The organism is Zavarzinia sp., assembly GCF_041650655.1.
Classification (GTDB): Bacteria; Pseudomonadota; Alphaproteobacteria; order Zavarziniales; family Zavarziniaceae; genus Zavarzinia.
Genome location: NZ_JBAZKR010000031.1, coordinates 1 through 44,817, shown reverse-complemented (window position 1 = coordinate 44,817; position 44,817 = coordinate 1). Strand labels below are relative to the sequence as shown.

General features: G+C 67.1%; 57 protein-coding genes, 1 tRNA gene and 1 pseudogene. 9 read left to right on the top strand and 50 right to left on the bottom strand.

Features of this window, described 5'->3' with window-relative positions:
• Both WC493_RS09360 and WC493_RS09355 read left to right on the top strand, forming a co-directional pair.
• On the top strand, positions 1 to 2,089 hold a 2,089-nt coding region (locus tag WC493_RS09360), incomplete at its 5' end, for an ATP-binding protein (RefSeq protein WP_373064864.1).
• The gene (locus tag WC493_RS09355) at positions 2,076 to 2,984 is read left to right on the top strand and encodes a DNA-binding response regulator (RefSeq protein WP_373064862.1); all 909 of its coding nucleotides are present in this window, start codon (positions 2,076 to 2,078) and stop codon (positions 2,982 to 2,984) included. The genes WC493_RS09360 and WC493_RS09355, both read left to right, overlap by 14 nt.
• Positions 2,985 to 3,018: 34 nt before the next feature.
• Here the strand turns inward: WC493_RS09355 and WC493_RS09350 are convergent, their stop codons facing one another.
• Both WC493_RS09350 and WC493_RS09345 read right to left on the bottom strand, forming a co-directional pair.
• Entirely contained in the window at positions 3,019 to 5,085 is a 2,067-nt protein-coding gene (locus WC493_RS09350) for a 3-hydroxyacyl-CoA dehydrogenase NAD-binding domain-containing protein (protein WP_373064860.1), read from the bottom strand.
• Positions 5,086 to 5,171: 86 nt separating this feature from the next.
• The gene (locus WC493_RS09345; RefSeq protein WP_373064858.1) at positions 5,172 to 6,326 is read right to left on the bottom strand and encodes a hypothetical protein; all 1,155 of its coding nucleotides are present in this window, start codon (positions 6,324 to 6,326) and stop codon (positions 5,172 to 5,174) included.
• Positions 6,327 to 6,425: 99 nt separating this feature from the next.
• On the opposite strand from WC493_RS09345, the gene WC493_RS09340 reads away from it, so the two are divergent.
• From WC493_RS09340 to WC493_RS09330, 3 genes are read left to right on the top strand one after another with little or no spacing between them, the layout of a single operon-like run.
• Positions 6,426 to 7,061: a TetR/AcrR family transcriptional regulator gene (locus WC493_RS09340; RefSeq protein ID WP_373064856.1), complete on the top strand. Its 636-nt coding sequence runs from the start codon at positions 6,426 to 6,428 to the stop codon at positions 7,059 to 7,061.
• A 26-nt stretch (positions 7,062 to 7,087) separates the two neighbouring features.
• Entirely contained in the window at positions 7,088 to 7,771 is a 684-nt protein-coding gene (locus WC493_RS09335; protein WP_373064854.1) for a VOC family protein, read from the top strand.
• A complete protein-coding gene (locus tag WC493_RS09330) occupies positions 7,768 to 8,601 on the top strand; it encodes an oxaloacetate decarboxylase (protein ID WP_373064852.1) in 834 nt (277 codons plus the stop codon). The genes WC493_RS09335 and WC493_RS09330 overlap by 4 nt, the downstream gene beginning before the upstream one ends.
• A 40-nt stretch (positions 8,602 to 8,641) precedes the next feature.
• Here the strand turns inward: WC493_RS09330 and WC493_RS09325 are convergent.
• From WC493_RS09325 to WC493_RS09305, 5 genes are all read right to left on the bottom strand, one after another.
• Positions 8,642 to 8,727: transfer RNA gene (locus WC493_RS09325), tRNA-Leu, on the bottom strand.
• Between the two features lie 80 nt (positions 8,728 to 8,807).
• Positions 8,808 to 9,539: a phosphoadenylyl-sulfate reductase gene (locus tag WC493_RS09320; protein ID WP_373064850.1), complete on the bottom strand. Its 732-nt coding sequence runs from the start codon at positions 9,537 to 9,539 to the stop codon at positions 8,808 to 8,810.
• Entirely contained in the window at positions 9,536 to 10,096 is a 561-nt protein-coding gene (locus WC493_RS09315) for a bifunctional precorrin-2 dehydrogenase/sirohydrochlorin ferrochelatase (protein ID WP_373064848.1), read from the bottom strand. Before WC493_RS09315 ends, WC493_RS09320 begins: the two co-directional genes overlap by 4 nt.
• A 171-nt stretch (positions 10,097 to 10,267) precedes the next feature.
• Complete coding sequence (locus tag WC493_RS09310) at positions 10,268 to 10,600, bottom strand: hypothetical protein (RefSeq protein WP_373064846.1); 333 nt, start codon at positions 10,598 to 10,600, stop codon at positions 10,268 to 10,270.
• Between the two features lie 38 nt (positions 10,601 to 10,638).
• Positions 10,639 to 10,875: a FliM/FliN family flagellar motor switch protein gene (locus tag WC493_RS09305; RefSeq protein WP_373064844.1), complete on the bottom strand. Its 237-nt coding sequence runs from the start codon at positions 10,873 to 10,875 to the stop codon at positions 10,639 to 10,641.
• Positions 10,876 to 10,947: 72 nt separating this feature from the next.
• Here WC493_RS09305 and lipB point away from each other — a divergent pair, with 72 nt between their 5' ends.
• Positions 10,948 to 11,637 carry a lipoyl(octanoyl) transferase LipB gene (gene lipB, locus WC493_RS09300; RefSeq protein ID WP_373064842.1) on the top strand — a complete coding sequence of 230 codons (690 nt, stop codon included), beginning with the start codon at positions 10,948 to 10,950 and terminating at the stop codon, positions 11,635 to 11,637.
• A gap of 4 nt (positions 11,638 to 11,641) precedes the next feature.
• Here the strand turns inward: lipB and WC493_RS09295 are convergent, their stop codons facing one another.
• From WC493_RS09295 to WC493_RS09285, 3 genes are all read right to left on the bottom strand, one after another.
• Positions 11,642 to 12,745, bottom strand: a complete 1,104-nt coding sequence (locus tag WC493_RS09295) for a BMP family ABC transporter substrate-binding protein (protein WP_373064840.1) — start codon at positions 12,743 to 12,745, stop codon at positions 11,642 to 11,644.
• A gap of 92 nt (positions 12,746 to 12,837) precedes the next feature.
• Positions 12,838 to 13,497: a flavin reductase family protein gene (locus WC493_RS09290; RefSeq protein ID WP_373064838.1), complete on the bottom strand. Its 660-nt coding sequence runs from the start codon at positions 13,495 to 13,497 to the stop codon at positions 12,838 to 12,840.
• Positions 13,494 to 14,243 (bottom strand): GntR family transcriptional regulator, encoded by a 750-nt coding sequence (locus WC493_RS09285; RefSeq protein ID WP_373064836.1) that lies wholly within the window; start codon positions 14,241 to 14,243, stop codon positions 13,494 to 13,496. The genes WC493_RS09290 and WC493_RS09285 overlap by 4 nt, the downstream gene beginning before the upstream one ends.
• Positions 14,244 to 14,438: 195 nt before the next feature.
• Between WC493_RS09285 and WC493_RS09280 the strand changes: the two genes are divergently transcribed.
• Both WC493_RS09280 and WC493_RS09275 read left to right on the top strand, forming a co-directional pair.
• On the top strand, positions 14,439 to 14,609 hold the full coding sequence (locus WC493_RS09280; protein WP_373064834.1) for a hypothetical protein: 171 nt from the start codon (positions 14,439 to 14,441) through the stop codon (positions 14,607 to 14,609).
• A complete protein-coding gene (locus WC493_RS09275; RefSeq protein WP_373064832.1) occupies positions 14,606 to 15,541 on the top strand; it encodes a DUF1989 domain-containing protein in 936 nt (311 codons plus the stop codon). The genes WC493_RS09280 and WC493_RS09275 overlap by 4 nt, the downstream gene beginning before the upstream one ends.
• 4 nt (positions 15,542 to 15,545) lie before the next feature.
• Here WC493_RS09275 and WC493_RS09270 read toward each other — a convergent pair whose 3' ends face one another.
• The 7 genes from WC493_RS09270 to crcB all read right to left on the bottom strand — a co-directional run bounded on the left by WC493_RS09270 (position 15,546) and on the right by crcB (position 22,534).
• The gene (locus WC493_RS09270; RefSeq protein ID WP_373064830.1) at positions 15,546 to 16,217 is read right to left on the bottom strand and encodes a hypothetical protein; all 672 of its coding nucleotides are present in this window, start codon (positions 16,215 to 16,217) and stop codon (positions 15,546 to 15,548) included.
• Between the two features lie 126 nt (positions 16,218 to 16,343).
• Positions 16,344 to 16,619: an acylphosphatase gene (locus WC493_RS09265; RefSeq protein WP_373064828.1), complete on the bottom strand. Its 276-nt coding sequence runs from the start codon at positions 16,617 to 16,619 to the stop codon at positions 16,344 to 16,346.
• 67 nt (positions 16,620 to 16,686) lie between these two features.
• Entirely contained in the window at positions 16,687 to 18,687 is a 2,001-nt protein-coding gene (locus WC493_RS09260) for an acetyl-CoA carboxylase biotin carboxylase subunit (protein WP_373064826.1), read from the bottom strand.
• Between the two features lie 17 nt (positions 18,688 to 18,704).
• Positions 18,705 to 20,237 (bottom strand): acyl-CoA carboxylase subunit beta, encoded by a 1,533-nt coding sequence (locus WC493_RS09255; RefSeq protein WP_373064824.1) that lies wholly within the window; start codon positions 20,235 to 20,237, stop codon positions 18,705 to 18,707.
• Positions 20,238 to 20,386: 149 nt separating this feature from the next.
• Positions 20,387 to 21,085, bottom strand: a complete 699-nt coding sequence (locus tag WC493_RS09250) for an ATP12 family chaperone protein (RefSeq protein WP_373064822.1) — start codon at positions 21,083 to 21,085, stop codon at positions 20,387 to 20,389.
• Positions 21,082 to 22,089 carry an RluA family pseudouridine synthase gene (locus tag WC493_RS09245; RefSeq protein WP_373064820.1) on the bottom strand — a complete coding sequence of 336 codons (1,008 nt, stop codon included), beginning with the start codon at positions 22,087 to 22,089 and terminating at the stop codon, positions 21,082 to 21,084. The genes WC493_RS09250 and WC493_RS09245 overlap by 4 nt, the downstream gene beginning before the upstream one ends.
• Before the next feature lie 64 nt (positions 22,090 to 22,153).
• On the bottom strand, positions 22,154 to 22,534 hold the full coding sequence (gene crcB / locus WC493_RS09240) for a fluoride efflux transporter CrcB (RefSeq protein WP_373064818.1): 381 nt from the start codon (positions 22,532 to 22,534) through the stop codon (positions 22,154 to 22,156).
• 147 nt (positions 22,535 to 22,681) lie between these two features.
• Between crcB and WC493_RS09235 the strand changes: the two genes are divergently transcribed.
• Positions 22,682 to 24,877, top strand: a complete 2,196-nt coding sequence (locus tag WC493_RS09235; protein WP_373064816.1) for a methyl-accepting chemotaxis protein — start codon at positions 22,682 to 22,684, stop codon at positions 24,875 to 24,877.
• A 21-nt stretch (positions 24,878 to 24,898) separates the two neighbouring features.
• Here the strand turns inward: WC493_RS09235 and WC493_RS09230 are convergent, their stop codons facing one another.
• From WC493_RS09230 to WC493_RS09070, 33 genes and pseudogenes are all read right to left on the bottom strand, one after another.
• Positions 24,899 to 25,198, bottom strand: a complete 300-nt coding sequence (locus WC493_RS09230) for an AzlD domain-containing protein (RefSeq protein WP_373064814.1) — start codon at positions 25,196 to 25,198, stop codon at positions 24,899 to 24,901.
• Entirely contained in the window at positions 25,195 to 25,893 is a 699-nt protein-coding gene (locus WC493_RS09225) for an AzlC family ABC transporter permease (protein ID WP_373064812.1), read from the bottom strand. The genes WC493_RS09230 and WC493_RS09225 overlap by 4 nt, the downstream gene beginning before the upstream one ends.
• A gap of 75 nt (positions 25,894 to 25,968) precedes the next feature.
• A complete protein-coding gene (locus WC493_RS09220; protein ID WP_373064810.1) occupies positions 25,969 to 26,832 on the bottom strand; it encodes an AraC family transcriptional regulator in 864 nt (287 codons plus the stop codon).
• Positions 26,829 to 28,145, bottom strand: a complete 1,317-nt coding sequence (locus WC493_RS09215) for a replication-associated recombination protein A (protein WP_373064869.1) — start codon at positions 28,143 to 28,145, stop codon at positions 26,829 to 26,831. The genes WC493_RS09220 and WC493_RS09215 overlap by 4 nt, the downstream gene beginning before the upstream one ends.
• A 37-nt stretch (positions 28,146 to 28,182) precedes the next feature.
• Positions 28,183 to 29,592 carry a DegQ family serine endoprotease gene (locus WC493_RS09210; RefSeq protein ID WP_373064808.1) on the bottom strand — a complete coding sequence of 470 codons (1,410 nt, stop codon included), beginning with the start codon at positions 29,590 to 29,592 and terminating at the stop codon, positions 28,183 to 28,185.
• A 116-nt stretch (positions 29,593 to 29,708) separates the two neighbouring features.
• A complete protein-coding gene (rplQ, locus tag WC493_RS09205; RefSeq protein ID WP_373064806.1) occupies positions 29,709 to 30,125 on the bottom strand; it encodes a 50S ribosomal protein L17 in 417 nt (138 codons plus the stop codon).
• A gap of 47 nt (positions 30,126 to 30,172) precedes the next feature.
• Positions 30,173 to 31,189 (bottom strand): DNA-directed RNA polymerase subunit alpha, encoded by a 1,017-nt coding sequence (locus WC493_RS09200; RefSeq protein WP_373064866.1) that lies wholly within the window; start codon positions 31,187 to 31,189, stop codon positions 30,173 to 30,175.
• Positions 31,190 to 31,341: 152 nt separating this feature from the next.
• A complete protein-coding gene (gene rpsK / locus WC493_RS09195) occupies positions 31,342 to 31,731 on the bottom strand; it encodes a 30S ribosomal protein S11 (RefSeq protein WP_236108097.1) in 390 nt (129 codons plus the stop codon).
• Positions 31,732 to 31,813: 82 nt separating this feature from the next.
• Positions 31,814 to 32,182, bottom strand: a complete 369-nt coding sequence (gene rpsM, locus WC493_RS09190; protein WP_373064803.1) for a 30S ribosomal protein S13 — start codon at positions 32,180 to 32,182, stop codon at positions 31,814 to 31,816.
• Between the two features lie 186 nt (positions 32,183 to 32,368).
• Entirely contained in the window at positions 32,369 to 33,022 is a 654-nt protein-coding gene (locus WC493_RS09185; RefSeq protein ID WP_373064801.1) for an adenylate kinase, read from the bottom strand.
• A complete protein-coding gene (secY, locus tag WC493_RS09180; RefSeq protein ID WP_373064799.1) occupies positions 33,019 to 34,362 on the bottom strand; it encodes a preprotein translocase subunit SecY in 1,344 nt (447 codons plus the stop codon). Before secY ends, WC493_RS09185 begins: the two co-directional genes overlap by 4 nt.
• 254 nt (positions 34,363 to 34,616) lie before the next feature.
• Positions 34,617 to 35,063: pseudogene (gene rplO / locus WC493_RS09175) on the bottom strand (50S ribosomal protein L15); the annotation flags it as partial.
• A gap of 37 nt (positions 35,064 to 35,100) precedes the next feature.
• Complete coding sequence (gene rpmD / locus WC493_RS09170; protein ID WP_373064797.1) at positions 35,101 to 35,283, bottom strand: 50S ribosomal protein L30; 183 nt, start codon at positions 35,281 to 35,283, stop codon at positions 35,101 to 35,103.
• A 6-nt stretch (positions 35,284 to 35,289) separates the two neighbouring features.
• A complete protein-coding gene (gene rpsE, locus WC493_RS09165) occupies positions 35,290 to 35,853 on the bottom strand; it encodes a 30S ribosomal protein S5 (RefSeq protein WP_373064795.1) in 564 nt (187 codons plus the stop codon).
• Between the two features lie 23 nt (positions 35,854 to 35,876).
• Positions 35,877 to 36,236 (bottom strand): 50S ribosomal protein L18, encoded by a 360-nt coding sequence (gene rplR / locus WC493_RS09160; RefSeq protein WP_373064793.1) that lies wholly within the window; start codon positions 36,234 to 36,236, stop codon positions 35,877 to 35,879.
• Between the two features lie 5 nt (positions 36,237 to 36,241).
• Positions 36,242 to 36,775, bottom strand: coding sequence for a 50S ribosomal protein L6 (gene rplF / locus WC493_RS09155; protein ID WP_373064791.1), 534 nt, complete (start codon positions 36,773 to 36,775; stop codon positions 36,242 to 36,244).
• 16 nt (positions 36,776 to 36,791) lie between these two features.
• A complete protein-coding gene (gene rpsH, locus WC493_RS09150; protein WP_373064789.1) occupies positions 36,792 to 37,190 on the bottom strand; it encodes a 30S ribosomal protein S8 in 399 nt (132 codons plus the stop codon).
• 11 nt (positions 37,191 to 37,201) lie between these two features.
• Positions 37,202 to 37,507 carry a 30S ribosomal protein S14 gene (gene rpsN / locus WC493_RS09145; protein ID WP_373064787.1) on the bottom strand — a complete coding sequence of 102 codons (306 nt, stop codon included), beginning with the start codon at positions 37,505 to 37,507 and terminating at the stop codon, positions 37,202 to 37,204.
• Between the two features lie 10 nt (positions 37,508 to 37,517).
• Complete coding sequence (gene rplE / locus WC493_RS09140; protein WP_373064784.1) at positions 37,518 to 38,075, bottom strand: 50S ribosomal protein L5; 558 nt, start codon at positions 38,073 to 38,075, stop codon at positions 37,518 to 37,520.
• Complete coding sequence (gene rplX, locus WC493_RS09135) at positions 38,068 to 38,409, bottom strand: 50S ribosomal protein L24 (protein WP_373064782.1); 342 nt, start codon at positions 38,407 to 38,409, stop codon at positions 38,068 to 38,070. Before rplX ends, rplE begins: the two co-directional genes overlap by 8 nt.
• Positions 38,409 to 38,777 carry a 50S ribosomal protein L14 gene (rplN, locus tag WC493_RS09130; protein WP_109907574.1) on the bottom strand — a complete coding sequence of 123 codons (369 nt, stop codon included), beginning with the start codon at positions 38,775 to 38,777 and terminating at the stop codon, positions 38,409 to 38,411. Before rplN ends, rplX begins: the two co-directional genes overlap by 1 nt.
• A gap of 29 nt (positions 38,778 to 38,806) precedes the next feature.
• Complete coding sequence (gene rpsQ, locus WC493_RS09125; protein WP_373064779.1) at positions 38,807 to 39,070, bottom strand: 30S ribosomal protein S17; 264 nt, start codon at positions 39,068 to 39,070, stop codon at positions 38,807 to 38,809.
• 31 nt (positions 39,071 to 39,101) lie between these two features.
• Positions 39,102 to 39,308 (bottom strand): 50S ribosomal protein L29, encoded by a 207-nt coding sequence (rpmC, locus tag WC493_RS09120; RefSeq protein ID WP_373064777.1) that lies wholly within the window; start codon positions 39,306 to 39,308, stop codon positions 39,102 to 39,104.
• Positions 39,309 to 39,310: 2 nt separating this feature from the next.
• Positions 39,311 to 39,730, bottom strand: coding sequence for a 50S ribosomal protein L16 (gene rplP, locus WC493_RS09115; RefSeq protein ID WP_373064775.1), 420 nt, complete (start codon positions 39,728 to 39,730; stop codon positions 39,311 to 39,313).
• A 6-nt stretch (positions 39,731 to 39,736) separates the two neighbouring features.
• On the bottom strand, positions 39,737 to 40,516 hold the full coding sequence (gene rpsC / locus WC493_RS09110) for a 30S ribosomal protein S3 (RefSeq protein ID WP_373064773.1): 780 nt from the start codon (positions 40,514 to 40,516) through the stop codon (positions 39,737 to 39,739).
• Positions 40,517 to 40,520: 4 nt separating this feature from the next.
• A complete protein-coding gene (gene rplV / locus WC493_RS09105; RefSeq protein WP_373064771.1) occupies positions 40,521 to 40,907 on the bottom strand; it encodes a 50S ribosomal protein L22 in 387 nt (128 codons plus the stop codon).
• Between the two features lie 4 nt (positions 40,908 to 40,911).
• Positions 40,912 to 41,190, bottom strand: a complete 279-nt coding sequence (gene rpsS / locus WC493_RS09100; protein WP_373064769.1) for a 30S ribosomal protein S19 — start codon at positions 41,188 to 41,190, stop codon at positions 40,912 to 40,914.
• An 11-nt stretch (positions 41,191 to 41,201) separates the two neighbouring features.
• Positions 41,202 to 42,032, bottom strand: coding sequence for a 50S ribosomal protein L2 (gene rplB / locus WC493_RS09095; RefSeq protein WP_373064767.1), 831 nt, complete (start codon positions 42,030 to 42,032; stop codon positions 41,202 to 41,204).
• A gap of 3 nt (positions 42,033 to 42,035) precedes the next feature.
• Complete coding sequence (locus tag WC493_RS09090; RefSeq protein ID WP_373064765.1) at positions 42,036 to 42,329, bottom strand: 50S ribosomal protein L23; 294 nt, start codon at positions 42,327 to 42,329, stop codon at positions 42,036 to 42,038.
• On the bottom strand, positions 42,326 to 42,943 hold the full coding sequence (rplD, locus tag WC493_RS09085; RefSeq protein WP_373064763.1) for a 50S ribosomal protein L4: 618 nt from the start codon (positions 42,941 to 42,943) through the stop codon (positions 42,326 to 42,328). The genes WC493_RS09090 and rplD overlap by 4 nt, the downstream gene beginning before the upstream one ends.
• Positions 42,944 to 42,945: 2 nt before the next feature.
• On the bottom strand, positions 42,946 to 43,644 hold the full coding sequence (rplC, locus tag WC493_RS09080) for a 50S ribosomal protein L3 (protein ID WP_373064761.1): 699 nt from the start codon (positions 43,642 to 43,644) through the stop codon (positions 42,946 to 42,948).
• A 10-nt stretch (positions 43,645 to 43,654) separates the two neighbouring features.
• Entirely contained in the window at positions 43,655 to 43,963 is a 309-nt protein-coding gene (rpsJ, locus tag WC493_RS09075) for a 30S ribosomal protein S10 (protein WP_109907585.1), read from the bottom strand.
• A gap of 27 nt (positions 43,964 to 43,990) precedes the next feature.
• Positions 43,991 to 44,817: elongation factor Tu (locus tag WC493_RS09070; RefSeq protein ID WP_373064758.1), on the bottom strand; the 827-nt coding region annotated here is incomplete at its 5' end.

Genomic DNA, 44,817 nt, shown 5'->3' with positions numbered 1-44,817 from the left:
GCTGCTGGCGACATTGGTCGCCTCCATCGCCCTGTTCGGTGCCTTCGGCGCGGCGCTGCAATCGCTCGCCCCCTTCCTGGCCCTGGCCATCGCCTTCGTCACCGCGCCCGTGATCGCCTATGCCACCAAGGGCCGCTACTACATCGCACGCACGCCGCGCACCAATTGGCGGGCCAAGCCGGCGGTCTCCTGCGTCATCTGCGAACATGCCTTCGAGCCGGAGGACATGGCCTATTGCCCGGCCTACGAGGGCACCATCTGCTCGCTCTGCTGTTCGCTGGACGCCCGCTGTCACGACGGCTGCAAGGACAAGGCGCGCCTGCCCGACCAGATCCTGGCCCTGCTCGGCACCATCATGCCCGCGCGCCTGGTCGAGCGGCTGAATTCCAGGCTCGGCCATTTCGTCGCCGTGCAATCGCTGGCGGCGGGCGTGATCGGCCTCACCCTCTGGCTCGTCTATTACCAGAGCCGGCTGGAGAACGGCGCCCACGATCCGGCGCTTGCCAGCCTTCTGTGGTCGGTCTTCTTCATCCTCTTCATCATCACCGGCGTCGCCGCCTGGCTCTTCGTCCTGGCCCAGGAGAGCCGGCGCGTGGCGGAAGAGGAATCGGCCCGCCAGACCACCCTGCTCATGCAGGAAATCGAGGCCCACCAGGTGACCGACGCCAAGCTGCAGAAGGCCAAGGAAGCAGCCGAGGCAGCCAACCTGGCCAAGACGCGCTATGTCGTCGGCATTTCCCACGAGCTGCGCACGCCGCTCAACGCGATCTTCGGCTATGCCCAGCTCCTCGATCGCGACCCCGCCATGCCGGCGCACCGGCGCGATGCCGTCAAGGTGATCCGGCGCAGCGCCGAGCATCTGACCGGGCTGATCGAAGGCCTGCTGGACATCTCGAAGATCGAGGCGGGCCGCCTGCACCTGCACCGGGACGAGGTGAACCTCGACGAGTTCCTCGAACAGATCGTCGGCATGTTCCGCCTCCAGGCCCAGGCCAAGGGCATCGACTTCGTCTTCGAGAAGGCGGCGAGCCTGCCCCAGGTCGCCTTCACCGACGAGAAGCGGCTGCGCCAGATCCTGATCAACCTGCTGTCCAACGCGATCAAATTCACCCGCCAGGGCCAGGTCTCACTCCGCATCCGCTACCGCAACCCGGTCGCCGAAATCGAGGTGGAGGACACCGGCATCGGCATCCATGCCGACGACATCGGCCGCATCTTCGAACCCTTCGAGCGCGGCCGGCAGCCCAATGTCTTCGCGGCGCTGGGCACCGGCCTCGGCCTCACCATCACCAAGCTGCTGACCGAGATCATGGGCGGCGAGATTTCGGTCACCTCCAGCTTCGGCAAGGGCAGCCGCTTCAAGGTCCGCCTGCTGCTCTCGGCTTCCGGCAAACCAGCGGAAACCTCGGACCACGACCCCACCATCCACGGCTATCAGGGCGCGCCGCGCACCGTCCTGGTCGCCGACGACGAGACGGACCACCGCGACCTGATCCAGGATTCGCTGGGGCCGGTCGGCTTCACCGTGTTCGGCGCGCCGGACGGGGCGAGCTGCCTCGAACTCGCTGCGATCGCCAAGCCGGACCTCGTGCTGCTCGACCTCTCCATGCCGGACATGAGCGGCTGGGACGTGGCGAAGCACCTGCGCGAGGGGCCGGGACCGCATCCCAAGGTGATCATCGTCTCGGCCAATGCCAACGAATACAGGCCTGGCGGCGGGCCGGAGGATTGCCACGACGACTTCCTGATGAAACCCGTGCATCTGCGCCGCCTGTTCGAGACCATCGGCCGCGTGCTGAACCTGACCTGGACCCATGAGGAACCGGTGCCCGAGGCCACGGGCCTCAGCGGGCTCGATTTCGACCGCGCCGGCCTGCCGTCCACGCGCCACCTGCGCGAACTCCTGAAGCTCGGCGAGATCGGCTATGTCCGCGGCATCCAGTCGAAGCTCGACGAGATCGACCAGTCGCATCCCCAGGCCCTGGCCTTCACGACCGCCCTGCGGTCCATGGTGAGAGGATTTGCCCTCGATGAATACATGGACATCCTGCGCCGCCTATCGACCGGTGGAACCCATGACGGCCCGTGACATCGTCCTCGTCGTCGACGATTCCCCCGGCACCCTCGGCATGTTGACCGATGCGATCGAGGAGGCGGGACTGACCGTGCTGGTCGCCGTCGCCGGTACGGCCGCCCTTTCGCTGGTCGGCAAGATCACGCCGGACGTCATCCTGCTCGATGCCATCATGCCCGGCATGGACGGCTTCGAGACCTGCCGGCGCCTGAAGCAGATCCCGGCCATCGCCCATGTCCCGGTGATCTTCATGACCGGACTCTCCGAGACCGAGCATATCGTCAACGGCTTCGCCGCCGGCGGCGTCGACTATGTAACCAAGCCGATTTCGCCCGACGAGCTGGTGGCGCGGATCCGCGTCCATCTCGCCAACGCCCGCCTGACCCAGAGCGCCCGGGCCGCCCTGGACGCCACCGGCCGCTATCTCCTCGGTGTCGATCCCCAGGGTCGCGTGCTGTGGTCGACCCCGCAGGCGAGCCGCCTGCTCGACGCCATGGGGGCCGCCGCGCAACTGCCGGCCGATGCCACCCATTGGGTCGGTCAGCTCGGCACGGCGGAGGGGGGCCCGCCCCGCTTCGCGCCCGAAGCGGCACCGGGCCAGCGCCGCGTGCAATTCGGCTTCGTCGGCCGCACCGGGCCGTCCGAACTGCTGCTGCAGCTGGCCGAACTGGACCAGCCGGCCCAGGAAGCCGTGCTGCGCGACCGCCTGGGTCTCACCGGGCGGGAGGCGGAAGTGTTGATGTGGCTCGCCCGCGGCAAGTCCAACCGCGACATCGCCGAAATCCTGGGCCTGTCGCCGCGCACGGTGAACAAGCACCTGGAGACGATCTACGACAAGCTCGGCGTCGAGAACCGCACCGCCGCCGCCATGCTGGCCCTGCGTACCCTCGACGGCGACCGCCAGGGCTGACGCCGCCCTGCCGGCGGCGCGGGCGGCTGAAGCACTAGAACCTGTCGCGACCGTCGGCGACCAGCTTGGCGAGCAGGGGTGCCGGCTGCCACGGCTTGGTGCCGAAGCGGTCGTAATAGCCCTCGATCCCGGCCAGGACCTTGGCCAAGCCCTCCTGCTCGCCCCAGAACATGGGGCCGCCGCGATAGGCCGGGAAGCCATAGCCGTTCAGCCAGATCGTGTCGATGTCGGAGGCGCGGGCGGCGATGCCTTCGGCCAGGATGCGGGCGCCTTCGTTCACCATCATGAACATGCAGCGTTCCAAGATCTCGCGGTCGTCGATCGCGCGGGGTTCGATGCCCTGCGCGGCCCGATAGGCGGCGATCAGGGCCTCCGTCTCGGCATCGGGCAGCGGCGTCCGGCTGCCGGCCTCGTAGCGGTAGATGCCGGCCTTGGTCTTCTGGCCGTAGCGGCCCTTTTCGGCCAGCGCATCGAGCCAGTTGGGCACGTCGACATCCGGGTCCTGCGCCTTGCGGCGTTCCTCGCGGATGCGCCAGCCGACGTCGAGCCCGGCGAGGTCGGAGGTCGCAAAAGGTCCCATGGCAAAGCCGAAATCGGTCAGCACCTTGTCGACCTGCTGTGGCGTCGCCCCTTCGTTCACGCAGGCGATCGCCTCGCGGTTCCGCTGGTGCAGGATGCGGTTACCGACGAAGCCGTAGCAGACGCCGACCATGACGCCGACTTTGCCGATCCGGCGCGAGACCTCCATCACCGTCGCCTGCACGTCGGGCGCCGTCGCCTTACCCCGCACATTCTCGAGCAGCTTCATCACATTGGCCGGGCTGAAGAAATGCATCCCCACCACGTCCTGCGGCCGGGACGTGACCGCGGCGATCGCATCGATCGACAGGGTCGAGGTATTGGTGGCGAGCACGGCACCCGGCTTGCAGATGCGGTCGAGAGCCTGGAACACCTCGGTTTTCACCGCCATCGATTCGAACACCGCTTCGATCACCAGGTCGACGGCGGCGAGATCGCCGTAAGACAGGCTCGGCCGGATCAGGCCCATGCGCGCCTCGACTTCCTCGGCCGTCATGCGGCCCTTGGCGGCGGTGGCTTCGTAATTGGCGCGGATCAGGGCGATGCCGCGGTCCAGCGCCTCCTGCTTCATTTCGACCAGCGTGACCGGAATATCGGCATTGGCGAAACACATGGCGATGCCGCCGCCCATGGTGCCGGCGCCGATGACGCCGGCCGAGGCGACGGGGCGCGGCTTCACCTCGGGCGAGAGGCCGGCCACCTTGGCCGCCTCGCGCTGGGCGAAGAAGGCGTGGATCAGGCCGGCGCGCTGGGGCGAGGCCAGGCAGGACAGGAACAGCTCGCGTTCCTTGGCCAGCGCCTCGTCGAAGGGCAATCGCGTCGCCGCCTCGATCGCCTCGACGCAGCGCAGGGGCGAGAACAGGCCGCGCGCCTTCTTGGCGACCGCCTTGGCCGCCTCGGCGATCAGCACGGGATCGGCAGCGAGGGGCAGGTCGCGGGTGCGGCGCACGCCCGCCCCTTCGCCGGCCAGGCGGATGGCGGCGGCGACCACGTCGCCCTCGGCGATGCGGTCGACGATGCCGGCGGCTTCGGCCTTTTCGGCCGTCAGCGGATCGCCCGCGGTGATGATCTCGATCGCCCGGGCGACGCCGGTCAGGCGCGGCAGGCGCACGGTGCCCCCCGCCCCCGGCATGATGCCGAGCTTCACTTCGGGCAGGCCCAGACTGGCGAAAGGCCCGGCCACCCGGTGATGGCAGCCGAGCGCCAGTTCGAGCCCGCCGCCCAGCGCGGTACCGTTGATCGCCGCGATCACCGGCTTCGGCGACTGCTCGAAGGCATTGATCACCTCGGGCAGGGAGGGTGCCTGAGGCGGCTTGCCGAATTCGCGGATGTCCGCGCCGGCGGAGAAGGCCTTGCCCGAACCGGTCAACACGATGGCGTCGACCCCGGCGTCGGCCACGGCTTCGGCGAGGGTAGCGAGCAGGCCCGCGCGCACGGCCTGGCCGAGGGCGTTGACGGGCGGGCTGGCGATGGTGATCACCGCGACCCTGCCCTGCCGGGCATATTGCACAAGCTCGCTCATGGCCTCTCCTCTTGTTCGCTATGTCCATCCTGTGGCCGGACGGATTCGCGCGGGATTGTGCCTCGTTCCGAAATCGATGGCACCCCCTACAAGCGGCGCGCCTCCAGCCACGCGGTGACCAGATCGACCACCTCGGCCAGCTTGTCGGGACGGGCGATGTAATAGTGGTCGGCCTCGCGGATCCGGTGGATTTCCTTGTCCGTGCTGGCGAGTGCCCGGAACAGGCGGTCGGCGTGGGAGGGCGTGCAGGCGAGATCGGCCGTGTTCTCGATCACCAGCGCCGGACAGTTGACGCGGGCGGCGTTGCCGGTGCCGTCCGCTCGCGTCGCCTCCAGGCTCCATTGCGAAAGCCAGGAGCGCAGGGTGGTGAAACGGGCGAGCCCTGTGGGCCCGTCGTTCACCAGGCGGGGATCGCCCATGTAGCAGGTGCCCGCCGGCCGGTCCGACGGGTCCTGCGCCGGGTCGAGCCAGCGGACGTCGCACATCGTGCCCTGGACGACGAAGGCACGTTCGGCATTGGGCTGGCCAGACGCCGTCAGCTCGGCCAACGTCGCCCTGACGCGCGCCGTGATGCGCCGGTTGCGCGCCACCTGGGCGGCCCTGAAGCGGACGACGAACTCATCCTCATAGGGCGGCTTGGCCGGGCAGGCGGGATCATGGATGTTCAGGCCGGGATCGCGCACGAAGGGGCGGTCCTCGTCCAGGATCGAAGGGTCCATCCATTCCGTCAGGGTGACGGCGCGGGAGACATGGGCGGCGAGCAGCATGACGGCATCGGCCGGCGGCAGACCGGCGCCCAGGAGGTCGAGCGGGTCGCCCGCCGGGGTTTCGGTGATGGTCGGCGCCACCGCCTGGTCCTGGTAGAAGAGGGACAGGGAACCGCCGCCCGACCAGCCGCCGAGCGTCACCGTCTCATAGCCGAAGCGCGTCTTCAGGTCCTTGATGCAGGCGCCGAGGTCGAGGACGCATTTCTCCATGATCAGGGCGCTGTCGTTGCCGCGGTAGCGGGTGTTGCAATAGACGACATGCCGTCCCGCCCGCGCCAGGGCCGAGACCAGCGGCAGGAAGGCGCCGCCGCCCACCGGATGGCTGAACAGGATCACCTTTTTCGAGCTGTCGCCCGCCGGCCGGATGCGCATGCATTCGACGAAGACGAGGCCGCCCGGTCCGCCATAGACCTCCTTGATCGCCGATGGATCGACATGGACGAAGCCATAGGGCTCCCGCTCGATGCTCGCCAAGGTCCCCTCCCCCTTTTCGGTTTTTCGATTCAATAACCTGGAAAATTGACTTCGGAAACAGATTTACTGATTATCGAATCAGTTTTCGGGAGGGGCATCATGGCGGCGGCGGAAAAGCGGCTGAAGGGGGAGAACACGGCGGGGCGCATCCTGACCGCCGCGCTGGACCTGTTCTCGCGCTATGGCTTCGACCAGGTGACGATGACCGATGTCGGCCGCGCCGCCCGGGTCGCCCAATCGGCCGTGCATTATCATTTCGAGACCAAGGACCAGCTCTGGCGCGCCGCCCTCCTCTCGCTGAAGGACGGCTTCGTGGCCGAGGAGCGTATGATGCTGGCGGCCGGCAAGGATGCCGATCCGCTGGCCCAGCTCAAGCTCTCCATGCGCCTGTTCCTGCATATGTCGATGGAGGCACCGGCGCTCGGCCGCATCGTGATGATGGAAGGGATGATCGGCGGCCCGCGCCTCACCTGGATGGTGAAGGAACTGATGGCGCCCCGCTATGCCGCCCTGGTCGAGATCGCCCGGCGTGCCATCGCGGCGGGGCAATTGAAGCCCCATCCGCCGGAACAGCTCGTCATCATGCTCCACGCCGCGGCGGCCAGCTTTTTCACGCTGGCGCCCCTGATGCGCGAAGCCTTCGGCATCGACGTGGACGACCCGGCGCGGCGCACGGCGCAGGAAGCGCTGATCATGGACTCGGTCTTCGCCGGCATCACGACGAACAAGGGCTGAAGCCCGGCACCGCCAAGGGGGGAACCATGGCACGATTGAACGGCATCCATCACATCGCCGTGATGGCGGGCAACATCAAGCAGCACATCGAATTCTTCGCCGACGTGCTGGGCTGCCGGCTGGAAGCGATCTTTCCCATGCATGGCGTGCCCGGGGCGTTCCACGCCTTCCTGCATCTCAATGACCAGTGCCATTTCTCCCTGGTCGAGATCCCCGGCACGCGGGAGATCCCGATCGAACTGGGCCGCAGCCATGCCGGCAACGGCGCCCGGGCGAGCGCGCCGGGCACCATGCAGCACCTGGCCTTCCGCGTCGCCGACGAGACCGCCCTGCTCGCCTTCCGCGACCGTATCCGCCGCCGCGGCATCCCCGTGTTCGGGCCGATCGATCACGGCCTGTGCCGCTCGATCTATTTCGCCGGGCCTGATCAGCTCTCGCTCGAAATCGCGACCTCGGCGGCACCGATCGACCCGCGCGCCTGGATCGATCCCGTCACCCTGGCGGCGGCCGGCATCACGCCGGAGGAAGCGGCGCGTTACGCCGCCCCCGCGGACGAGGCCGGGTCCGGCGGCAGCGTGCCCCAGCCCGCCTATGATCCGGCCAAGCCCCACCAAGCCTTCCCCAAGGCGATGTACCAACAGATGCTGGCGATGAGCGACGAGGCGATCGCCGCCGCCGGTTCCCACCCCGAACCGCCGGTCGCCCCGTGAGCGCCGGGGAAACACTGCGCCGCCTGCTGGCCGGGCCGGAGATCCTGGTGGCGCCCGGCGTGTTCGACGGGCTCTCGGCCCGGATGGCGGCACGGGCCGGGGCCAAGGCGCTCTATATGACCGGCTTCGGTATCGCCGGCAGCCTGCTCGGCATGCCCGACATCGGCCTGGTCACGGCGACCGAGATGGCGGACCGGGTGCGCGCGCTGGCCGACGTGGCGGGCGACCTGCCGCTGATCGCCGATGGTGACAACGGCCACGGCGGCCCGCTGAACGCCGCGCGCCTGACCCGGCTCTACGAGGCCGGCGGGGCCGGCTGCATCCAGCTCGAAGACCAGGTGCTGCCCAAGCGTTGCGGCCATATGGCGGGCAAGGCGGTGGTGCCGGTCGCGGAAGCGGTGGCGCGGCTGCGCGCCGCCGTCTCGGCCCGGCGCGACCCCGCCTTCTGCATCATGGCGCGCACCGATGCCATCGCCACCGACGGGCTCGACGAGGCGCTGCGCCGGGCCGATGCCTATCTGGCCGCGGGCGCCGATCTTCTCTTCGTCGAAGCGCCGGAAACACCCGACCAGATGGCGGCGATCGCAGCGCGATTCCCGGGCGTGCCCCTGGTCGCCAACATGGTCGAGGACGGCAAAACGCCCTGGCTTCGCCCGCGCGATCTCGAGGGAATCGGCTTCAAGCTGGTGATCCAGCCGGTCTCGGCCCTGCTGGTCGCGGCGGCGGCGCTGGAAGATTGCTACGGCGTGCTGCTGGCCGAAGGGAAACTGCCGGACGCGTTCCGCCGATTCTCCTTCGGGGCCTATAACGCGGCCGTCGGCCTGACGTGAAAAGGCCCCGGAAACCGTTGGTTTCCAGGGCCTTTCAGATTGGTGCGGTCGAGAAGACTCGAACTTCCACGGGAGTTACCCCACAAGCACCTCAAGCTTGCGCGTCTACCATTCCGCCACGACCGCCCAGGGCAGGCGCGGGTGGTAGCAAATTCGGCGGGGGGTGGCAAGCCCTGTTTCGCCGCCGCCCTAGTCAGGCGCCGAAGTCAGATGCCGGAACCGTCGGCCTCCAGGTGGATGCCGCATTCCTTCTTCTCGCTGCCGGCCCAACGGCCGTCGCGGTATTCGCCGCCCGGGGCCACGCGGTCGGTGCAGGGCATGCAGCCGATCGACAGGTAACCATCCTCGACCAGCGGGTGGGCCGGCAGGTCGTAGGCCACGCGATAGGCATCCAGCGCCTCCGCGTCCCAGGAGATCAGGGGATTGATCTTCACCAGGCCCTTGGCCGATTCGATATTGGGCAGATCGGCGCGTTCCGCGGTCTGGAAGCGCTTCCGCCCGGTGATCCAGGCGTCGAAGCCGGCGAGCGCGCGATCGAGCGGCTCGACCTTGCGGAGCCTGCAGCAGGCATCCGGGTTCTCGCGCCACAGGACCCCGTCCGGATCACGCTCGGCGACCGCGGCCGGGTCCGGCTCGATGGTACGGACGTCGGTCAGGCCGAGCAGCTTGGTCAGGCGGTCACGGTAACGCAGCGTCTCGCCGAACAGCTTGTCGGTATCGATGAAGATCACCGGGATGTTGCGGTCGACCTTGGCCACCAGATGCAGCAGCACCGCCGATTCGGCCCCGAAGGAAGAGACCAGGGCGATGCGCCCCGGGAATTCCAGCCGGGTCATCACCTTGACCAGCCCCTCGCCTTCCAGCGAACCATAGAGATTGCGCAGGCCGATCGCCTGGTCGCGGGCCCATTGCCGGCGGTCGGCCGCCATCGCGTTCATGACAACCATTCCCTCTCATCCAGATAGGCATCCGATCGCCGGGAAATCTCGCCGGGCGACAGGCCCTCGGCGCGCCAGCGCAAGCGCGCCGCCGCCAGTTCTTCCAACCGGTCCTGCCATTCGGGGCCGAAGGCGGCTTCGAGGTGCCGCTTCAGCCGCCGGGCCAGGGCCGGGCTCTTGCCGCCGGTCGAGACGGCGATGGTGAGTTCGCCCCGCCGGACCAGCGCCGGCAGATGCACGTCACAGAGTTCGACCACATCCTCGACATTGACCAGCGCGCCCGCCGCATGGGCCGCTGCGGCGACCGCGGCGGCATCCGCGCGCGGCAAGCCTGCCGCGATCACCAGGGCAGTCCCCGCCAACGCCGCGGCATCCGGCAGGCCGTGCCGCAGCCGCTCGCCCGCCGCTGCGCGCAGGGCATCGCCCGGCTGCGGCGCGAAGACCAGGACTTCGGCGGCACCGGCGTCGTCGACCAGGGCCAGGCGCTTCGTCAAAGCGTCGCCCCCGCCGACCAGAACGACGCGAAGGCGAGAGAGATCGAGCGCCAGCGGCAGCATCGGAACCTCGGCACGAAAGTGCCCGTCGAAGAGATAGGGCGAAGGCCGCGCCCGACGGGGCACGACCTTCATAAGCATAGCTGAAATATGGCAATGGGCGAATTTAACGCAATAACAAAATTAAAAGAAATAAATTACAACAAATTTATGGTGATAAGGCCATGCCGCCGCTCAGCCGTGATGGATGTGGGAGATCGCCAGGGTGACCTCCTCGCCGCGCATGGTCAGATGCTTGGTCGACTGGGCCGGGAGCGGAATGCCCCGGTTGATACAGAAGAAGACCAGGGCGGCCGCCAGGGTGGTGGCATTGACCGGGAAAGGCACCGGGTCGTGCTCGCCGTCCGGTCGGACGTGCAGGGTGACCTCGATTTCCGGCTTGGTGGCGATATCGACCGAGAGCACGGCGCCCTTCGGAATCGGCAGTTTGCGGCGGATGTGGAAATCGCTGATGGCGGCGACAATCTCGGGCTTGGTGAAGGTGATCAGTCGTATTTCCGACGGCATCGCCGGTCCCCCCTGCTACGCTTCGCGCCGCAACCGGACTAGCGATTCTTGCCGAACAGAAGCTCCGTGACGGAGACCGCGATGTGCTCGCCGGAGACGACCACCTCGCCCTTGGCGATCGGCTTGCCGTTGGCCAGAATCAGAACCGATTGGTTCTCTTTGGTGTCGAGTTCGATGACGGCGCCGCGGCCCATCTTCAAAAGTTGATGGATGGGCATGGTGGACTGGCCCAGGACCACCGATATTTCAATGAAGACTTCTCCGACCGCCGACACGGGCGTGCCCTCCACGATTGACGTTCGCAGTCTGGCCGAACAGGCTTAGCAACAGGTTAATGGAATCCCGTCATGTCACACTCCGCAACGCCAGATCCCATCGAATGGGTGGTCGCCCCCGGCCTGACCGACTACCCCACCGCCCTCGCCGCCATGGAAGAACGGGTCGAGGCAATCCACGCGGGCCGTGCGCGCGAACGGATCTGGCTCGTGGAACATCCGCCCCTCTATACCGCCGGCACCAGTGCCGCCGAGGAGGAGCTTCTGGCCCCCGGCCGCTTCCCGGTCTATAGCGCCGGGCGTGGCGGACGCTTCACCTATCACGGGCCGGGGCAGCGGGTCGTCTATGTCATGCTGGACCTGACGCGCCACGGTCGCGACCTTCGCGCCTTCGTCTGCAAGCTCGAGAAATGGGTGATCGCGGCGCTCGCCCGTTTCAACGTGAAGGGCGAGATCCGGGACGGCCGGGTCGGCGTCTGGGTGACGCGAGGCGAAGGCCCCGGTGCACAGGAAGACAAGATCGCCGCGATCGGCGTCCGCGTGCGCCGCTGGGTGACCTATCACGGCCTCGCCCTCAACGTGGAACCTGACCTGTCGCACTTCGGCGGTATCGTGCCCTGCGGCATCGCCGATCACGGGGTCACCTCGCTGGTCGACCTGGGTCTGCCGGTCACCATGGAAGACGCCGACATGGCCCTGCTCGACACCTTCGAGGAAGTCTTCGGCCTGCCCCTCCTCCATATCGTCGAAGAGGCGGCCTGACGCCTCAGATGGTCGAACCGGCGACGCCCTCGACCAAATAATCCATGGCCCAGAGCGAGGGGTCGTAGAGGCCGAGGGTGGCCGGGATCACCAGCTTGCCCTTGTTGTCCTTGATCGGGCCGACATAGATGGGGGCACCGCCGGTCACCGCCGCGATCGCCTCCGTCGCCGCCTTGCGCGCCGCGTCCGAGGCGCCGGCGCCGAAGGCGGTGGAGGCGATCAGGCCCTTGTCGTAGCCGCCCTCCAGCAGATTGGGCGGGGTCTCGCCTTTCAGCATCATCTCGGCATAGGATTTGTAGACGGCGCCCCAGTTCAGCTCGGCGCCGGTGATGAAGCCGTTCGGCGCCAGCGGCGATTGGTCCGCATTGTGGCCGCAGGTCTTCACGCCGCGCCCCTCGGCCGTCTTGACCACCACTTTCGGGCTGTCGACATGGCAGGCGATCACGTCGCAGCCGGCATCGATCAGGGCATTGGTCGATTCCGCCTCGCGCACGGGCAGCGACCAGTCGCCCGTCATGATGAGCTGGACCGTAACCGCCGGGTTCACCTTGCGCGCCCCGATCGTGAAGGCGTTGATGTTGCGGAGCACGATCGAGAGCGGCTTCGCCGCGACGAAGCCTATCTTGTTCGCCTTGGTCGACAGGCCGGCGGCGATGCCGTTCACGTAATGGGCCTGCTCGATATAACCGAAGTAACCGCCGAGGTTCATCGGGTGCTTGTCCGCCGACCACAGGGTGGTCGGATGGCGGAACACCACGTCCGGGTATTTCTTGGCCATGTCGACCATGAACGGGTTGAAGTAGCCGAAGGAGGTGCCGAAGATCAGCTTCGCCCCTTCGAGTTCGATCATCGACTCGATCGTCTTCACCACATTCGCCGTCTCGGGGACGTTCTCTTCCTCGACCACGGTAACGCCGGGGATCGCCTTCATGGTGGCGGCGCCGACGGCATGGGCCTGGTTCCAGCCGAAATCATCCTTGGGCCCGACATAGATCATGCCGACGGTGAGGCCGTCCGCCGCCCGCCCGCGCCGCGGCAGCGCCGCCGCCAGGGCGGCACCCGAGGCTCCCGCGAGGAACCGGCGCCGATCGAGGATGAAATTCGCCATGCCCTGTCTCCGTCATACCGGCGCTTGCGCGCAATGCCCCGGACAATGAAACCCCAACGATCCCGGCGAGGCCCCGGGGCGCGGGCGATGGTTCAGCCCGTCCGCCCGACGCGGCACGCCGCCGTCCATTCGGCGAGCGAGGGCGTGCGCAGGTCGAACAGGTCGCGCGTCCGGGCGTAACCATGGCCGCCCATGCGGCCGACGGCGTCGAGGCCGCGCTGGTCGACGTGTTTGGTCACCGGATCGACCAGGCCGTCGCGCAGGAAGAGGCCCTTCACCTCGCCCAGCACGATCTCGCGGCTGCGGCCGAGTTCGAGGGTCAGGTGGCGGCGGCATTCGAAAGCGGCCGGCGCCTCGGCGATGCGCGGGCAGCCGACGTGGGTGCCGGGCAGCGCGGTCAGGCCGGCCATGGTGAGCTCGTCCACCTCCGGCGGGAAATCGACGGCGCAGATGTTCATCGCCTCGACCATTGCGTCGTCGACGATGTTGACCGTGAATTCCTCGGTCATGCGGATGTTGCGGGCGGTGTCCTTGAAGCTCATGTCGGCATGGTTCTCGACCCCGATCGCCAGGATGGGCGGATCGGCCGACAGGCTGTTGAAGAAGGAAAAGGGCGCGGCGTTCACCCGCCCGTCCGGCCCCCTGGTGGTGACCAGGGCGATCGGCCGCGGTACCACGGTGCCGATGATCAGCTTGTAGCGGTCGCGTGCCGAGAGCGCCGCGAAATCGAAATGGTGGTAGCCCCCGCTCATCGTTTGCCGCCCTTCTTGACGGCGCGCGGCCCGGCCTTGGCCCCCTCCGCCTCTGCTTCCGCCGCGCTGGCGTAGCGGCCGAGCAGGGCGGACAGCTTCGGCGCGTCCGCCGCCTCGGCCAGCAGGGCGCGGCTCTCGACCAGGGCGACATGGTGGTCCATCAGGTCGACCGCCCGTCCGGCGTCGCCGTCGCGCAGTGCTGCGATGATGTCACGGTGCTCGTTCACGGCGCAGTCCGACGAATGCGGCCTGCCGTAGAGCGCCAGGATGAGCGAGCAGCGCACCACGAGCTGGGTCACATAGTCGATCAGGGTGCGATTGCCGGTCAGTTCGGCGAGCAGGAGGTGGAATTCCCCGGCGAGGCGGATCGAGACCCGCTCGTCCCCCGCCGCCCGCGCCGCATCCTCGGCCCGGACATGGCCTTCCAGCCGGGCGCCGAACTCTGGCTTCCAGGCCTCCGCCACGAGGTGTACCGCCTCCCGTTCGAGGGCGCGGCGCACGCGGAAGATTTCGCGCGCTTCGGCCAGGCTCGGCCGGGCCACGGTCGCCGTGCGCTTGCCGCCGGTGTCGACCAGCCCGTCGGCCTTCAGGCGCGCCAGGGCCTGACGCACCAGGGTGCGGGAAATCGCGAAAGCCTCGCCGATCTCGTCTTCCGGCAGTTTGGTGCCGGGGGCGAGTTGCTGTTCGATGATCGCCTGGCGCATGGCGCGATAGGCGAGGTCGACGCGGGAAACCTGGGCGGGCATGACGGATCCTTGGATACGGTGACGGAAATTCTTGTATACGTAATTTTCTCCGTCAAATCCCTGTTGCGGCGCAAAACGCGAAGGGACTTTCGCATGAATCCGCGATTATCTGCGCCCCGGAACTGCCGATAGGCTGGCGTTATCGTGCTTTTGGACACAATATTTCACAATCACGTATACCTGGAGGATCTGCGGATGTCTGCCCCCCAAGACGCGCCGGCGCGCCGCGTCGTGCTGCGCCTGAACCAGCAGCAGTTGGAACTGATCGACCGCAGCCTGGGGCCCGCCGGGGTGGCCGACCGCGCCTCCCTGATCCGCCTGGCGCTGCGCGACTATGCCGCCCTGGCGCCGGAGGACCGGCGATGAGCGCGCGACGCCTGGTGTCGGATTTCGTGCTGGAGCCCGGCACGGGTAAGGCGATCGAATTGCTGAAGGGCCAGATCCTGCGGATCGAGCAGGTCGAAGGCCAACAATGCGTCGACTTCAACTGCTTCAACCTGCACGACTACAAGGAGTTCATGCACTGCGGGCGGACCCGCACGGTGCACGGCTTCCACCCCACGGCCGGCAGCTTCCTGTGGTCGGCGCCCCCGCGCGAGAACGCCATGCTCTATTTCCTGGCCGACAGCTACGGCCGGAACGACGTGCTGTTCCCGCGTTGCAGCGCCTTCCTCTACGAAAGCGCCTACGGCTTTCGCCATCACACCAACTGCCACGACATCCAGGCCGAGGCGCAGCGCGAATACGGCCTGACGCCGGACGACGTGCACGACAGCTTCAATTTCTTCATGTGTACCGAGGTGACGCGGGAAGGTTCCGCCACCATCACGCGCCAGGACACCAAGGCGGGCGATCACGTCGAGCTGCTGGCCCTGATGGATGTGCTGGCGGTGCCCAATGTCTGCGGCGCCGACATCATGCGGACCAGCAATTTCGCCCTGAAGCCGATCCGCATCCAGATCTTCGAGGCGGGCGCCGGGGATCTCGCCAAAGTGCCGCCCGTGCCGGTGCTGTTCAGCAACCGGACGCCGGCCCAGTTCCGCAACCCGGTGATCAAGGCGACAAGGGCGCTGACCCGCGATCCGGCCTATGTGGCGGAATTCACCAATGCGCCGATCCGGCTGGAGGAAGTCGCTGTGGACTTTACGGCCGAAGAGGCGGCGCTGCTCGATGCCGTGGCCCGGCGCGATCTCTATGGCGAGGACGACGGGGCGGCCCTGCGCGACATCCTGTTCTCCTGGTGGGAGACCCGCTTCCACCATGCCGCCAGCGGGGCGCCAGCGGTCGGCCGCGACTGAACGCTCAGTTCGCGGGCACCGGCTCGGTCGCGGTCTCGCTCGGGCGCAGGATGCGGTCGACGATGAGATGGCTGGCGGAAAGGGCGTGGGACCCGCCCGAGGTGTCGGGGGCGATCAGCACCCGCACGGTCTTGCCCCTGGCGCTCTCGGGCACCGGGGCCATGAAATTGTAGCTCTCGTAATTGGCGGCGGAGAGCGGAAAACGCACCCAGCCCCCGAAGCCGCCGTCGATCGACAGGGCCATGGCGAATTCCTTCGAGGGGCTATTGCGATCCGCCCGGGCCCAGACGGTGATGCGGGCGAGCCCGCCGGCCAGGCGGTTCACCACCTCGGGCGGCAGCTCGACCCAGGCGCCGGACGCGGCGCCCTCGCTATAGACCTGTGCCGGGCCGCGCAGGCTGACCGCCGCGCCCAATTCCTCGCGCACCGGGACGATCGCCGGACCGCTTTCGTTGGCATGGACCGGCCGCCGGCCCGGGTCATTCGGCTGCAGGGGAATGACCAGCAGCCGCTCCACCCCTTCGTTGGAGATTTCACCGGCCGGGCGCACCGACGCCGAGCCGGCCGTCGTGGCATGGGCTGCCGCCACGTGTTCGGTCGAGAGGTCGTAGCCGACGGCGCCGAGCACCGTCGCCAATGCGAGAACGCCGACCGCCCAGGTGAAGAAACGATACATCGAGATCCGCCGTGCCGAGGTAACTGTGTCGCAGTTCACCCCCATGCCGTCAACCCGCGGCGCCGGCCTGGGGTTCCCGCGTCCTGCGCATGGTAGGCCGGCGGCGTTAACACTTTCCTCTCGACGTCAGACCGTTTCGGTCTGGCGGAACCCCTCCGGCGGGACTTCGTCGGCCTCGGCGACCGCGACACCGCCGACGATCGAGGCGGGCGGCCCCTGGCGGCATTCGGCGATCAGCTCCTCCACCGCCGGCAGCGAGCCCCGGGCCAGGACCTCGACCGTACCGTCCAGCCGGTTGCGGACCCAGCCGTCGAGGCCGAGGCGGCGGGCGGCATTGGCGACGAAATGGCGGAAGCCCACGCCTTGGACCCTGCCGTGGACGATCAGGCGGACCGTTCTCATGCTGCCTCCGAAAGCAAAGAACCCCGGCGAGTCGCCTCGCCGGGGCCCGGAACGACACGGGATGAGCTTACTCGAATTCCAGGATGACCTGGTCGACCGAGAAGCTGTCGCCCTTCTTGCCCTTGACCTTGGCGACCTTGCCGTCGCGTTCGGCCTTCAGCACGTTTTCCATCTTCATGGCTTCGACCACGGCGAGCGTCTGGCCGGCCTTGACCTCTTCGCCCTCTTCCACATTGACCGAGACGATGAGCCCCGGCATCGGGCAGAGCAGGAATTTCGAAGTGTCCGGCGGCAGCTTCACCGGCATCAGGGCGGCCAGTTCGGCGGCGCGCGGGGTGCGCACGGTGGCGATCACCTCGCAGCCGCGGTGGAACAGCAGGAAGCCCTCGCCCCGGCGCTCGACCTGGACGATGACCGGCTTGCCGCCCACGGTACCGCGCAGGATGCGGGTACCCGGGTGCCAACCCGTCTTGATCGCCAGGACCTTGCCCTCGTAGGTGACGTCATAGCCGCCTTCGACGGTCTGCACGTCGACATTGCGGAGCTGATCGCCGACCTGGACGACATAGGCCTTGGCCAGCTTGCGGCCATGGTTGGGGATCTGGCCCGAGATCCTGGTCTCGCGCTCCTGCGTGCGGCGGTGCAGGGCGACCGCCGCCGCTGTCAGATTCTCGAGGGCGATCGCATCCAGCGTGTTGCCGGTGAAGCCGTTCGGGAATTCTTCCGCGATGAAGCCGGTGGTCAGGCGGCCGGCCCGGAAGCGCTCGTGACCGAGCACCGCCGAGACGAAGCTGATGTTGTGGCTGATGCCGCGGATGTAGAAGGCGTCCAGCGCGGCGCGCTGGGCGTCGATCGCCTGTTCGCGGGTCTGGGCATGGGTGCACAGTTTCGCGATCATCGGATCGTAGAACATCGAGATCTCGGCCCCGGCGAAGACGCCGGTGTCGTTGCGGATCACCGCCCCCTCGCCGTCAGGACCTTCGGCCGGCGGCTCGTAATAGGTGAGCCGGCCGATCGAGGGCAGGAAGCCGCGGGTCGGATCTTCCGCATAGACGCGGGACTCGATGGCCCAGCCGTTGATCTTCACGTCTTCCTGGCGGATCTTCAGCTTCTCGCCGTAGGCGACACGGATCATCTGCTCGACGAGGTCGATGCCGGTGATCAGTTCGGTCACCGGATGCTCGACCTGGAGACGGGTGTTCATCTCGAGGAAGTAGAAGTTCCGCTCGCCGTCGACGATGAATTCCACCGTGCCGGCGCTGTCGTAACCGACTTCCTTCGAAAGGGCGACGGCCTGTTCGCCCATCGCCTGGCGGGTCTTCTCGTCCAGGAAGGGGCTCGGGGCCTCCTCGATCACTTTCTGGTTACGGCGCTGGATCGAGCATTCGCGCTCGTTCACATAGATCACGTTGCCGTGCTTGTCGCCCAGCACCTGGATCTCGATGTGACGCGGCGAGGTCACGAATTTCTCGATGAAGACGCGGTCGTCGGCGAAGGAGGAACGCGCCTCGTTGGTCGCGGACTGGAAGCCCTCGCGGGTCTCCGCCTCGTTCCAGGCGATGCGCATGCCCTTGCCGCCGCCGCCGGCGGACGCCTTGATCATCACGGGATAGCCGATTTCGGACGCGATCTTCACCGCCTCGTCGGTATCCTTGATGACGCCCAGGTAACCAGGGACGGTGTTCACGCCGGCCGCGGCCGCGAGCTTCTTACTCTCGATCTTGTCGCCCATGGCGCCGATGGCGCGCACGTTCGGACCGATGAACTTGATGCCGTGCTTCTCGAGGGCGGCGCAGAAATCCGCCTTCTCGGAGAGGAAGCCATAGCCCGGGTGGACCGCTTCGGCACCGGTATCCAGGCAGGCCTTCACGATCCGATCGATGATCAGATAGGACTCGGCCGCCGGCGGGGCGCCGACATGGACCGCCTCGTCCGCCATCTCGACATGGAGCGCATCGGCGTCCGCATCGGAATAGACGGCGACGGTCTTGATGCCCATCTTGCGGGCGGTCTTGATGACGCGGCAGGCGATCTCGCCGCGGTTCGCGATCAGGATCTTCTTGAACATCGTAAGGTCACCAGCCGTCAGAGCGGAATGTTGTCGTGCTTCTTGGCGGGCGTCTGGATCTCCTTGTTGCGGAGCATCGCAAAGGCCCTCGAAACACGCCGACGGGTCGAATGCGGCATGACCACCTCGTCGATATAGCCGCGGTTGGCCGCCTTGAACGGGCTGGCGAAATTGGCGGCATATTCGGCGGTGCGTGCCGCGATCTTCTCGGCATCGCCGATTTCGTTCCGGAAGATGATCTCGACGGCGCCCTTGGCCCCCATCACCGCGATTTCCGCGGTCGGCCAGGCGTAGTTGACGTCGCCGCGCAGATGCTTGGACGACATGACGTCATAGGCGCCGCCATAGGCCTTGCGGGTGATCACGGTCACCTTCGGCACCGTCGCCTCGGCATAGGCGAAGAGGAGCTTGGCGCCGTGCTTGATGATGCCGCCGTATTCCTGCGCCGTGCCGGGCAGGAAGCCGGGGACGTCGACGAAGGTCAGGATCGGAATGTTGAAGGCGTCGCAGAAGCGGACGAAGCGGGCGGCCTTCCTCGACGAGTCGATGTCCAGGCAGCCGGCCAGCACCATCGGCTGGTTGGCGACGATGCCCACGGTCGAACCTTCGAGCCGGGCGAAGCCGGTGATGATGTTCTTGGCGAAGGCCGGCTGAACCTCGAAGAAATCGCCTTCGTCGACGATCTTCAGGATCAGTTCCTTCATGTCGTAGGGCTTGTTCGGATTGGCCGGGACCAGGGTGTCCAGGCTCGTCTCCATGCGCTCCGGATCGTCGAAGGTCGGCCGCACCGGCGGCTTTTCCTTGTTCGAGAGGGGCAGGAAGTCGAACAGGCGCCGGGTCTGGTAGAGCGCTTCGACGTCGTTCTCGAAGGCGTTGTCGGCGACCGAGGACTTGGCGGTATGGGTCACGGCACCGCCCAGTTCCTCCTGCGTCACGATTTCCTGGGTCACCGTCTTCACGACGTCCGGCCCCGTGACGAACATGTAGGAACTGTCCTTCACCATGAAGATGAAGTCGGTCATGGCGGGGGAATAGACGGCGCCACCGGCGCAGGGCCCCATGATGACCGAGATCTGCGGGATCACACCCGAGGCATCGACATTGCGCAGGAAGACGTCGGCATAACCGCCGAGGGAGGCGACGCCTTCCTGGATGCGGGCGCCGCCCGAGTCGTTCAGGCCGATCACGGGGGCGCCGACCTTCATCGCCATGTCCATGATCTTGCAGATCTTCTCGGCATGGGATTCGGACAGGGAGCCGCCGAACACGGTGAAGTCCTGCGAGAAGACGAAGACCTGGCGGCCGTTGATGGTGCCCCAGCCGGTGACCACGCCGTCGCCCGCCACCTTCTGCTCCGCCATGCCGAAATCGGCGCAGCGGTGCTCGACGAACATGTCGTATTCCTCGAAGGAGCCGGCGTCGAGCAGAAGCTCGATGCGTTCGCGGGCGGTCAGCTTGCCCTTGGCATGCTGGGCCTCGATACGCTTCGGGCCGCCGCCGAGGCGGGCCTCCTCACGCTTCTTCTCGAGCTGGCGGAGAATATGGTGCATCAGATCCCCCTAATGCCGTGCCGCTTCGGCGGGACGGTGCGGCAATAAGCCAATTATGCTTACCGCATACGCGAAAGACTGCGGTCTGTTATCACCATTCCGCGTCCCGTTCCAGTACGACGGAAGGGGGGGATGCGAGGGGGACCGATTTATGTCCCGAGCAGTGAGAGGAAACGGTGGGCATGGCCGAGGTCGGCCCGCATGTTGGCCGCCCGCGCCGCCGCCTCTTCGTCCGGCCCCCATTTCTCGATCTGGAAATCGTCGTCGATCCGGCTCGCCGCCCAGGCTTCCTCGAGCGCGAGTTCCCCTTCCGCCACCGCGAGCGCCAGCACCAGCGAGCCGAGCGTGCCGACCAGCGTGTGCAGCGCCGCCAGTTCCGGATCGCTCTTCGCCGCCAGCACCAGGCCCATGCGGACGACCGTGGTGTCCGCCTGGGCGATCGGCATCAGGCCTTGGGTGACGCGCAGTTCGACATCGAAGCGGCGCCGCAGCCACTCGACCCAAGGGTCCCAGGCCGCGGCTTGGCGGGCGATCAGTTCCTCCGGCTCGGTCGCGCGGTAGGAGACGAGATCGGTCCCGGCCCAGCCGGCCATTTCCGCCACCACCTCGTCGCGGAGATCCGCCACCCGGTCGACCGCCGTATTGGCGAAGCGGGTGAGCATCAGGTTCTCCGCCTTCACGTCCTTCGGCTGGGCGTTCCATTCGGCGGCGATCGCTTCGGCCAGCGCCAGGCTCGGCACCACCAGGGGACGCTTCAGGGGGGTGCGCATGGGCTTGCCATCCAGGGCGACGGTATAGGAGCCCTCGGCCGTCGGCAGGGCCGCGGCCGTCTTCCAGAAACGCTTCATTCGTCGAGATCCGCGAAAATGTCCTTGGCGGCATGTTCGGAAAAGCCGAGCAGGCGGAAACTCTCGGCCATATGGGCGGGCAGCGGCGCCGCCACCTGGAGCCGCCCGCCCGCCGGATGGGCGATGTCGATCGAGCGGGCATGGAGATGCAGCTTGCGGCTGACCCCGCCCGAGAGGAAGGCTTCCGCACCGCCGTATTTGCCGTCGCCCACGATCGGGGTGCCCAGGAAGGCGGCATGGGCACGGAGCTGATGGGTGCGGCCGGTCAGCGGGCGCATGGCCAGGAAGGCGACCTTGCCGCCCGCGTGCTCGGCCACGGCGTAATAGGTGACGGCGCGTTTCGCCTCGTCGTCCTCGCTCCGCTCCAGGACCGCGCGCATCTTCTCCTGGCCCTGGGGACCTTCCTTGGCCAGGGCGAGGTCGATCTTGCCGCGCGCCGGTTTCGGCATCCCGACCACCAGCGCCCAATAGGTCTTGGTCGCGTCGCGCGCCTTGAAGGCCTTGGCCAGGAAGGCCGCCGCCGCCCGGTTGCGCGCCAGCACGAGGACGCCGGACGTATCCTTGTCCAGCCGGTGGACCAGGCGCGGACGTTCCTCCGCGCCGAATTTCAAAGCGTCCAACGCCGCATCGAGATGGCCATCGTCGAGCCCGCTGCCGCCCTGCACGGCGAGGCCCGCCGGCTTGTTCAGGACGATCACCTCGGCGTCGCGGTGGATCACGGCCTTTTTCAGGACCTCGGCGATCTCATCCACCTTGCCGGAGGGCGGTTTGGGCGCCTTGGGCGCCGCTGCCGGCGCCTCGCCCAGGGGCGGCACGCGGATTTCGTCGCCCGTGTTGACCCGGTCGGAGGCCTTCACCCGGCCGCCGTTCACCCGGATCTGCCCGGTGCGCAACAACTTCTCGAGTTTTCCGTGGCCGAGGTCGGGGAAGTGGCGCTTGAACCAGCGGTCCAGCCGCATGTCCGCGTCCGCCGCCTCGACCTTGCGCAGGCTGACGCCGCTCATCTCTGTCTCCCGTCCGTCATGGGCGGAACCTAGCCGGGGCGCCCGTCCCTGGCAAGGAAGCGCCTCACGCGCCCATCACATGGCGGCCGAGCATGAGCCCGGCAACCAGGCCGGCCAGCGCCACCACGACCGAGACCGCGACATAGGTGACGGCGACCAGCCCCTCCCCCCGCGCCCACAGGGAATAGGCGTCGAGCGAGAAGGCCGAAAAGGTGGTGAAGCCGCCGAGAATGCCGGTCATCAGGAAGAGGCGCAGCGGGTCGTCGCCCGAGCGCTCGGCCAGCAGGGCGGCGAGCAGGCCCATGACGGCGCTACCGACCAGGTTGACGGCCAGGGTCCCGGCCGGAAAGCCGGCGCCGAACAGGACCTGCGCCAGGCGCGCGGTGCCGAGCCGGAGCATGGAACCGATGGCGCCCCCCAGGGCGACGAAGACATAGGACTGCAACGCCGGAACTCCTCACCGGGGGTGACCGGTTTGACGCTAGCGCGCTTTCCGCGCCGGGAAAACCGCGCGGGCCCCCGATTAGGGTTACCAGTTGTTCATGAATTGCCACCACAATCGGGCGAAAAAGAACAAATGCGGGAGGGGCTCTTGTCCATACAGCGTAAAATCGTGCTCGCTTTGGCCGCCTTCGGGCTGATTCCGGCGGCCGTGCTTTTCGTCATCTACCTCTTGGGCGAGGGCCAGTCGCGCGACGCCCTCTATGGCCGCTTCCACAATCTGGCAGACCAGATGGTCGACGCGGTCGACCGCACGCTCGCCGAACGCTATGGCGATGCCCAGGCCTTCGCGCTCAATACCGCCGCCCAGGACGCCGACAATTGGGGCGTGGCCGACATCGGCAATCCGCTGATCGAGGCGATGAACGGCTATGTCCGGAACTACGGCGTCTACGACCTGATGCTGCTGGTCGATACCGACGGCACGGTGATCGGGGTCAACACCAAGGACGCCACGGGCCAGAAGATCGACACGCTCGGCCTGCTGAACAAGAACTTCGCCGACCGGAGCTGGTTCAAGGCGCTGAGCGAGCGCCGCTTCCTCGAAGGCCGCGACGGCCTGACCGGCACCGTGGTCGAAGGCCCGGGCTTCGTGCCCGAGGTCGCGGCCGTGACCGGCGGCGACGGCTATGTCCTCACCTTCGCGGCATCGGTGATGCCGGCGGGCGGGCGCACCATCGCCTATTGGGTGAATTTCGCCAATCTCGGCTTCGTCGACGCCATGGTCGGCGAATTCCACAAGCATCTGGCCCAGGACGGCATGACCTCGGCCGAATTCACCATCCTCGACGGCAAGGGCACGGTGATCACCGACTATGCGACGGCACCGAACGGCGGCCCCTACGTCCGCGACACCGCCGTGGTCGGCCATCGCAACCTGGTCACCGAGGGCGATGCCGCCGCCCGCCGCGCCGCCGCGGGCGAGAGCGGCGCCGTGCTGGAGGACGCCGCCGCCGGCCCCGCCCGGGTCGTCGGCGTCGCCCGTTCGGAAGGCGCCAACCGTTTTCCCGGGCTCGGCTGGTCGGCGCTGGTCAGGGTCGACGCCGATCAGGTCTTCGCCGGGTTGGACGCGCTCCGCCTCGGCATGATCGTGACCGTCGGCCTTTCGGCCGTCGTCATCCTGGCCGCCGGCTTCTGGATCGGGCGCAGCCTGTCCGCCCCGGTCGACGCCATGGTCGCCGCCATGGGCCGGCTCGCCGCCGGTGACATGGCGGTCACCGTGCCCTCGCTCGACCGGCGCGACGAGATCGGCGCCATGGCGAAGGCGGTCGAAGTCTTCAAGCAGGCGGGGATCGACAACGCCCGCTTGGCCGCGGAGGCGGAACGGGCGCGCCGGGCCGCCGAAGCCGAGCGCGAACAGCGGCGCGAGGCCGACGCCAGGGCCGAGGCCGAACGCCACGCCCGCGAGGAAGCGGCGCGGCGGCAGAGCGAACAGCAACGCCGCCAGGACATGCAGTCGCTGGCCGAAGCCTTCGAGGCCACGGTGCAAGGCGTGGTCGACGCGGTGGCCGGTGCCGCCGCCCGCCTGCAGCGGGACGCGACCGGCATGAGCGCCACCGCCGACGGCAGCCGCGAGCAGGCCGGCATCGTCGCCGATGCCGCCGGCCAGGCGACCACCAATGTCCAGACCGTGGCGACCGCGGCCGAGCAATTGTCCGCCTCGGTGCAGGAGATCGCACGGCGCATCACCCAGTCGGCGGAAATCGCGGCCTCCGCCGTGCGCGAGGCCGAGGCGACCGACCGCACCATGCGGAGCCTCGCCAGTTCGGCCGAGGAAATCGACGAAGTGCTGCGCCTGATCACGGCGATCGCCAATCAGACCAACCTGCTGGCCCTGAACGCGACGATCGAGGCGGCCCGTGCCGGCGACGCCGGCAAGGGCTTCGCGGTCGTGGCTTCCGAAGTGAAGAATCTGGCGACCCAGACCGCCAGGGCGACCGACGAGATCGGCACCAAGATCCGCTCGATCCAGGAGCAGACGGAACAGGCGGTGACGGCGATCGGCGGCATCGGCCGCACCATCGCCTCGATCAACGACATCACCGCCGGCATCGCCGGTGCCGTCGAGCAGCAGGGGGCGGCCACCGCCGAGATCGCCCGCAATGTCGCCGAGGCGGCGGACGGCACCGCCCGCGTCTCGGGCACCATCGTCGAGGTCGAACGGGCGACCGGCGAGACCGGGCAACAAGCCGGCGGCGTGTTGGCCGCGGCCAACGACCTGAGCCGCCAGTCCGCCACGCTCGAACAGGAAGTGCGGCGCTTCATCGCCCGCGTCCGCGCCGCCTGACCCCGCTCAGACCGCGCCGGCTCAGAACAGGGCGCGGAAGCCGGCCGCGGCCGCGATGCCGAGCAGGATCACCGCGGTGAGCGGCAGGCGGAGCGAAGCGCCGACGACGACCAGGCCGGCCAGGGCATCGGCCGGCCCGTGCGTCAGCAGGAGCGGCGCCACGATGGCCGAGAGGATGGCGACCGGCATCGCCTCGAAGGCCCGGCCGAGCCGCCCGGTGGTGGCCAGGCGGGCCGGCAGCACCAGCCCGGCCAGGCGACAGGCGACGGTCGCCGCCGCCATGGCCAGGATCGCCAGCAGGGCGTCCGGACTCACGCTCATGATCCCCTCCCGGGCCCGAAGGCCGCCGCCGCCATGCCGGCCACCGCGCCGGCCATGATCGACCAGGCGCCGGGCAGCAGCAGGTGAACGAGGACGGCAGTGCCGGCACTGGCCGCCAGCGTGACCCCGAAACCCGGCCTGGCGCGGAAGCCCAGGATCAGGAAGACGAAGATCGCCAGGAAGGCGAAATCGAGGCCCAGGCTTTCGGGCTCGCGCAGCAGGCTGCCGGCGACCGCCCCCGCCATGGTGGCCAGAACCCAGGACAGGTAGAAGAAGACCACCATGCCGGCATAGAAGGCGGGCGTCAGCGGCTGTTTCGCTGCCCGCGCCTCGGCGAAAGCCCAGACCTCGTCGACCATGAAGAGCAGCGCCAGCGGGCGCAGCGCTTTGGGAAATCCCCCCAGGTGCCGGACCAGGGACAGGCTCATCAGGGCATGGCGCAGGTTGACCACCAGCGCCGTCAACCCCAGCAGCCACCAGACCGGCGGCGCACCCCAGATGTCGAGCGCCACGAATTGCGACGCCCCGGCGAAGACCAGGGCCGACATCAGCCCGATCTCCGCGACCGTGAGACCCTTGCCCTGCGACAGCGCGCCGAGCAGCAGGGCGAAGGGCACCGCCGCCAGGATGGCCGGCAAGGTGGTGAAGACTCCGGCCCGGAAATCGGCCCAGGCCGTCTGCGGCGATGGCGTCACGCGAAACCCCTGGTGCGAGGACGGGCGCCGACTGTGCCCGCTCCCATGCCCCCGGGTCTTGGACGAAAGTGACGGTCAGGCCCTTGCGCGCCGGTAGAAGCCGGGGGTGACGCCGATGCGGGCCTTGAAGGCGCGATTGAGGTGGCTCTGGTCGCAGAAGCCGCAGGCGAGCGCCGCTTCGGCCGGGGCGGTGCCGGCGGCGAGCAGGGCGCGGGCCGCCTTGACCCGCCGGTCGACCAGCAGGGCATGGGGCGTCAACCCGCATTCCCGGCGGAGCGCCCGGATCAGGCGGCTGCGCGGCAGGCCGGACACCGCGGCCAGGGTGGCGAGGTCGACAGCCTCGGCGAAATGGGCGTCGAGATAGGCGCGGGCGCGGGCCAGCGCCGCCGCTTCCCGCCCCGGGCTGCGGGCCAGCGCCGCCGCCACGCCCGCCCCGTTTTCGGCATGGCGGGCGATCACCTGGGCCATCACGCCCAGCATTTCCTGATCGAGCGCCATTCGGTCCGCCCCCGCCTCCGCCGCGGCATGGAGCCCAGCCAGGCGGGCGGCGAGCGCCGGGTCATGCACCTTGTTCACGGCGAAGCGGGGCGGTGCCGGGGCACGACCCGAAATCTCCCCCGCCACCTCGGCCATCACCGCGGGCGAGGGATAGGTCATGCGGTAGACATAGCCGCCCGGCCCCGGCGCGCCGTCGTGCACCACGCCGGGATCGATCAGCACAAGGTCGCCCGGCGCCGCACTGCCGGCGGCACGGCCGATGTGGAACAGCTCGCGTCCCGCCGTGATCGCGCCGATCACATAGTCGTCGTGGGTGTGGGGAACATAGGCATGGGTGTGGAAACGGGCGACCAGGCATTCGACCGCATCTGCCGCCGGCAGCGTGAAGAAGCGCGCCGCCTCCCCCGCCGCCAGTGGCTGGCCGAAGCGTTCCTCCGTCACCCTTGCTCCTGGCGCTTGCGGCGCAGGTCCGCCCAATGGTCCAGGCGGCGGCGGATCTCGTGTTCGAAGCCCTTGCCCTTGGGCGTGTAAAACTCCTGCCGTGGCATCGCCTCGGGGAAATAGTTCTGGCCGGAGAATTCGTCCGGCGCATTGTGGTCGTAGGCGTAACCGGCCGAATAGCCGAGTTCCTTCATGAGCTTGGTCGGCGCATTCAGGATGTGCTTGGGCGGCATCAGGCTGCCGGTCTCGCGCGCCGCCGCCTTGGCGCCGCTGAAGGCGGTGTAGGCGGCATTCGACTTGGGCGCCGTGGCCAGATAGATCACCGCGTTGGCGATCGCCAGTTCGCCTTCGGGGCTGCCCAGGAAATCGTAGGCGTCCTTGGCCGCATTGGCGACCACCAGGGCCTGGGGATCGGCGATGCCGATATCCTCGACCGCGAAACGGACCAGGCGGCGGGCGATATAGAGCGGTGCCTCGCCCCCGGCAAGCATACGTGCGAACCAATAGAGGGCGGCATCGACATCCGAGCCCCGCATCGACTTGTGCAGGGCCGAGATCAGGTTGTAGTGGCCTTCCTGCGCCTTGTCGTAGAGCGGCGCCCGGCGCTGCACGATCTCGGTCAAGCCCGGGATGTCCAGGGGCTCGTCCCCGGTCAAGGTCAGCAGTTCCTCGGCCAGGTTCAGGAGGTAGCGGCCGTCGCCGTCCGCCATCTCGAGCAGGGCCGCGCGCGCCTCCGCCGTCAGGGGCAGGCTGCGCCCCATCAGCGCCTCCGCCCGTCCGAGCAGGAGTTCGAGGGCATCCGCCTCCAACCGGTTCAGGACCAGGACCTGGGCCCGGGAGAGCAACGCGGCATTCAGCTCGAAGGAGGGATTTTCCGTGGTGGCGCCGACCAGCACCACCGTGCCGTCCTCGACATAAGGGAGGAAGCCGTCCTGCTGCGCCCGGTTGAAGCGGTGGATCTCGTCGACGAAGAGCAGCGTGCGGCGGCCCATCCGGCGCCGCTGGCGCGCGGCCTCGAACACTTTCTTGAGGTCGGCGACGCCCGAGAAGACGGCGGAGACCTGCTCGAAATCATAGCCGGCCGCCGCGGCCAGCAGGCGGGCGATGGTGGTCTTGCCGGTACCCGGCGGCCCCCACAGGATCAGCGAGGACAGGCGATGCGCCTTGATCATGCGGCCGAGCGGCCCGTCCGGCCCGACCAGATGATCCTGGCCCACGACGTCTTCGAGGCGCTGCGGGCGCAGGCGGTCGGCCAGCGGGCGGGCCGCGTCGTCCGCCGGAGCCTGGGCCGGCATCGCCGGCTTCGGCCCCATCCCCGCCGCCTCGAAGAGGTCGCTCACCGTTTCCGCCTCAACGCGGCAGGACGGTGGAGATTTCCCTGCCGCCCCGCTCGATCGAAATGCGCCAGGCGCGCGAGGGCGCCGCGATGACGTCGGCCAGTTCCTTGGTCGAGGTGATCTCCACGTCGTTCAGTTTCAGGATGCGGTCGCCGACCTGGAAGCCGATGCGGTCGGCCGGTGCCCCGCTCGACACTTCTGTGATGATCACGCCGGAATCGCCGTAACTGCGGCCGATCTCCTCCGCCACCGCGGGCGAGAGATTGACCACCGTGGCACCGGCGAAGGGATTGCGCCCCTCGATCAGGCGCTGGTCGCGCGCCGGCTTCTCCGGCGGAGCCTCGAGCGCCGCGGTGAGGGTCAATTCCTGCCCCTTGCGCCAGACACCGAGACCGATGGTGCCGCCGATGTCGTGGGTCGCCAGGCGGAAGGAGAGCGCATCCTCGTCCTGCACCGGATGACCGTCGACCGAGAGGATGACGTCGCCCACCTTGATGCCGGCCCGCGTTGCCGGACCGTCCGGCACCAGGTTGTTGACCAGGACGCCGCGCGGCCGGTCGAGGCCGAGGCCGCCCGCGATGTCCTGGGTCACCGGCTGGCCGCTCGCGCCCAGCCAGGGCCGCACCACGCGTCCGCCGTTCCGGGCCGCCTGGATGACGCTGCGCACCATGGCCGAAGGAATCGCGAAGCCGATGCCGAGGGAACCGCCGTCGCGCGAATAGATCGAGGAATTGACGCCGACCAGCCGGCCCTTGAGGTCGATCAGGGCGCCGCCGGAATTGCCCGGGTTGATCGCCGCGTCGGTCTGGATGAAGAAGCGATAGTCGGAGACGCCGACCTGTGTGCGCGCCACCGCCGAGACGATGCCCTGGGTCACGGTCTGGCCGACGCCGAAGGGATTGCCGATGGCGAGCACGATGTCGCCCACTTCGACGCCGTCCGAGTCGGCCAGGGTCAGGGTCGGCAGCTGCTCCTTGCCGGGATCGATCTTCAGGATGGCGAGATCGGTCCGGGGGTCGGCGATCTGTACCTTGGCCTCGAACTCGCGGGCGTCGGAGAGCGCCACGGTGATCTCGTCCGCCCCTTCGATGACGTGATTATTGGTCACGATGGTGCCGTCGGCGCCGACGATGACACCGGAGCCGAGCGAGGATTCGACCCTTTCGCGCGGGATGCCGCGGCCCTGGTCGCCGAAGAAGCGGCGGAACAGCGGATCGTCCATCAGGGGATTGCGCACGGTCACCGTCTTCCGGGTGAAGACATTCACCACGGCCGGCGTCGCCTGCTTCACCACCGGCGCGAAACTGAGCTGCACCTGCTCCTGAGAGGACGGAACCGTCCGGATCTCTTCGGCATGGAGGCCGTGGGTCAGGGCCAGGCTGGCCAGGCAGGCGGCCGCGGCCGCGTTCAGCAATCTCTTCAACGGATCTTCCCCTGAACGAATGGAGCCCGGAGACGAAAAAGGGCAGCCCCGAGGGCTGCCCTGATTCCTAGCACCGACGCCGCCCGAGGGCAGCAGCGGAGATTACTCCCCGAAGATTACTCTTCGTCGCCGGCGACTTCCTGCACCGGGCCCGAATCCAGGCCCTTGGCGGTGACGTCGCGGTCCACGAGTTCGATCACGGCGAGAGCCGCGGCATCGCCACGCCGGAAGCCGGCCTTGAGCACGCGGGTATAGCCACCGGCGCGATTGGCGTAACGCGGGCCGACCACGTCGAACAGCTTGCCGACCACCGCCTCGTCATAGAGCTTCGAGAGCGCCTGACGGCGGGCGTGCAGGCCGCCCTGCTTGCCGAGGGTGATCAGCTTTTCCACGTAGGGCCGCAGCGCCTTGGCGCGGGGCAGCGTGGTGGTGATCTGTTCGTGCTTCAGCAACGACGCCGCCATGTTGGCGAACACGGCGCGGCGCTGCGAACTGTCCATGCCGAGCTTCACTCGGGCAACGCGATGACGCATGGGACCTCTCCCGTTCCTATCTCAAATGAGGGGGCTGCTGCCCTGCCTCAGAAATTGTTCTCTTCGAGGCGCTTCGCGAGCTCCTCGATGTTCTCCGGCGGCCAGTCCGGCACTTCCATGCCGAGGTGCAGGCCCATCTGCGCCAGAACTTCCTTGATCTCATTCAGCGACTTGCGGCCGAAGTTCGGGGTGCGGAGCATTTCCGCCTCGGACTTCTGGATCAGGTCGCCGATGTAGACGATGTTGTCGTTCTTCAAGCAATTGGCCGAACGGACCGAGAGTTCCAGCTCGTCGACCTTGCGCAGCAGATTGCGGTTGAACTTCGGCTCCAGCGGCATCGCCTCGCGCACTTCCTGGCGCGGCTCCTCGAAGGAGATGAAGCGCTGCAGCTGGTCCTGCAGGATGCGGGCGGCGATGGCGACGGCCCGGTCGGGTTCGATCGCACCATTGGTCTCGACCTGCATGATGAGCTTGTCGAGTTCGAGGTTCTGGCCCTCGCGGGTGTTCTCGACGCGATAGGCGACCTTGCGCACCGGGGAATAGAGGCTGTCGACCGGGATCAGGCCGATCGGCGCATCTTCCGGACGGTTGCGGTCGGCCGGGACATAGCCCTTGCCGTTCTGCACCGTGAATTCCATGTGAATCTTGGCGCCGTCGTCCAGCGTGCACAGCACGAGGTCGGGGTTCAGCACCTCGATGTCGCTCGGCACGGTGATCTGGCCGGCGGTCACTTCGCCCGGGCCCTGGGCCTTCAGGGTCATGCGGCGCGAGCCTTCGACATGCATACGAAGGGCGATCTGCTTGATGTTCAGGATGATGTCGGTGACATCCTCGCGGACGCCGGGGATCGAGGAGAATTCATGCAGCACGCCGTCGATCTTCACCGCCGTCACCGCCGCCCCCTGCAGCGAGGACAGCAGGACGCGACGCAGCGCATTGCCCAGCGTCAGGCCGAAGCCACGCTCCAGCGGCTGCGCGACCACGGTCGCAAAGCGGCGCGGGTCGTCCCCGGCCACGACTTCGATATCGGCCTTCTTGAGGTTCTTCCAGTTGTCCTGAATCACGACTTCGACCTCATCCTTGTCACCTGCGGTGCGGGCCCAATGCATCCGGATCATCCGCACCCAGGGAAATTGGGGAGCCCCTGGCCATCCCGACCGCGCAATAAGCCGCGGCACCATTGCCGGCGGAGGGTTGCCCCGCCGGCCTCAAATCATCAGACGCGGCGGCGCTTCGGCGGGCGGCAGCCGTTGTGCGGGATCGGCGTCACGTCGCGGATCGAGGTGATCTGGAAGCCGACCGCCTGCAGGGCGCGCAGCGCCGATTCGCGGCCCGAACCCGGACCCGTCACCTCGACCTCGAGGACACGCACGCCGTGTTCCTGGGCCTTGCGGCCGGCGTCTTCGGCAGCGACCTGAGCGGCGTAAGGGGTCGACTTGCGGCTGCCCTTGAAGCCCATGGTGCCGGCCGAGGACCAGGAAATGGCATTGCCCTGGGCATCGGTGATGGTGATCATCGTGTTGTTGAAGCTGGCGTTCACATGCGCCACGCCCGAGGTGATATTCTTGCGCTCGCGGCGCTTCACCCGTGCCTTTTCAACGGCCATCTCGTCTCTACCTTCCAAAGGACGCGTAACGCGCCCGCTGTTCCATGAGGGACGGGCGCGGACGCGCGCCCTTCACCCCGAATTACTTCTTCTTGCCGGCGATCGGCTTCGCCGGGCCCTTGCGGGTCCGCGCATTGGTATGGGTGCGCTGGCCGCGCACCGGCAGGCCGCGACGGTGCCGCAGGCCGCGATAGCAGCCGAGGTCCATCAGGCGCTTGATGTTCATCGCGACTTCGCGGCGCAGATCGCCTTCGACGATATAGTCGCGGTCGATCACTTCGCGGATCGACGACACCTCGGCTTCGGAGAGCTGGCTCACCCGCTTGCCGTCGGCGATGCCGACCTTGGCCACGATCTCTTTGGCCTTCAGGGGGCCGATGCCGTGAATATAGGTCAACGCGATCTCGACCCGCTTGTTGGTCGGGATGTTGACGCCTGCGATACGAGCCACCGCTAACCTCTTCGTGACATTCTGTGCATCGGTCACCCGATGCGTTGAAACAAAAGCCGGAACGCCGCCCCGAACCCACCACACATCGGCGTCGCGCAAGCAACAAGCGCGCCGCAGAGCAGGCCCTGCCGACGAGAAGGGCGGATTATATGAGTCGGCAGGACCATGTCAATCATGGAGCGTGGATTACGCCCCGAATCCGAGGACAACCTCGATCTGGCCCGTCACCTCGTCGATCGGCGCCATGCCGTCGACTTGGCCGAGCACGCCCTTGGCCTTGTAATAGGGTAGCAGGGGCGCGGTCTGGGCGTGGAAGGCGACCAGCCGGCTGCGCACGGTTTCCGCATTGTCGTCGGCCCGCCGCTTGAATTCGGTCGAACCGCAGATGTCGCAGACGCCCGGCACCTTGGGCTGCTGGAACTTGTCGTGATAGCCTGCGTTGCATTTGGCGCAGGTGTAGCGGCCCGAAACGCGCTCCACCAGGATGTCGTCGTCGACCTTCATGTCGATCACATGGTCGAGCTTCATGCCCCGCTCGGCCAGCATCTTGTCCAGCGCCTCGGCCTGGGCGACCGTGCGCGGGAAACCGTCCAGGATGAAGCCGCTCTTGCAGTCGTCCTGGGCGATACGGTCGGCGATGATGCCGACCACGATCTCGTCGGAGACAAGCTGGCCGGCCTCCATCACCGCCTTGGCCCGCTTGCCCACTTCGGTGCCGGCGGCCACGGCGGCGCGCAGCATGTCACCCGTCGAGAGCTGCACCAGGCCATGGGCCCGCTCCAGCCGTTGCGCCTGCGTACCCTTGCCCGCGCCCGGCGGTCCCAGAAGAATGAGATTCATTTCCCCCTGCCCTTCAATTTCGACTTGCGGATCAGGCCCTCGTACTGGTGCGCCAGAAGGTGGCTCTGGATCTGGGCGACGGTGTCCATGGTGACACTCACCACGATCAGCAGCGAGGTGCCGCCGAAGTAGAACGGCACCGAATATTGGGTGATGAGAATCTCCGGCAGGATGCAGACGGCCGCCAGATACGCGGCCCCCACCACCGTCAGCCGCGTCAGAATATGGTCCAGGTGGTCGGCCGTGCGCTTGCCCGGCTTGATCCCCGGAATGAAACCACCGTACTTCCGCAGGTTCTCCGACGTTTCCTGCGGATTGAAGACGATCGCCGTGTAGAAGAAGCTGAAGAAGACGATGCCAGCTATATAAAACGCCATATAGAGCGGCTGGCCATGCGCCAAAAGTCGGGTGACCGTCTGCAGCCACTCCGGCCCGCCCGAACCCGCGAAATTGGCCACGGTGATCGGCAGCAGTAACAACGACGAGGCGAAGATCGGGGGAATCACGCCGGCCGTGTTGAGCTTCAGCGGCATGTGCGAGCTCTCGCCGCCGAACACCTTGTTGCCGACCTGGCGCTTGGGATACTGCACCAGGATCCGGCGCTGGGCCCGCTCGAAGAAGACGATGAAGGCGACGACGGCCACGATCAGCACCAGGATCATGATGATCACGAAGGCCGAGATAGCGCCGGTGCGGCCGAGTTCGAGGGTACGACCGAGCGCATTCGGCAGCGCCGCCACGATACCCGAGAAAATGATCAGCGAAATGCCGTTGCCGACACCGCGCGAGGTGATCTGCTCGCCCAGCCACATCAGGAAGACGGTGCCGCCGGTCAGCGTGATCATCGCCTCGATGCGGAAGCCGAGGCCGGGATCGATCACCGCCCCGCGCCCGTTGGCGCTCATGCTCTCGAGCCCGACCGAAATGCCGTAGGCCTGGACCAGGGCGAGGAAAACCGTGCCGTAGCGGGTGTATTGATTGAGCTTCTTGCGGCCGGCCTCGCCTTCCTTTTTCAGGGTTTCCATCGAGGGCGAGACCGAAGTCAGCAGCTGCACGATGATCGAGGCCGTGATGTAGGGCATGATGTTCAGCGCGAAGATGGTCATGCGGCTGAGCGCACCACCCGCGAAGACGTCGAACATGCCGAGGATGCCGCCCTGGTTCTGGGCGAAGATCGCGGCCAATGCCGCGGGGTCGACGCCCGGAATCGGGATGTAGGTCCCGAGGCGGTAGACGATCAGGGCGCCCAGGGTGAACCAGATCCGGCGCTTCAGTTCGGTGGCTTTGGAGAACGAGCTCCAGGACAGGTTCGCTGCGAGCTGTTCGGCGGCGGATGCCATCGCAGTTCTCCTCGGGGATCGCCGGCGGCACGCGACGCGGCCGGCCCCGACATCGGGGTGACGTTACGTGTTCACAACAGGCGAAAACCCACGCGCCGGGGATCGCCTCACCCTATATGGGGGCGATCCCGGCGCGCGGGAGAGATTCGTCAGCCGCGGGCCGCTTCGCGCGCTTCGCGCTTGGCGATCTGGGCCTTGCGGCGTTCGGTCTTCTTGCCTTCCTTGCGCGGCACTTCGCGCTTCGGAATGATCACGACCTTGCCCCCCAGCGCCTCGACCGCGGCGACGGCGGTCTCGGAAGCCGCGTCGACCTCGATGGTCAGCGCGACTTCGAGCTTGCCGTCGGCCAGCAGGCGGACGGGCATCCCGCGACGAAGGCCCAGCACACCGGTCTCCTCCAGCGCCGCCGCATTCACGGTGGCGCCGGCGGCGATGCGGCCGGCCTCGACGGCGGCCTGGATCTTGCCCAGGTTGACCGGCAGATATTCCGTGCGGAACAGGTTCTTGAACCCGCCCTTCGGCAGCCGGCGATGGATCGGCATCTGGCCGCCTTCGAAGCCCTTGATGGCCACGCCGGAGCGCGCCTTCTGGCCCTTCACGCCCTTGCCGGAGGTCTTGCCCTTGCCCGAGCCGATGCCACGGCCGACGCGCATGCGCGCCGGGCGGGAGCCGGGATTGTCGGCGATCTCAGTCAGTTTCATATCGACATCCTCACGCTTCGCGTGGTTTCGGACGGCCTCACTCGGCCGGCTCGACCTTCACGAGGTGCTTGACCTTTTCGATCATGCCGCGGGTCGAGGGAGTATCCTCGACGACCGAGACACGGTGGAGCTTGTTCAGGCCCAGACCCACCAGGTGGGCCTCCTGGACCTTGGGGCGCCGGGCCGGGCTCTTCACCTGGGTCAGCTTGACTTTGCTCATCGTCCGTTACTCCGCCTGAGCCGCTTCGCCGCCCTCGGCTTCACCACCGCGACGGTTCTGGCCGACCAGGTCGGCCACGCGCTTGCCGCGCTTGGCCGCCACGGAACGAGGCGACAGGCTGTTCTGCAGGGCGTCGAACGTCGCGCGCACCATGTTGTGCGGGTTCGAGGAACCCAGCGACTTGGTGACGACGTCATGGACGCCCAGGGTCTCGAATACCGCGCGCATCGGGCCGCCGGCGATGATGCCGGTGCCCGGAGGGGCGGCGCGCAGCACCACGCGACCGGCGCCATGACGGCCCTCGATGTCGTGATGCAGGGTGCGGCCTTCGCGGAGGTGCACGCGGATCATCTTGCGCTTGGCGGCTTCCGTCGCCTTGCGGATCGCTTCCGGAACCTCGCGGGCCTTGCCGTGGCCGAAGCCGACCCGGCCCTTGCGGTCACCGACGACCACCAGGGCCGCGAAACCGAAACGCCGACCGCCCTTCACCACTTTGGCGACGCGGTTGATGTGCACCAGCTTGTCGACCAGTTCGTCCTGCTGGCGCTCGCCGTCGTGTTGACGTGCCATGTCCTATGTCCTTTCCAGCAGGCTCAGAACTCGAGGCCGCCCTCGCGGGCACCCTCGGCCAGCGCCTTGACGCGACCATGATAGAGATAGCCGCCACGGTCGAAGACCACGGCCTCGATCCCCGCTTCCTTGGCGCGCTTGGCGACCAGCAGGCCGACGGCCTTGGCGGCATCGACGTCCGCACCGGTCTTGAGCGAGCCCTTCAGCTCCTTGTCGATCGTCGACGCTGCGGCGACCGTCCGGCCGGCCACGTCGTCGATGATCTGGGCGTAGATATGCTGCGAAGAGCGGAACACGCTGAGGCGCGGCCGACCATTCGCCAGTTTGCGCAGGCGGATGCGGGTCCGTTCCTTGCGGCGGGAGAAGGTGTCCTTGATCGCCATGGCCATTACTTCTTCTTGCCTTCCTTACGGAAGATCGTCTCGGTCGAGTATTTGATGCCCTTGCCCTTGTAGGGCTCCGGCCGGCGCCAGTCGCGGATTTCCGCGGCGAACTGACCGACCTTCTGGGCGTCGATACCGGAGATGGCGATCAGGGTGGGCTTCTCGCACTTGACGTCGATGCCTTCCGGGATCGGCATCACGACGTCATGCGAATAGCCGAGGTTGAGCTGCAGGTTCCTGCCCTGGACCGCGGCGCGGTAACCCACGCCGTTGATCTCGAGGTCGGTCCGGAAGCCCTGGGTGACGCCCTTGATCATGTTGTTGACCAGGGTGCGCGACATGCCCCAACGCTCGCGGGCACGCTTCTCCGCGGAACGCGGGGTCAGCGCCACGGCGTTGTTCTCGAGCTTCACCTCGATGTCGTCGACGACGACGATCGAGAGCTGGCCCTTGGCGCCCTTCACCGCGACGGTCTGGCCGTCGACGGTGACGGTCACGCCCGCCGGAACCTGAACCGGTTTCTTGCCGATACGCGACATGTTCTCTCCTCCTGGATCAGAACACGCGGCACAGCACTTCGCCGCCAACATTGGCAGCGCGTGCGGCGGCGTCGGACATCCCACCGCGCGGCGTCGACAGGATCTGGATGCCGAGCCCGTTGCGGAAGCTCGGAAGATCCTTGATCGACGAATAGACGCGGCGACCGGGACGGGAAACGCGGTCGATCGACTGGATGACCGGAAGCCCCTCGTGGTATTTCAGTTCGATTTCGATTTCAGCGGAGCCGTTCTCGGTGACGGCCTGGGTGTAACCGCGGATATAACCCTCGGTGACCAGGACGTCGAGAACGCGCGCACGCAGTTTCGACGCGGGGGAACGCACAGTCGCCTTGGCGGCGGCCTGGCCGTTACGGATGCGCGTCAGCATATCGCCGAGCGGATCGCTCAGTGCCATCGCGGTTCTCCTTACCAGCTCGACTTGACCATGCCGGGGATCTGGCCCGAGGAGGCCAGGTCACGCAGCGCGATACGGGAAAGCTTCAGCTTGCGATAGTTGCCGCGCGAACGGCCCGACACTTCGCAACGCAGCCGCACACGGTTCTTCGCACCGTTACGCGGCATTTCAGCCAGTTTCAGGGTGGCCGCGAAACGCTCTTCGTCAGAGACCTTCTGATCCATGACGACGGCCTTCAGCCGAGCACGCTTCACCGCGTGCTGAGCCGCCAGCTTGGCGCGGCGCTTGTTCTTCTCGATGGCACTCGTCTTAGCCATGTGCCTGACCTCAATTGTGGAACGGCAGATCGAAGGCCTGGAGGAGCGCCTTGGCTTCCTCGTCCTTCGTCGCCGTCGTGCAGATGACGATGTCCATACCGCGGACGGTGTCGACCTTGTCGTAGTTGATTTCCGGGAAAATGATCTGCTCCTTCAGGCCCATGGCGTAGTTGCCACGGCCGTCGAAGCTCTTCCCGTTCAAACCACGGAAGTCGCGAACGCGCGGCAGCGCGATCGTCACCAGACGGTCCAGGAATTCATACATGCGGTCGGCCCGCAGCGTGACCTTCACGCCGACAGGCGCGCCTTCACGCAGCTTGAAACCGGCGATGGCCTTGGTCGACTTGGTGATCACCGGCTTCTGGCCGGCGATGGCGGTCATGTTCTCGACCGCGCCCTGAATCTTCTTGCCATCGGTCGCGGCTTCGCCGACGCCCATGTTGATCACGATCTTCTCGAGACGCGGAACCTGCATCGGGTTCTTGTACCCGAACTGCTCCTGCATCTTCTGACGGATCACGTCCTTGTACTGCCGCTTCAGGCGCGGCTCGATCCGGGTCTCAGACATCGATCACATCTCCCGAACGCTTGGCCACGCGGACCTTGCGGCCATCCTCCAGGGTGCGGAAACCAATGCGCGTCGGCTTGCCGTCGCGCGGGTCCTCGATCCCGAGATTGGACACATGGATCGGCGCTTCCTTCTCGACGATGCCGCCGGGGTTGGTCTGCGTCTGCTTGGTATGGCGCTTCACGACATTGACGCCCGAGACGACGGCGCGCGCTTCGGCCGGGAAGACACGCACGACTTCGCCGCGCTTGCCCTTGTCCTTGCCGGTCAGCACGACGACCTTGTCGCCCTTGCGGATGCGGAGCTTCTGATGATCGGGGTTCGCTGCGGCCATCACAGCACCTCCGGTGCGAGCGAGATGATCTTCATGTGGTTGCGGGCACGCAGCTCACGCACGACCGGCCCGAAGATACGAGTGCCGATCGGCTCGTTCTGCTTGTTGATCAGAACGGCTGCATTATGGTCGAAACGGATGGCCGTGCCGTCGGCGCGACGCACTTCCTTGGCCGTGCGCACGACGACGGCGCGATGAACGTCGCCCTTCTTCACGCGGCCACGGGGAATCGCTTCCTTGACGGAAACGACGATGATGTCACCGACGCTGGCATAACGACGTCCCGCGCCGCCCAGCACCTTGATGCACATCACCCGACGCGCGCCTGAATTATCGGCCACGTCCAGGTTCGTCTGCATCTGGATCATGTCTCGCTACTCCTCGAATCCCGCGCGGCTTACGCCTGGACCACGGGCTTGCCGTCCGCACCGACCGCGCCGATGACCTCCCAGGTCTTCAGCTTGGAAATCGGGCGACATTCCTGGATATTCACGACGTCGCCGACCTTGTACTGGTTGGTCTCGTCGTGGGCGTGGTACTTCTTCGACCGGCGCACCACCTTTTTCAGAACCGGATGCAGCACGCGGCGCTCGACCTTGACGACAACGGTCTTGTCGGTCTTGTCACTCACCACGACGCCCTGCAACACTCGCTTCGGCATCTTGCTTCTCCCAAAGACGCGTCCCTCGGCATCAGGCCGAGGCAGCCGCCTTTTCCTTCAGTACCGTCAGGATCTGTGCGATTTCGGTACGCACGGCGCCCTGACGCGCGGTGTTCTCGAGCTGGCCGGTCGCCTTCTGGAAGCGCAGGTTGAACTGCTCCTTCTTCAGCACGGCCAAGCGGTCGTTCAATTCGTCCGCGGTCTTGAGCCGCAGATCACTAGCCTTGACGGACGCCATGATCAAGCTCCTTCACCGAGGCGCGACACGAACTTCGTCGCGATCGGCAGTTTTGCCGCACCACGGGCGAAGGCTTCCTTCGCCAGCTCGGCCGGCACGCCGTCCATTTCGAACATGATGCGGCCGGGCTTCACCCGCACCACCCACAGTTCGGGCGAGCCCTTGCCCTTACCCATGCGCACTTCGGTCGGCTTCTTCGAGACCGGCACGTCCGGGAAGACGCGGATCCAGACGCGGCCGACGCGCTTGATGTGGCGGGTGATCGCGCGGCGGGCCGCCTCGATCTGACGCGCCGTCACGCGCTCGGGTTCGAGAGCCTTCAGACCGAAGGCGCCGAAGGCCAGCGTGGTACCGCCCTTGGCATTGCCATGGATGCGGCCCTTGAAGGCCTTGCGGAACTTTGTACGTTTCGGTTGCAACATGGCGAATTACTCCGCGTCGGGCTCGGCGGGCGCCGCCGGGCCACGGCCGCGATCGCCACGGCGATCGCGACGATCGCCCCGGTGCTCACGCGGCTCGCGCTCGGGGCGCGCCTGATTGGCTTGCTCGGCCAGGCGCTTGTCCTGGGCCATCGGGTCGTGCGCCAGGATCTCGCCCTTGAACACCCACACCTTCACGCCACAGGTCCCCATGGCGGTATGCGCGGTGCCGCGGCCGAAGTCGATGTCCGCACGCAGGGTATGCAGGGGCACGCGGCCCTCGCGGTACCATTCGATACGGGCGATTTCGGCGCCGCCCAGACGGCCGCCGCAGTTGATGCGGATGCCGCCGGCGCCGAGACGCATGGCCGACTGCACGCTGCGCTTCATGGCGCGGCGGAAGGCGACGCGGCGTTCGAGCTGCTGGGCGATCGATTCGGCGATCAGCTTGGCGTCGATCTCGGGTTTGCGGATCTCGACGATGTTCAGGCTGACTTCCGACTTGGTCATCTTGGCCAGTTCGCCGCGCAGCTTCTCGATGTCCGCACCCTTCTTGCCGATGACCACACCCGGACGGGCCGTGTGGATGGTCACGCGGCACTTCTTGGCCGGACGCTCGATCACCACCCGGGCGATGCCGGCCGAGGCCAGCTTCTTTTCCAGGAAGGCGCGGATGCGCAGGTCTTCATGAAGGAGACCGGCGAAGTCCTTCTTGTTGGCGAACCAACGCGAATCCCAGGTGCGGTTGATACCCAGGCGCAGGCCGATCGGATTGACTTTCTGACCCATGGCCTTACTCCTCGACCGCTTCGGCGCGTTCGCGCACGACGACGGTGATGTTCGAGAATTCCTTGACGATACCGGCGGCGCGGCCGCGGGCACGGGCATGGAAGCGGCGCATGGCGAGCGACCGGCCGACCGTGGCCTGCGCCACGACCAAGCTGTCGACGTCCAGCTGATGGTTGTTCTCGGCGTTGGCGATCGCGCTCTCGAGCACCTTCTTCACATCGCGAGCGATGTGCTTCTTCGAGAAGGCCAGCTCGGCCAGCGCGGTCGAGACCGCCTTGCCGCGGATCTGCTCCGCCACAAGGTTCAGCTTGCGGGTCGAGGAACGCAGGTTGCTCCCGATCGCCAGCGCCTCGTTGTCGCCCACGCGGCGGGAATTCTTCGGCTTCGACATCGCCTTACTTCCTCTTCGCCTTCTTGTCGGCGGCGTGGCCATAGAAGGTCCGCGTCGGCGCGAATTCGCCGAGCTTGTGACCGACCATTTCCTCGTTCACCAGCACGGGCACGAACTTGTGACCGTTGTGCACGCCGAACGTCAGCCCCAGGAACTGGGGCAGAATGGTCGAGCGGCGCGACCAGGTCTTGATGACTTCCTTGCGGCCCGAGGTACGAGTGTTCTCTGCCTTCTTCAGCAGATAACCGTCGACGAACGGACCTTTCCAAACTGAGCGAGTCACGGCGGTCTCCGTTACTTCTTGGCGTGACGCGAGCGAAGGATGAAGGCATCGGACCGCTTGTTGTTGCGAGTCTTGTTGCCCTTCGTGCCCTTGCCCCACGGCGTCACGGGGTGACGACCACCGGAAGTCCGGCCTTCGCCACCACCATGCGGGTGATCGATCGGGTTCATGGCGACACCGCGAACCGACGGGCGAATGCCCATCCAGCGCGCGCGACCGGCCTTGCCGATCTTGGTGTTCTGGTTGTCCGGGTTGGAGACGGCACCGACCGTGGCGAGGCATTCGCCCCGGATCAAGCGCTGTTCACCCGACGACAGACGGAGCGCCACATAGGCGCCGTCGCGGCCGACGATCTGGGCGTAGGTGCCGGCAGACCGCGCGATCGCGCCGCCCTTGCCGATCTTCATCTCCACATTGTGGACGATGGTGCCGATCGGCAGGTTCTTCAGGGGGGCGGCATTGCCCGGCTTCACGTCGACCCGGTCGCCCGAGATCACGGCGTCGCCGACAGCCAGGCGCTGCGGCGCCAGGATGTAGCTCAGCTCGCCGTCCTCGTAGCGGATCAGCGCGATGAAGGCGGTGCGGTTCGGATCATATTCGATCCGCTGCACGGTCGCCGGCACATCGAACTTGCGCCGCTTGAAGTCGACCAGGCGATAGGCCTTCTTGTGGCCGCCGCCCAGGCGCCGCATGGTGATGCGGCCGTGCACGTTACGCCCGGCATTGGACTTCAGGCCTTCGGTCAGGGTCTTGACCGGCTTGCCCTTGTAGAGGTCCGAGCGGTCGATCAGCACCGTGCCGCGAAGCGACGGGGTGATCGGACGGAAAGTCTTCAACGCCATGGCTTAGATCCCGGTCGTCACGTCGATCGACTGGCCTTCGGCCAGGGTCACGACGGCTTTCTTGACATCCGACCGCTTGCCGAGGCGACCACGGAAACGCTTGGTCTTGCCTTCGGTGCGGATCGTGTTGACGGCGGTCACCTTGACCTGGAACAGCTTCTCGACCGCAGCCTTGATTTCGGGCTTGGTCGCGGTCAGCGGCACCTTGAAGATGACCTGGTTGTGCTCCGACGCGGCGGTCGACTTTTCAGTGATCACCGGCGACAGGATGACGTCGTAATGCGCAAGCTCGCTCATTTCAGGCGCGCCTCCAGGCTCTCGACGGCGGCCTTGGTCAGCACCAGCTTCTCACGACGCAGGATGTCGTAGACATTGGCGCCGACGGTCGGCAGGACGTCGACATGCGGAATGTTGCGGGCCGCGCGGGCGAAGCCCTCGTTCAGCTCGGTGTCGACCACCAGGACCGAATTCCAGCCCAGCGTGTCGAACTTGGCCTTCAGCATCGAGGTCTTGCCGGCCTCGAAGGCGGCATTGTCCAGGACGACGAGCTGGCCGGCCTTGGCCTTGGCCGAGAGGGCGTTGCGCAGCGCGAGCTTGCGCACCTTCTTCGGCAGGTCGAAGGCGTGGGAACGCACGACCGGGCCCATGGTCTTCGCACCGCCACGGAAGTTGCCGACCTTCTTCGAGCCGTGACGGGCATGGCCCGTGCCCTTCTGGCGGTACATCTTCTTGGTGGTCGCGGAGATCTCGCTGACCGTCTTGATGCGATGCGTGCCAGCCTGGCGCTTGGCCAGCTGCCACAGCACCATGCGGTGCAGGATGTCGGCGCGCGGCTCGAGGCCGAACACTTCGTCCGCGAGGTCGATCGAACCGGCGACGGTGGCGTCGAGGGTAGTGATATCGGCCTTCATCTTCAGCCCTCCTGAGACGCGGCGGCAGCCGGCGCCTTCACCTTGCCCGGCAGGGGCAGGTCGGCCTGCTTCACCTTGACGGCGTCGCGGACCAGCACATAGGAGCCGGTGGCACCCGGGACGGCACCCTTGACCAGGATCAGGCCGCGAGGCTCGTCGACCTTCGCCACTTCCAGATTCTGGATCGTGACGCGCTCGGAGCCGAGATGGCCGGCCATCTTCTTGCCCTTGAACACCTTGCCCGGGTCCTGGCGCTGACCGGTCGAACCGTGGCTACGGTGCGAGACCGAGACGCCGTGGGTCGCGCGGAGACCGCCGAAGTTCCAGCGCTTCATGACGCCCTGGAAGCCCTTGCCCTTGGTCTCGCCGGTCACGTCGATCTTCTGGCCGGGCACGAAGTGCTCGACCGAAAGCTCGTCGCCGACGTTCAGCAGGGCGTCTTCCGACACGCGGAATTCGACCAGCTTCATCTTCGGCTCAACACCGGCCTTGGCATAGTGGCCCCGCATCGGCTTCGAGACATTCTTCACCTTGGCCTTGCCCGAACCGAGCTGGACCGCGGTGTAGCCGTCGGTCTCGACGGTGCGGGTGGCGACCACCTGCAGATTGTCGATCTGCAGCACGGTCACCGGGACATGGGCGCCGTCGGCCCCGAAGAGCCGCGTCATCCCGATTTTCTTGGCGATCACACCGGAACGCATGGCATCACCCTCAGAGCTTGATCTCGACGTCGACGCCAGCGGCGAGGTCGAGCTTCATCAGCGCGTCCACGGTCTGGGGAGTCGGGTCGACGATGTCGAGGAGACGCTTGTGAGTCCGAATCTCGAACTGCTCGCGGCTCTTCTTGTCGATGTGCGGCGAACGCAGCACCGTGAATTTTTCAATCTTGGTCGGCAGCGGGATCGGTCCCCGAACCCGCGCGCCGGTCCGCTTCGCCGTATTGACGATCTCGCTGGTCGACTGATCGAGCACGCGATGATCGAACGCCTTGAGGCGGATGCGGATATTCTGGCTGTCCATCTTCAGAATCCTCGATGCACGCGGCGCTTACTTCTCGATCGAGGCGACGACGCCGGCACCGACGGTGCGGCCGCCTTCGCGGATCGCGAAACGCAGACCATCGTCCATGGCGATCGGAGCGATCAGCTCGACCGACATCGCGACATTGTCACCCGGCATCACCATTTCCACGCCTTCCGGCAGGGTAACCACGCCGGTCACGTCCGTCGTGCGGAAGTAGAACTGCGGGCGATAGTTGGTGAAGAACGGGGTGTGACGGCCGCCTTCTTCCTTCGTCAGGATGTAGGCTTCGGCCTTGAACTTCGTGTGCGGGGTGATCGAGCCCGGCTTGGCCAGAACCTGGCCACGCTCCACGTCGTCACGACCGACACCGCGCAGCAGCGCGCCGATGTTGTCGCCAGCCTCGCCCTGGTCGAGCAGCTTGCGGAACATCTCGACGCCGGTCACGGTCGTCTTCTTCGTCGGCTTCAGGCCGACGATCTCGATTTCCTCGCCGACCTTCACGATGCCGCGCTCGACGCGGCCGGTCACCACGGTGCCACGGCCCGAGATCGAGAACACGTCTTCGATCGGCATCAGGAACGGACGGTCCTTCGGACGCTCCGGCTGCGGGATATAGGCGTCGACCTCGGCCATCAGCTTCAGGATCGCGTCATGGCCCAGCTCCGGGTTGGTGCCGTTCAGCGCGCAGAGCGCCGAGCCCTTCACCACCGGAATGTCGTCGCCAGGGAAGTCGTAGGACGACAGCAGCTCGCGAACCTCGAGTTCGACCAGCTCCAGCAGTTCCGGATCGTCGACCATGTCGCACTTGTTCAGGAACACCACCAGCGACGGCACGCCGACCTGACGCGCCA

What these genes read in the sequence shown, in the direction of transcription:
- rplV (WP_373064771.1), bottom strand. Translation starts at nt 40,907, where the DNA reads ATGTCGAAGCCGAAGAATTCCCGCCGCGTGGGCGACAACGAGGCGCTG.
- WC493_RS09280 (WP_373064834.1), top strand. Translation starts at nt 14,439, where the DNA reads ATGTCTGCCCCCCAAGACGCGCCGGCGCGCCGCGTCGTGCTGCGCCTG.
- WC493_RS09245 (WP_373064820.1), bottom strand. Translation starts at nt 22,089, where the DNA reads ATGAGCGGCGTCAGCCTGCGCAAGGTCGAGGCGGCGGACGCGGACATG.
- rpsH (WP_373064789.1), bottom strand. Translation starts at nt 37,190, where the DNA reads ATGGCACTGAGCGATCCGCTCGGCGATATGCTGACGCGCATCCGTAAC.
- rplE (WP_373064784.1), bottom strand. Translation starts at nt 38,075, where the DNA reads ATGTCTGAGACCCGGATCGAGCCGCGCCTGAAGCGGCAGTACAAGGAC.
- rplF (WP_373064791.1), bottom strand. Translation starts at nt 36,775, where the DNA reads ATGTCGCGTATCGGCAAGAAACCGGTTCAGGTTCCGGCGGGCGTGACC.
- rpsN (WP_373064787.1), bottom strand. Translation starts at nt 37,507, where the DNA reads ATGGCTAAGACGAGTGCCATCGAGAAGAACAAGCGCCGCGCCAAGCTG.
- rplP (WP_373064775.1), bottom strand. Translation starts at nt 39,730, where the DNA reads ATGTTGCAACCGAAACGTACAAAGTTCCGCAAGGCCTTCAAGGGCCGC.
- WC493_RS09275 (WP_373064832.1), top strand. Translation starts at nt 14,606, where the DNA reads ATGAGCGCGCGACGCCTGGTGTCGGATTTCGTGCTGGAGCCCGGCACG.
- WC493_RS09350 (WP_373064860.1), bottom strand. Translation starts at nt 5,085, where the DNA reads ATGAGCGAGCTTGTGCAATATGCCCGGCAGGGCAGGGTCGCGGTGATC.
- WC493_RS09285 (WP_373064836.1), bottom strand. Translation starts at nt 14,243, where the DNA reads ATGCCCGCCCAGGTTTCCCGCGTCGACCTCGCCTATCGCGCCATGCGC.
- rplC (WP_373064761.1), bottom strand. Translation starts at nt 43,644, where the DNA reads ATGCGTTCCGGTGTGATCGCCAAGAAAATCGGGATGACGCGGCTCTTC.
- rpsK (WP_236108097.1), bottom strand. Translation starts at nt 31,731, where the DNA reads ATGGCCGTTGAAAAGGCACGGGTGAAGCGCCGCGAGCGCAAGAATATC.
- WC493_RS09265 (WP_373064828.1), bottom strand. Translation starts at nt 16,619, where the DNA reads ATGAGAACGGTCCGCCTGATCGTCCACGGCAGGGTCCAAGGCGTGGGC.
- rplB (WP_373064767.1), bottom strand. Translation starts at nt 42,032, where the DNA reads ATGGCGTTGAAGACTTTCCGTCCGATCACCCCGTCGCTTCGCGGCACG.
- rplD (WP_373064763.1), bottom strand. Translation starts at nt 42,943, where the DNA reads ATGAAGGCCGATATCACTACCCTCGACGCCACCGTCGCCGGTTCGATC.
- WC493_RS09215 (WP_373064869.1), bottom strand. Translation starts at nt 28,145, where the DNA reads ATGGGGCCGAAGCCGGCGATGCCGGCCCAGGCTCCGGCGGACGACGCG.
- lipB (WP_373064842.1), top strand. Translation starts at nt 10,948, where the DNA reads ATGTCACACTCCGCAACGCCAGATCCCATCGAATGGGTGGTCGCCCCC.
- rpsQ (WP_373064779.1), bottom strand. Translation starts at nt 39,070, where the DNA reads ATGCCGAAGCGAGTGTTGCAGGGCGTCGTGGTGAGTGACAAGACCGAC.
- WC493_RS09320 (WP_373064850.1), bottom strand. Translation starts at nt 9,539, where the DNA reads ATGAACGCGATGGCGGCCGACCGCCGGCAATGGGCCCGCGACCAGGCG.
- rplN (WP_109907574.1), bottom strand. Translation starts at nt 38,777, where the DNA reads ATGATCCAGATGCAGACGAACCTGGACGTGGCCGATAATTCAGGCGCG.
- rpsE (WP_373064795.1), bottom strand. Translation starts at nt 35,853, where the DNA reads ATGGCACGTCAACACGACGGCGAGCGCCAGCAGGACGAACTGGTCGAC.
- WC493_RS09310 (WP_373064846.1), bottom strand. Translation starts at nt 10,600, where the DNA reads ATGCCGTCGGAAATACGACTGATCACCTTCACCAAGCCCGAGATTGTC.
- rpsJ (WP_109907585.1), bottom strand. Translation starts at nt 43,963, where the DNA reads ATGGACAGCCAGAATATCCGCATCCGCCTCAAGGCGTTCGATCATCGC.
- WC493_RS09090 (WP_373064765.1), bottom strand. Translation starts at nt 42,329, where the DNA reads ATGAGCGAGCTTGCGCATTACGACGTCATCCTGTCGCCGGTGATCACT.
- rpmD (WP_373064797.1), bottom strand. Translation starts at nt 35,283, where the DNA reads ATGAGCAAAGTCAAGCTGACCCAGGTGAAGAGCCCGGCCCGGCGCCCC.
- rplX (WP_373064782.1), bottom strand. Translation starts at nt 38,409, where the DNA reads ATGGCCGCAGCGAACCCCGATCATCAGAAGCTCCGCATCCGCAAGGGC.
- WC493_RS09230 (WP_373064814.1), bottom strand. Translation starts at nt 25,198, where the DNA reads ATGAGCGTGAGTCCGGACGCCCTGCTGGCGATCCTGGCCATGGCGGCG.
- rplQ (WP_373064806.1), bottom strand. Translation starts at nt 30,125, where the DNA reads ATGCGTCATCGCGTTGCCCGAGTGAAGCTCGGCATGGACAGTTCGCAG.
- WC493_RS09295 (WP_373064840.1), bottom strand. Translation starts at nt 12,745, where the DNA reads ATGGCGAATTTCATCCTCGATCGGCGCCGGTTCCTCGCGGGAGCCTCG.
- WC493_RS09270 (WP_373064830.1), bottom strand. Translation starts at nt 16,217, where the DNA reads ATGTATCGTTTCTTCACCTGGGCGGTCGGCGTTCTCGCATTGGCGACG.
- WC493_RS09255 (WP_373064824.1), bottom strand. Translation starts at nt 20,237, where the DNA reads ATGCACCATATTCTCCGCCAGCTCGAGAAGAAGCGTGAGGAGGCCCGC.
- WC493_RS09315 (WP_373064848.1), bottom strand. Translation starts at nt 10,096, where the DNA reads ATGCTGCCGCTGGCGCTCGATCTCTCTCGCCTTCGCGTCGTTCTGGTC.
- rpsC (WP_373064773.1), bottom strand. Translation starts at nt 40,516, where the DNA reads ATGGGTCAGAAAGTCAATCCGATCGGCCTGCGCCTGGGTATCAACCGC.
- secY (WP_373064799.1), bottom strand. Translation starts at nt 34,362, where the DNA reads ATGGCATCCGCCGCCGAACAGCTCGCAGCGAACCTGTCCTGGAGCTCG.
- WC493_RS09290 (WP_373064838.1), bottom strand. Translation starts at nt 13,497, where the DNA reads ATGAGCGGGGGCTACCACCATTTCGATTTCGCGGCGCTCTCGGCACGC.
- WC493_RS09260 (WP_373064826.1), bottom strand. Translation starts at nt 18,687, where the DNA reads ATGTTCAAGAAGATCCTGATCGCGAACCGCGGCGAGATCGCCTGCCGC.
- WC493_RS09355 (WP_373064862.1), top strand. Translation starts at nt 2,076, where the DNA reads ATGACGGCCCGTGACATCGTCCTCGTCGTCGACGATTCCCCCGGCACC.
- WC493_RS09335 (WP_373064854.1), top strand. Translation starts at nt 7,088, where the DNA reads ATGGCACGATTGAACGGCATCCATCACATCGCCGTGATGGCGGGCAAC.
- rpmC (WP_373064777.1), bottom strand. Translation starts at nt 39,308, where the DNA reads ATGGCGTCCGTCAAGGCTAGTGATCTGCGGCTCAAGACCGCGGACGAA.
- WC493_RS09185 (WP_373064801.1), bottom strand. Translation starts at nt 33,022, where the DNA reads ATGAATCTCATTCTTCTGGGACCGCCGGGCGCGGGCAAGGGTACGCAG.
- rplR (WP_373064793.1), bottom strand. Translation starts at nt 36,236, where the DNA reads ATGGCGATCAAGGACACCTTCTCCCGCCGCAAGGAACGGACCCGCATC.
- WC493_RS09340 (WP_373064856.1), top strand. Translation starts at nt 6,426, where the DNA reads ATGGCGGCGGCGGAAAAGCGGCTGAAGGGGGAGAACACGGCGGGGCGC.
- WC493_RS09250 (WP_373064822.1), bottom strand. Translation starts at nt 21,085, where the DNA reads ATGAAGCGTTTCTGGAAGACGGCCGCGGCCCTGCCGACGGCCGAGGGC.